A 56,049-nucleotide genomic window follows, 5' to 3' on the forward strand; every position below is an offset into this window, starting at 1 on the left:
AGCTGGCGGACCTGCTGGACGCCGTCGCCGGAATTCCGGCGGCCGGGTTCGGGAAGCTGTCGGGGGACTTGCGTGCGCCGTGGCCGACGTGGTCGTCGTTCCTGCTCGGTTACGCGGAAGAACAGCGGCGCAAGGCACCGGCGCTGGCGGCGGCCCGGTACCGGGCGGTGCAGGCCGTGCTGACCGAGGCGGCACCGCTGCTGGACGCCGCCGCGCCGAGCCCGATGCTGGTCGCGGCCGACATCAACAACCGCAACTTCGTCATCGGCTCCGAAGGGCTGGTCTGCGTGAACCTCCCGGTGCTGTGGGGCGGGGATCCGGCGATCGCCTACGGCCAGTCCCTGCTGCACTGGGCCGGCACCGAGGGCGAGGCGGTCCTCGCCCGCAGAGCCGGTGCCCCCGGCTGGCTGCTGCACTTCTACGCCGCGTTCCACGCCTACGTCATCCTCGCCTACGCGGAGCGGTTCGCTCCCCAGCCGTGGCAAGAGGTGTCGCCGTGGGGCCGGCCGACTCCGTTGCTCGACCTCCTCGACCGGCACCTGGCCCAGGTCCGGCTGCCGCGTGCCGCCGCGAAAGGCGTGTCGCCATGACCATCCTCCCGTGCGTTTCGCACACCCGTGCCGTGTCCGGTCCGGCCGGACGGCACCGCGTCGACGTCACCTGCGACGAAGCCACCCTCGCCGACCTCCTCGACCTGGCGGAGCCGTTCTTCACGGCCGGGCCGCCGGGGGACGACCGGCCACGGGCGAGCGTCCTCGCGCGCACCGCGCCGCCCGGCGGCCCGGGATGGACCCGGGTGGTCTACCCCTCGCCCTACGAGCCCGACCGGGTGTTGTGGACGCACGAGGCGAGCCGCACCGTCGCGGTGTGCGGTGAGCCGTCGTCCTGGCGGACACAGCAGCTTCTCCGGTGCCTGCGCAACCTGGTGCGCTGGCAGCATTTCGCCGACGGTGAGCTGTTCCTGCACGGTGGCCTCGTCGAGGCCGGCGGGCGCGGGATCGCGTTCGCCGGCCGGAAGAAGTCGGGCAAGACCTCGAGCATCCTGAGCGCGCTGCTGCACGCGGGAGCGGATTTCGTGTCCAACGACGACCTGGTGGTCAGCGGGGGACCCGAGCTGCGGGGCCTGGGTTTTCCCCGTAGCGTCAACGTGCGGACGGACTCCCTGCTGGCGTTGGCCCGGCACCGGCCCGAGCTGCGGGTCCTGCTCGACAGTGTCACCCACCCCGCCAACCGCTTCCCGGGGGTGCACCACACCCCGGAGCGGCAGGTGCCCGTCGGGCCCGGCGTCCTCGCCCCGGCGCACCTGTGGGTGCGGTTCCGCGAGCTCACCGAACTGGCCGGCACGGCGGTGCGGCCGTCGGCGCCCGTTTCCGCCGTCGTCTTCCCGGTGTTCGACTCCTCGGCGGCGCGGCCGGAGGTCCGGCGGTTGTCCGAAGAGGAAGCCCGCCGCGCGCTCGCGGCCAACACCGAGCCCACCGCGTCGTCCTACGACCCGTTCCTCGCCGGGTGGTACCCCCGGACACGCCCCGGCCGCCGGGCGGCGATCGCCGAGCAGCTCGTCCGGTCGGTTCCGTGCTACCGGCTGACGCAGCACATGCAGCACCTGGACGCCGCGACCGCGGCGCTGTGGGCTGCCGTCGACCGTGATGTGCGTGGCTGACGTCGTGCGGTGGCCGGCGGGTCAGTCGCGGGGCCGGGTGGGCACGCCGAGTGTGGCGAACAGTGCCTCGGCTCGGCGGAGGTGTTCGTCGCCCGCCGCGGGGTCCCCGAGGGCCGCGTGGGCGAGCCCCATGCCGTGGAGGGCGCGGGCTTCCTCGACGCGGTAGCCGATGTCGGCGGAGATGCTGTAAGCGCTCTCGTGCAGGGCGAGTGCGGTGGCGTGCTCCTGCCGGGTCCGGTGCAGCCCGCCGAGCAGGTTGTTGATCACGGCTTGGCGAACCGGCGTCCGGTAGGTGTCACCCAGGTCGAGTGCGCGTTCGGCGAACCGGACGGCCGGCTCGGGGTGCCCGAGCCGCTGGCAGGTGAGGGCCGAGAGGGCGAACACCATCGCGACGTCCCCGGCCGAGGCGGACTCCTCGGCCAGCACCCTGGCGCCGGCCAGGTGCTCACTCGCCTCTTCGTCCGCGCCGAGGCCGAGGCACGCGAGGGAAAGGTCCGTCAGCGCGATCATCTCGTGCTCCCGGATCCCCAGCTCGCGGTTGAGCATGACGGCCCGTCGCGCGGCATCGGCCGCTTCGGGGTAGCGGCCCCACTGTTCGTACAGCGTGCTGAGGTTGACCAGCGACTCCGCCTCCGCCCGGCCGGCTCCGAGGTCGCGTTTGAGGGCGACGGAGCGCTCGAGGAGCGCCAGCGCCTCCTCGAAGCGCCCGATCGTGCACATCAGCAGGCCGAGCATGCCGGTGTCCTTGGCGAATCCGCGCTGATCGCCGAGTTCGCCGGCGAGTTCGAGCGCCTCGGACGCCGCCGCGATGCTTTCCTCGAACCGGCCGAGTTTCCAGTGCACGACCGCGAGATTGGACAGGCTGATCCGCAACAGCGGCCGGTGGCCGAGCCGGCGCGACGAGTCGACGGCCAGTTTCGTCATCTCCAGGAACTCGGCGAACTGCCCCGACGCGTCCAGCTGGAACACCACGTTGCGGGCCAGGTGCGCGACGTGCCCGTCCAAACCGCGGGCGTGGGCCAGCATGATGGCCGCCTGGAGGGTGGCGTGCTCGCGCACGAGCCAGGCACGCGCCGCCTCCGGATCGGGCAGCGGCGGCAGCACGCTCGTGCTCTCCGGCGCCTCGAAGGGCAGGTGGGCGCGGCCGGGGAACAGGATGTCGCAGACGCGGTCGGTGACGCGGCCGAGGTAGTCGAACAGCCGCCGCAGCGCCGCCCGGGTCTCCCCGGACCGCGGTCCCGTGTCGTCGAGCCGGTCGAGCTGGTGGACGAAGCTGCGGACCAGGTCGTGGAAGGTGTAGTAACCGAGCTCGTGCTGCTGCATCATCTGCATGTCCAGCAGCACCTCCAGCATCGTCTCCGCCTCGTCCGGCGCCGTGCCCAGCACGGCCGCGGCGGAATGGACATCGATGTCACGACCCGGATGGAGGCCGAGCAGCCGGAACGCGGCCCGCTGGGCGGGGGCCAGCCCCTCGTAGGACATCTTGAGCGTCAGCTCCACCCCGCGATCGCCGGACCGGAGCTCGTCCAGGCGGCGCGACTCGTCGCTCATCCGGTCCACGAGGTAACCGATGGACCACCGCGGGCGGTTGGCGAGCCTGCTCAGCGCGATCCGCATCGCGAGCGGCAGGTGGCCGCACAACTCGATCAACGCGGCCACCGCCTGCGGCTCGGCCGACGTCCGCTGCTTGCTCAGGACGCTGTCCGCCAGCGCGGCGCCGTCCTCGGCGGTCATCGTGCCCACCGACAGCCAGTACGCGCCGTCGAGGTCGATGAGCCGCGTCCGGCTCGTGATCAGCACCATGCAGCCGGGGCTCGACGGCAGCAGCGGCCGTACCTGCGCCAGATCGGCGGCGTTGTCCAGCAGGACCAGCAGCTTCCGGCCCGTCACCGTCGTCCGCCACAGGGCGGCCCGCGCACCGACGTCGTCGGCGAGGTGGTCGGTCGGCACGCCGAGCATGCGCAGCAGGGCCTCCGCGACGGCCTGGGCGGTCAGCGGGTGCTCGTTCGTGGCGTAGCCGCCGAGGTCGATGTAGAGCTGGCCGTCGGGGAACCGGTCGGCCAGCTGGTAGCACGCCCGCACCGCCAGCGACGTCTTGCCGGCCCCGCCCATGCCGTCGATCCCGATGATCCGGGTGCCCCGGCCCACGGTGTTGTCCGCGTAGTGGCACAGCGCCTCGAGCTCCCGCCGGCGTCCGGTGAAGTCCGCGAGGTCGTAGGGGAGGGTGCAGACCGGGGCCCGGTCTCGCGGTCCGTGACCGGCGGCCGGCCCGGGCTCCGCCGCGGCCACCGGCTCCGGTGCGGCGAGATCGGGTGCGTTGCGCAGCATCCGCCCGTAGAGCTCCGCCAGGTGGGCGCCCGGATCGATGCCGAGCTCGTCGGCGAGCAGCGTCCGCACCCGGCCGTACTCTTCGATCGCCTCGGCTTGCCTGCCGGACCGGTACAGGGCGAGCATGAGCTGACCGCGCAGCACCTCGCGCAGCGGGTGGGCGGCGACGTGCTCACGCAGGTCGCCGATGAGCGTGCTCGACTCCCCGCGCGCGAGCCGCAGGTCGATCATCTGCTCGAGCGCGGCGAGGTGACGTTCCTGCAGCGCGACGTCGGCGGATCTGATGACCGCACCACCGCTGCCCGCGAGCACCGGTCCGCGGCGCAGGGCCAGAGCCGACTGCAGGTGCGTCAGGGCGTCGTCGAGCCTGCGCTCGGCCGTCGCCTCCCTGGCCTGGTCGAGCGACGCCGAGAAGTCGCCGAGGTCCAGGCAGCCCGCGGCCACCACGGCCCGGTAACCGGGTCCGTCGGTCACGATCAGCCCGGCACCGCCCGGTATCAGCTGACGCAGGCGGGCCACGGCCTTGCGCACCTGGTGCGTTGCCGTGGCGGGTGGCGTCTCCTCCCACACCGCCTCGACGAGCCGGGAAACGCTGAGCACCTGGCCGGCTTCGAGCAGCAGGCTCACGAGCACCCGTTCCGGAACCGGCCCGCCGAGGTGGATGCGGCGATCACCGGCCCAGCATTCGAGGGTTCCGAGCACATTGATGCGCACTTTCGAACCGTGCCCCGGTGTCCCGCCGCTCATGCTGTCGAACCCCATTATCCTCGGTGCTCCGGTCACAGCCGCATGGCGGTCACTGACGCCGGCCACCTCCGAGCCCGATTGGACCGGTCCAATCCAACACCAGCGTCCGGTTGTCCCGCAACGCTTCCCGCGGGACAACCGGGTGCGGCCAGGTGGTCCGGCCACGTCCGGCCGTCTCGGGACGGTGGGGCTTCCCGAACGGTACGGAGCCGGTACCCTCCGCGGCATCACCCTGCAGAGGGGGACTTCTTGTAGCTCTCAGGAGGGTTCGCCGAGGCTCCACGGTGGACGCGCGCCCGGCCTCATCTCGGAGCCCGACCGCGGTAGGCGGATTCGAAGAACGCGTCGCTGGGTGGGAGCGTCATGCACCCAGAGTGTCAACCAGGTTGATAAATGTCAACATGGTTGGTATGGACGGTTTCCGGGACGAGCCGCTCGGCTACCTGCTGCACCGGGTCACCGCGGCCCTGCGCGCCGAGGTGGCCGCCACGGTACTCGAGCCGGCGGAGCTGGCGGCGCCCGAGTACCTCTGTCTGCGGATGCTGTCGCAGGCGCCGAAGTCCAACGCTCAGCTGGCCCGCGAAGCCCAGGTGTCGCCGCAGGCGATGAACAAGGTGGTGCGCCAGCTGCAGGACCGCGGCCTGGTGACGCGACCCGCCACGGTGCCGTCCGGGAGGTCGTTGCCCGCCAAGTTGACGCGCGCGGGCAGGGCCACGCTCGCGCGCCTCGACCCCCAGGTGGCCGAGGCCGAGGATCGGGTCCTGGCGGCGCTCGACGACCACGATCGGCGCGAGCTGCGGCGGTTGCTCGTCGCGGCGTTTCCCCGGTAGCCGGCTGAGGAAGAGGCGACGTGTCCGATTCGGACGCGTTCGCCGTTCCTGCTACCGCCGACGAGTTCTTGCGGTACACCCGCCGTTCCGGTTGACCGCGATGAGCGGGAGAGCGCTTCCACTCGCTGTGTACCGGACCGGTCGGACGTCAGCCGCCCGGTTCGACGAGGGAGGCCAGGAGGGAGAGCTTCTCGGCGCTTTCGCTGCCCGCGTCGGCGTAGTAGAGCACGAGGAGCAGACCGTCCACCGGCAGCTTGTCGCGGTGCAGGTGCAGCCGGCCGAGGACGGGGTGGTTCACGGTCGTGGTGCCGCCTTCGAGCGTGCGGACGTCGTGGCGGGCCCACAGTTCGCGGAAGCGTCCGCTGGTGAGCGACAGTTCGCCGACGAGCTCCACGAACCTCGGGTTGTCGACGTCGGTGCCGATCGAGTCCCGCAAGGCGGCGACGAACCCGGACACGGCGGCCGTCCAGTCCTGGTGGAACGCCTGCTCCTCCGGGTCCAGCAGCAGCGAGCGCAGGCGGTTCTCGCCCGGTCGCAGGCGGGGCGAGAACGCCGTCGCCAGTTCGTTGGCCGCGAGGACGTCGAACGCCCGGCCTTCCACGAACGCCGGTACTCCCACGGCCGCGAGCAGGTGGTGCAGCCGGGCCGGCACCTGCTCGGCCGCCGGAAGCCGGCGGCGCCGGGGCCGCGGCGCCGCCAGGCTGTGCAGGTAGTCGCGCTCGACCTCGTCGAGGCGGAGCACGCGGGCGAGCGCGTCGAGCACCTGGGCGGAGGGGTGCTTGTCGCGGCCGCGTTCGAGGCGCAGGTAGTAGTCGGCGCTGATGCCGGCGAGCATCGCCAGTTCCTCGCGGCGCAGGCCGGGCACCCGGCGGGTGCCGCCCGCCGGGATCCCGGCCTGCTCGGGCGTGACGAGTCCGCGGCGGGCACGCAGGTAGGCACCGAGCCGGTTCTCGTCGTCGTTCGCTGTCATGCGGGGGTGTCCACCCGGGGCGAGCGGCCGGGCAGCGTCGAAAGGGCCTGCGAACGCTGCGCCACGAGTTCGGCGTAGGTCCCGTCGCGTTCTGCCCACCGGTGCATGAGCACGCGCTGCACGAGAACTTCGTGCGGCGTCGGATCCTGCGCGAGCAGGTCCATGACCTCGGCGCCGTAGGCGTCGAGGGCGAGAGCGTGCGGGTTGCCGCTGCCCATCGTGGTCGCGACGGCCGGCGGCACGAGCTCGGCCACCTCGACCCCGGTGCCGGCCAGTTGTTCCCGCAGGGCCTCGGTGTAGGCGTGCACGGCAGCCTTGGACGCGCCGTAGGTGGGCATGAGCGGGAAGGGGAGGAAGCCGATCCCCGAGCTGACCGTGACGATGGTGCCGCTGCCGAGCGCGAGGAGGTGCGGGGTGAACGCGTCGATGACCCGGATGGTGCCCAGGACGTTGACCTCGATGGTCGTCCGGGCCGTGTCGAAGTGGGACGGGTCGTGGAGGTCCTCTGGCGCCCCGGTGCCTGCCATGGTGATGACGGTATCGACGCCGGGGTGGGTGCGCAGCACCTCGTCACGCGCCCGGGTCACGGACCCGGCGTCGGCGACGTCGATCTCGACGGTGGCGAATCCTTCGCCGGCGATGCGGGCGAGCAGGTCGGTGCGCCGGCCGCCGGCGACCACGGTGCTGCCGGCGGCGCGGAACCGGCGGGCCAGCTCGAGGCCGATGCCCGACGTCGCGCCGGCGATGAAGACGGTGCGGGAAGTGATGTCCATGGCTCGACGGTAGGCCGGATTCCCGCGGGCTCAGGAGGTCCTGTGAGGACCCCGGAAGGCCGGACCCCGCCGACTCGCCCCCTGGTTCGTGGCCGTCCAACGCGAGCAGGTCGGCCAGGCTGTCAGCGCGATCCGGTGCCGGCGGCCTTGATCAGCAGCTCGTGCAGGATGTCCCGCTCGGCCTCGGTGAGCGCGCCGACGGACTCGGACAGGACCGCGTCGACGACGGCCGAGCCGGCGTCGTAGGCGCGCTCGCCCTCGTCAGTCAGTTCGTGGCGGGTGGCCCGGCCGGGGCCGTCCACCCGCTTCAGCAGCCCCCGGTCGATCATCCGTTTGGCGAGCGTCCCCATCGACTGATCGGTCTGGAAGGTCAGTTCCGCCAGTGCGTGCAGGGTGGCGTCCGGCCGGTCGTGCAAGTGCCGCAGCACGTCCCACTGCACCAGCGACAGCCCGGCGTGCGCGGACAAGCGTCGGTTGGCTTCACGGTGGTGCCGCCACTGAAGCCGCTTCACCGCGAGCCCGATCTCTTGCAGCGACGATGACACCGACGCAGCGTATCCCACCACCGGCGACCTCCTGTTCTTGCCAAACTAAACATCCTTATATAAGGTTACTTACATAGTCGCTTCGAGTCCATCCCCAGGAGCCGTTCCATGAGTACCTCCGTGCCGGCCGGCAGTCTCCGGCCCACCCGCGTCTTGACCGCACCGCTCGCCGACGGCCTCGGCGCCGTCACGGTCGAGGACCGCGATCACACCCGTCCTTACCTCCTCCTGCATGGTGGCGGGGGCCCGGCAACGATGACCGGGTTCGCCGACCTGCTCGCGCAGCGCACCCACTCCCGCGTGCTGACCCCCACCCACCCGGGCTTCGCGGGCACACCGCACGTACCGGGTGTGACCTCGACCCGCGACCTCGCCGCGGCCTACGTCGGCATGCTCGGCGAACTGGGACTCAGCGACGTCACCGTGATCGGCAACTCGTTCGGCGGCTGGCTGGCCGCCGAGATCGCCCTGCTGGACAGTCCCCGGGTCAGCGGCGCCGTGATCGTCGACGGCATCGGGATCGAGGTGGAGGGCCACCCCATGACCAGCATCGCCGGCTTCACGCCCGCCGAGGTGCAGAAGCTGTCCTTCCATGACCCCCGCAAGGCACCTCCGGCGGCAGGCGGCAAGGGGCTCAGCCCGGACATTCAAGCCTTGATCTCCTACACCGGCCCGACCATGTCCGACCCCAGCCTGCTGCAGCGGCTCTCCACCCTCGGCCACTTTCCCGTCCACGTCGTCTGGGGCGAAAGCGACGGCATCGTCAGCCCCGCCTACGGCAAGGCTTACGCCTCCGCGATTCCGCTGTCGAAGTTCACCCCGCTGCCCCGCACCGGACACCTGCCTCAGGTGGAGACGCCCGAAGAACTGCTCGGCGCCCTCCTCGACCTCGGCGTCAACTGACCGTCCCGAAAAGGAAGAACCGAAAATGAGCGCCACTCTCGCAACCACCCGGATCGCCCACGCGTGTCAGCTGATCGAGCTCGGTGACCTGCGGATTCTCACCGATCCGTGGTTCACCCAGACGGCCAACTACCACCAGGGCGAGCCCCTCGCGGCACCCGTGTCGTCACTGGGCCGCCTCGACGCCGTCGTGATCAGCCACGAGCACTACGACCACTGCGACCTCGACGCCCTGGTCGCCGGGGGCGTCGACCTGGACACGCCCGTCATCGGGCCGGGCACCGTCACCGCCATCGCGAAGGACAAGGGCTTCCGCAACCTGCACACCATCGAGGCGTGGGAATCCGCCCGGATCGGGGACCTCACCGTCACCGCCACTCCGGGGAAGCACGGCGTCCACGAGGTGACCTTCGTGATCCAAGCGGGAGGCCGCTCCGTGTTCTTCGGCGGCGATTCGCTGCGCATCCCCGAACTCGACCGCATTCCCGAACGCTTCGGCCCCCTTGACCTGACGATCCTGCCCACCAACGGCCTCTGCTTGCGGCCCGCGGACCTGCGCCAGGTGGTGATGGACGCCGAGCAAGCCGCGGAACTGACCGCCGTGCTGCGCCCCACGCTCGCTGTTCCCCACCACTACGCATTCCACAGCGGCCGGCTCGGCGACCGGATGATCACCCGAGGCGATCAGGACCCGCGCCACTACGCCGACGCGGTGATGCGCCTGGCCCCCGACGTCGAAGTCCGCATCGTCCTGCCGGGTGTCCGGGTGGTCGTCCCGTAAGACGAACTTGGATTATGACCGTACTAACATCGGTCGCGTCGGTCCGGTGGCTGGAGGCGCGTGTGGTGCGGTACGGGAAAGAGCACAAGGAGGCGACGCGGCGGCGGATCATCGAGACGGCCGGGCGCCGGCTCAAGCGGGACGGGATCGACGGCTCCGGCGTCGCCACGCTGATGGCGGACGCCGGGTTGACCAACGGTGCCTTCTACGCCCACTTCGCCTCCAAGGAGGACCTGGTGGCCACCGCGGTGTCCGAGCAGCTGCGCGGCCAGCGCGAGTGGCTCGCCTCGTTCCCGCCCGGGCGTGACGGCGTCGAGCAGATGGTGCGCGCCTACCTCTCGCCCGAGCACCGCGACAATCCGGAGGAAGGCTGCCCGTCCGCCGCGCTGCTGGACGAGATCGGCCGCTGCGCGGATCCGGCCAAGGAGAGCTACACCGGCGGCGTGCTGGCCGTCATCGACGACATCGCCGCTCGTCTGGCACCGCAGGATCCGCCGTCGGCGCGCGTCAAGACGCTCGGCGTCTACGCCCTGATGGCCGGGACCCTGCAGCTGGCTCGCGCGCTGGCCGATCGGGAGCTGTCCGGCGCCGTCCTGGAGCAGGGGATCCGCAACGCGCTGATGGTGCTGGACGCTCCGCCGGAGCGCTGAGCCACCCCATCTTGCCTGGTCGGGCCGTTAGGACGCCTTGCATCCCTCTTTGAAGTATGGTCATAATATAAACAAGACCCGACCGGAGGAAGCAGCCATGACCAGCAAACAAGACTCCCGGGACGACGTGGTGTCGTCCTATCGCGAGGCACCGACCCGCACCGTCGCCGCCGGCGGCGCCGAGTTCGCCTACCGCGAGCTCGGCGCGAAGAGCGGGGTTCCGGTGGTCTTCCTGACCCACCTGGCCGCGGTCCTCGACAACTGGGACCCCCGCGTCGTCGACGGCATCGCCGCGCACCACCGGGTCATCGCCTTCGACAACCGCGGCGTGGGCGCGTCGACCGGCACCACCCCGAAGTCGATCGAGGCGATGGCGGCCGATGCCGTCACCTTCGTCCGGGCGCTCGGCCTGACGAAGGTCGACCTGTTCGGCTTCTCGATGGGCGGCATGATCGCGCAGGTGATCGTCCGGACCGAGCCGGATCTGGTCCGCAAGCTGATCATCGCCGGCACGGGCCCCGCCGGGGGCGAGGGCATCAAGAACGTCACCAGGATTTCGAACCTCGACACCGTCCGGGCGCTGCTGACGCTGCAGGACCCGAAGCAGTTCCTCTTCTTCACCCGGACGCCGAACGGGAAACGGGCCGGCAAGGAGTTCCTGACGCGTCTGAAGGAGCGCAAGACCAACCGGGACAAGGCAATCTCACCGCGGGCCTACGTCGCCCAGCTCAAGGCCATCCACCGCTGGGGGCTGGCGGAACCGTCCGACCTGTCCGCCGTCCGGCAGCCCGTGCTGGTCGCGAACGGCGACCACGACCGGATGGTGCCGACGAAGAACTCCCACGACCTGGCCCGTCGGCTGCCCCACGGCGAACTGGTGATCTACCCCGACGCCGGTCACGGCGGCATCTTCCAGTTCCACGCGCAGTTCGTCGAGAAGGCGCTCGAATTCCTCGCGCGATAGCGCCCGGCGGCTTTGCGACGACAGGCGATCTTGATGGCGGGTGGCCGAGGCGTACGCCTGCCGGGGGGCTCGTCGTCCTCCACTTGCTCCGTTCGGTACTGGTCCACTGGGTCTCCTTCGCTGCGTCCGTTCGGGTGGCGAGGAGGTCGACCGCGGGGAGGTGGGACAGCCGAACTTCCCTTGCCCTTGCCGACCTCCATTCAGGCCACAATGGATAGTCCGAAAAGATTCGCGCGGGGGCAGCAAAAGGGTCCGCTGTTCTGGACAGACGTCCAAATCTGCCATCCACACCGAGAAAGCGTTACCCGTACCGGAACGGTTGCTCCAGATCGTCGACGGCAAGAACCTCTACCGCACCGGCGTAAATCCCGGGTGTACTTGTCAAGCTTGGCCTGGTTTGGGACGATTGCGCCTCATAGGGTGACGACCCACCGCTGGGGGAACAACGTGAGGTATGCCCATGCCCGAGAAGTATTCAAGCGCCTGACACGGCGCACCACAGGGACGAGCCGGGAGATCAGACGGGTGCTCAGGCACTGTGAGTCCCGGTTCGCCGAGTGGCGGCTACCGCCGTCTTCCACCATCACCACCGTCGCGCAGGAGCTGAGCAGGCGCCGGGGGCGGCCGATTCACCTCATTCCGCTGGCTTTGGGTGCCGGCCAGCCGTCCGGGCTCTCGCTGGTACTGCCCACCATGGACGTCGTCGCGTACGAGGCGGAGACCAGCAGGACCCATCAAGAGCACATCATCGCCCACGAACTGACGCACATCATGTGCGGTCACACCGGCACCGCCTCGATCGACGAAAACGTCGCCCGGCTGGTCTTCCCGAACCTGGATCCCGGTCTGGTCCGGGACATGCTCAACCGCGCGGGCTACGGCGACGAGTACGAACTGGAAGCCGAGATCATGGCCTCGGTGATCCTGCGACGGATGAACGCCCGGCCGGAGCGAACCGGCCCGACGCCGACCGCGGAGGTCCAGGAGGTGCTGGATCGGCTGGAGAAGACCTTCTCCACCGGCGGAGACGGCTCGTGAAGACGGATCTGCGCACGGTCTGCCTGGTGCTCGGCTGTGCCATCCTGCTGTACAAACTGGTCGATGTGGCACGCGGCAAGCGGGACCGTGCCACTGTGGTCTTCTGCCTCTACGTCGGCCTGTCGGCGCTGAGCTACCTGGTGCTGGTGCCGTCGATCGCGGCGCGCCTCGACGGGTGGACCGGCATACCGCAAACCGCCGGGCTGCTCAGCGGGGTTTGCGTACTGGGCCTGACCGCGGCACAGCAGTACCTGCTCGTTCGCTGGACCTACTCGCCCGAACTGGCGCGTCCCAAGATGCGCCGCCGGTGCTCGTTCTGGGTTCTTGCTCTTGTCGCTTACGTGGGAACGTATCTCGTTTTCACACCGGACAGCCGGCGGTTCCAGTATTTCTTCCTGGAGAACGCCCACAAGTTGTGGCAAGCGCCCTACCTGCTGATCTACGTCCTCGCCTGTGTCGTCGGTCAGGCGGACGTGGTGCTCCACTGCCGGCGGTTCGCGAAGATCGCCGACCGCGTCTGGCTGCGACGCGGCATGCTGACCATGGCGGCCGGTGGGGTGCTCATCCTGGTGTACGGCACGATCCGGGTCGCCGACCTGGTGGCCGCGCCCCTGGGTCTCGATTTGCGCGCGCTGGAACCCCTCGCGTGGACCTTGGGTGACGCCGGTGCGCTGCTCGAATTGCTCGGCTGGGTGGTGCCGGTGCTGGGACCGCGGCTTTCGGCGATGGTGCGGTGGCTCCGGGACTACCGCACCTACCGCCGCCTCTATCCCTTGTGGCGAACGCTTTACCAGGAGGTGCCCGAGATCGCGCTGAGGCCGCCGCGGACGTGGCTCAGCGATGTGCTGCGGCTTCGTGACGTGAGTTTCTGGCTGCACCGCAGGATCATCGAGGTGCACGACGCACTGCGCGCGCTGCGGCTGCGGACGGGCGACCGGCCGGGCGAGGGCGTGCCGGCCATGATCGCCGTGGCCGTCGCGCGGGCCGGTGACCGCGACGGTGACCGCGACGGCCCGCCGGTGGCGGCTCGGGACCGTGGGCCTGACGACGATGTCACCTGGCTGATCGAACTCGCCGACGAGCTGGTCACCTACCGGCGGGGCTTGCGATCGGGGTCTTCGGCGGAGTAGCCGGTCGGGATCTCCCGGCGGGACGCCAGGTCGTAGATGGTCACCTGCTGACGGGCCGCGCCCAGCGCGATCGCCGTGGTGCGGTCGTCGATCACGTCGACGATGCTCAGCACGACCCGTTGCCCCCGCCGGTTGTAGTAGGCGCCGAGCAGGCGGGACGGATTCGCCCGCAGCTCGGCCGCGTGGTCGGACAGGTAGCGGCGCAGGACGGACGGGCCGCGGCCGCCGAAGAACGTCACGGCCGGTTCCGCCAGGGCGCCGGCGCGGCCGGTCGCCGCCACGAAACCGCTGACCGGCTGGGTTCCGTCGCGTGGATCGACGGTGAACCCGCCGCTCAGCTCCACCTGCGCGATCAGTCCGTCCATTGCGGCCTCGAGGGCGGGGAAGGCGACCGCTGTCCCGTCACCGCTCAGGAGCGCGAGACCGGCAACGGCGGCACAGGTCAGTACGATCGGGCGAGACCTCACGCTGGACTCCTTCCGGCGGTGGCCGGCCAGGCGAAGGGCGACCGCGGCTCTAGACGAATGTGACATATACGGCATATCGTTGAACTATCAGTTGATAAGATCCACCTCCTGGTACGAACTCGAAGTGAAGGCCGCAAATGGTTCACGATGACGGCGAGTCCATCCTCACCGAGCAGCTAGACTCGTTGTTCCGGTCGAGCCGCCCACAGGGACGTTCCTGGACCAATGACGAAGTCGCCGTGGAACTCAAGAAGCGGAACCCCGGGCTGCGGGTCAGTGGCGCCTACCTGTCGGCGCTGCGCACCGGCAAACGTGAACGGCCCTCCTACGACCTGCTGGAAGCGCTGGCGAAGTTCTTCGGCGTGACAACGGCGTACTTCTTCGATCGTGATCACGCCAACCAGGCCGTCAAGCAGCTCGCCATGCTGGACGAGCTGCATCAGGCCGGCGTTCGCTCGATCGCCTTGCGTGCCGTCGGGCTGCCACCGGAGAGCCTCGCACCCGTCCGCGCCGTACTGGACGAGATCCGCAAGCTGCAAGGGCTGCCGGAGATAGACGACTGAGCCACGAAGCCGCGCTTCTCCTCGCGAACCGGACGGCAAGAACCGAGTGCATCCTGTGCCGTCCGGTGGCGGGTCAGCGGCGCGCCGCGGCCGGACGGACTTCGGCGCCCCGGTCGACTTCCTCGAACAGCTCCACCGCGCGCTCGGCAGTGCCCTTGGCCCACCGCCCGGTGCTCACCAGCCCGAGGACGACGATGCCGATGCCGAGCGCCAGTACCAGCCACCACACGCCATGTTCGGCAACGGTGTAGGCACGCTTCCCGTCGGCCAGCGAAGAGCCCACGATGGTGCCGGCGATCGCCACGCCGAGGGTGGTGCCGGTCTGCCGTCCGGTGGAGATCAGCGACGCGGCCACCCCGGCCATCGAACGGGGCATCCCGGCGACCGCCGTGTTGGTGATCGGCGGGTTGACGAGGCCCAGGAACGCACCGAACAACAGGTAGGTCGCGAGCACGGCGACGAGCGGGGTGTCCGGTTCGAGCCAGAGTGACGCGGCGCCGCCCAGTACGAGTGCGGCGCCGGCGATCACCAGCGGCAGCCGGGGACCACGGGAGGCGACCAGCTTGCCGGCGACCGGGGAGAACACCGCGATCAGCCCGCCGACCGGGAGCAGGCACAGCCCGGCCGCCAACGCCGCCAGGCCTCGCACGTCTTGCAGGTACTGGGTGGTGACGAACAGGAACCCCTGGAAGCCGCACAACGCGAGCAGGGCCATCAGCAGTGCTCCGCTGAACGGCGCGCTGCGGAACAGGCGCAGCTCGAACAACGGGTCGGTCCGGCGTGGTTCGTAGAGCAGGATGCCCAGCAGGCTGAGCACGGCGACGGCGAGCAGGACGAGGATGACCGGCGAGGTCCAGCCCAGCCAGCGGGATTCGATGATCGCGTAGACGAGGCTGCCCAGCAGCGCGATCGACAGGACTTGGCCGACCGGGTCGAACCGGCGTGTCCGCGTCGCGCGGGACTCGGGCACGTAGATCACGGTGCCGAGGATCGCGATGGCCAGGATCGGCACGTTGATCCAGAAGATGGCGCGCCAGCTCAGGCTGTCGACCAGGACGCCGCCCACGATCGGTCCCGCCGCCAGTGCCAGGCCGGTGATCGAGCCGAACGTGCCGATGGCTTTGGCCCGTTCGCCCGGATCGGGGTAGGTGGTGGTGATGATCGCCAATGCCACCGGGGTCAGCATCGTGGCGCCGACGGCCTGCAGCGCGCGCGCCGCGACCAGCCCTTCGATGGTCGGTGCGAGACCGCACAGCACGGAGCCGATCCCGAACAGGGACAGGCCGACCATGAAGATCCGGCGACGGCCGACCCGGTCGGCGATGGACCCTGCCAGCACCACGAAGCTGGCCAGTACCAGGGTGTACGCGTCGACCGTCCACTGCAGGCCGGAGATCGTGGTGTTCAGGTCACGGCGGATGGACGGCAGCGCGATGTTGACGATGGAGATGTCCATCATCGCCACCATCACCGCGACGCAGCAGATCGTGAACACCAAGGTCCGCTGACGCCGGCCGATCCCGTCACTCTTGGTATCGGGTGCTGTTGAAGGAGTCATGACGTCGATGCTAGAATTTAGAGCGTGCTCGAAGTCAAGCCGGCAGTCGAGGCCCTTCCCGCCATTCCGCCGGAGGGGGTGAGTATCGCCGAGGCCTCCCGTCGTACCGGGGTCAGTGCGCACACCCTGCGCTACTACGAACGCGCCCAGCTGGTGGTCACGCCCCTCGATCGCACCCACAGCGGCAGGCGCCGCTACCACCAGCTCGACATCGAATGGATCGTCGTCTGTACCAAGCTGCGCGCCACCGGCATGCCCATCAAGACCATCCGGCGCTATGCCGAGCTCGTCGCCGCCGGGATCGGCAACGAGGACGCGCGCCTCACCCTCCTGGAGGCCCACCGCGCCGAGGTGCTGGCCAAACTGGCGGAGCTGCGCGAGAACCTCGAACTCATCGACCACAAGATCGACGTGTACCGCGGGCGGCTCGCCGCGGGGGACGCGGACCAGATCTGGGCGCCGACGCGGATGGCGGACAGGCACTGACGACCCGGATCGCCCGCGCATGACAAAGACCGGCGTGGGCAGCCACGCCGGTCTTGTTGTCACACCCGGCCGGATTCAGGCCAGCAGCAGTCCGCTCGCCACCGCGCACACCACGACGATGCCGGCGACCATGCCGGTGAAGGTGAGCCGGAGATTGCGGACCAGGGGCGGCCAGAACCGGATCGGGTCCTCGACGAACCGTTTCGACAGGTACGCCAGCACCAACGACGCCGCCACGATCGCGAGACCCGTCGGGGTGGAGAGTTTCCCGCCGGCCACGGCGGCGGGAAAGGCGTACGGTGTCAGCACGATCAGCGGCCAGTGCCACAGGTACAGCGAATAACTGAGATCGCCGACCAGCTGCACGGGAGCCGACGAGGTCACGGGGGAGTGCCACTGCCGGTGCGGGTTCGTGCCGCCCACGACGACCAGGGCGGCGCCCACCGCGGGGACCAAGGCCAGCGCCCCGGGGAACTCGCTGTAGTCGTTGAACACCAGCACGGCGAACACGATCGCGGCCAGGCCGGCCAGCGATGCCAGGTTCGCCGCGATCCTGGGCAGCTCGAGCTTCGTCCCGGCCATCGCGACCACCGCGCCGAGCGCGAGTTCCCACACCCGGACCGGCGTGATCAGGTACGCCATGTACTGGTTGGCCCCGGTGAGGTACACGCTGTACGCGAGCGAGGCGAGCCCGACGACGGCGATCCCGGTGAACCGGAGCTTCGGTGAGAACTTGAACAGGAGCAGCAGCAACAACGGCCAGCACAGGTAGAACTGTTCCTCCACGGACAGCGACCAGTAGTGCTGCAACGCGGTGAACAGGGTGGGATCGGCGGGCTTCGTGGCCACCAGCCAGTTCTGCCAGTACAGGGCGCTGGCGGAGACCTCGCGGCCGTAGGCCGGCCACTGCGTACGGGGGACGAACACGTACGCGGCGATCGCGACGAACAGCAGGACCAGGAACGCCGCCGGCAACAGGCGGCGCACCCGCCGTGCGTAGAACTGCGCCAGCCGCAGGTGCCCGGTGTCGATCTCGCGGATCAGCTGGGAGCTGATCAGAAAACCGGAGATCACGAAGAACACGTCGACACCGACATAGCCGCCGGTGAGCGGCGAGTTCGGCCACAGGTGGTTCACGATGGTCACCGAGACCGCCAGAGCGCGCAGCGCTTGGACGTCGGGGCGGAAGCCCACCGGTCCGCGTTTGCCGGGACGGCCCGGTTGCTCGCCTGCCCCGGCGCCGGCTGCCGGATCACCGCCGCGGTCTTGGCGATGCTCGGGCACGGCCGGCTCCGGCCGCTCAGGCCCGGGGACCCGTGTCGTCCCGGACTCCTCCGCGCGGGTCATCGCTCACTGTCCAGGAACGCGATCTGCCAGTCGGCGTAGCGTCCTCCCGCAGCCGAGTCGGCCGGCACGGCCCGCTCGATGGCCGCCAGGTCGTCGCGCCCCAGCTTCAGGTCGGCCGCAGCCAGCGACTCGGTGAGCTGTGCGCGGGTCCGTGCGCCGATGACCGGGATGATGTCCGGTCCCTGGGCGGCCACCCAGGCGATCGCGAGGGCGGCCACCGTGGTGTCGCGCTCCTCGGCCAGACGGCGCAGCCGCTCCACGAGTTCGAGGTTCTTGGACAGGTTCTCCGGCTGGAAACGCGGTGCCCGGCTGCGGAAATCCCGGTCGGTGGTCTGCCGCTGCGGCGTCCAGTGCCCGGACAGCAGCCCACGCGACAACACCCCGTAGGCGGTGATGGCCACCCCGAGTTCGCGGCACGCCCCCAGGATGGATCGCTCGATGCCCCGTGAGATGACGGAGTACTCGATCTGCAGGTCGGCGATCGGGTGCACCGCGTGCGCGCGGCGCAGCGTCTCGACGCCGACCTCGGACAGGCCGATGGCCCGCACGTAACCGGCCTGCACCATTTCGGCCATCGCGCCGACCGTTTCCTCGATCGGCACGTTGGGGTCGACACGAGCGGGGCGGTACACGTCGACGTAGTCCGTGCGCAGCCGCTTGAGCGTGTAGGACAGGAAGTTCCAGAGCGCCTCGGGACGGCAGTCGAAGCCGCTCCAGTGGCCGTCGGGTTTGCGCAGCCCGCCGGTCTTGACGCTGATCGTCACGTCGTCGCGGTTGTAGGAGCGCAGCGCCTCGTGGATGAGCAGTTCGTTGTGGCCCATGCCGTAGACGTCGCCGGTGTCCAGCAGGGTGATCCCGGCGTCCAGGGCCGCGTGGATGGTGGCCACGCTCTCCGCCTCGTCCGCGGGGCCGTAGTTGTCGGACATTCCCAGGCAGCCGAGGCCCAGCTCCGAAACCGCGGGGCCGGCCTTGCCCAACTGTCGTGTCTCCATGTCGATCTCCTTCGCCTAGGGCGCCGTCACGGCTTCTCGCCGGACTTCACGACCAACGCGGTCTCGTAGATCATCGGCTTCGGCGCCGCGCCCACGTTGTCCATCAGCCGCTGCACGGATGCCCGCCACTCCGGGTTCTTGCGCGCCTCGGCCAGCGCCGCTCCGCTGGCCCAACGAGCCACCGTGACGAAGCCGAACTCGGCGGCCGGGTCCAGCGACCGGAACATCTGTGCCTGGATGAACCCCGGCTGTGCGGCCATGACCCCGACCCCGATTTTCCACCGGGGCAGGAAATCGTCCCGGTTCTCCACCGGCACGCTGAACACGTTGATCACGGTGACCTGGTCCTGCATGAGGGCATCCGTCAGAATGACGGCGTCCTCGGCCCGGTCATTGAACGGGGTGTGAACCAGTCGAACGGCGTCGCCCACGGCACTCCTCATTTCTGATCAGACGGCCCTGCAGAGGAGGACGTTGCCGCGCGGAGTTAAAATGCCGCTCAAGTCTGAATAACCGATGTCCGGGCCCCCGCGCCACCCGCCGCGGCACGCCACGACGAAGTCGAATCCGGTGTATCGGTGGCGTGGCTAACCGAGAAGGATCCGGACTTTGCGGACACGGGCCGGATGTGGATCCGGATACCGCGACCGGGCCGGGAAACGGTACGTGGCCAGAAGTGGACAGCAGGTCACACGGTTGCTCACCAGGTGGATATTGACAAAGCACCTCAAGCCTGGGGTAGACTGTTCAACTGGCAGTCCAATCGATTCAACTAGCAACTGGGGAGGTGCCCCCGGTCCACTGGGCCGGGTGGACGTTGACTGGGCGGGCGTTGACTGGGTGGAACAACCGTCGTCGGTTTGTGATTACCGAAATTTCATATGCTCTGATGGGTGCTCGGCTCGCGGAACACGATGCGCATCCGGGGTATCACCGGTTGCGGCCGTTCGTTGAGCTCGGGATCGATCCAGGAGCATTTCGGCGAGACATCGTGACCGTCTCTCGGAACTGCTCACGCAGACTGACATTCGCGCATCCAGGTCGCAGTCGGCGACACAGGTCAATGTTGTCCGAAAGGAATACTTTGTAGTAACGGCTTTCACCGGAGATTCTCTTATGCGAAGCGAGCAGATTCGGATCGGACTTCTGGGAACGCTCAAGGTGACCTATGCCTCCGAGGGGACGCGTCACCGCTCATTGCAAATCACCGCGGCGAAACAGCGTCAGGTACTGGCGATGCTGGCGGCGAACGCGAACACAACGGTCAGCACGGACCAGCTGATCGACGAACTGTGGTCAAGCGATCCACCCAGCACCGTCAAGACCATTGTGCACACCTACGTCTACCAGTTGCGCAAGCTGTTCGGGGAGCGGCTGCGTTCCGCGGACGGTGCCACACTGCTCGCCACCCGTCCCGGCGGCTACCTGCTGACCGTTCCGCCGGAGAACGTGGACATCTTCCAGTTCCAGGACCTGATGGGGCGCGGCAGAGCCGCACTGCGGCACGGTCGGCCCGACCACGCCGCCGAACTGCTCGGCCAGGCGCTGGCGCTCTGGCGCGGCCCCATCCTTCCGGATGTCGACGTGGGCCCCGTTCTCAAGGGGCTGTCGGTGTACCTGGAGGAGCAGCGGCTGGAGGCCGTGTCCGCGCGAATCGACGCCGATCTGGCCAACAACCGGCATGGTGAACTCGTCGGTGAACTGCGCCGGCTGGTGGCCTCGCACCGGCTGCACGAGCCGTTCCACATCCGCCTCATGCAGGCGCTGCACCGGTCCGGGCGCCGCGGCGAGGCGCTGGGTGCCTACCACCAGCTCCGCACGATCCTCGATCAGGATCTCGGGCTGGAGCCTTCCGGTGAGGCGAGGCAGATGCAATGCGAGATCCTCAACAGCGACTGACCGGCGAGAAGGGGTTCGCCCGCTCTGTGTCACAGAGCGGGCGAACCCCTTCCGTTGCCGTCAGCGCGGGATGGCTGCCTCCACCAGGTGGAGCAGCGGCTTGATCGGCTGGACGCCCTCCAGACGCAGGCCCGACCGCTCGACGAGCCGCGTGATCCCCTTCAGCGTGTGTCGCTTGCCGTTGGTGTTGAGCAGGAACAGCAGGTCGATCCCGGTGGCGTAACGGACTTCCGGACTGTCGTCGACGAGGTTCGTGATGACGAGCACCTTGCCACCGGGACGCCCCGCCGCCACGGCGTTGCGCAGCGCGGTGACCGTCCGCTCGTCGTCCCATTCGAGGATGCTCTTGAACAGGTACACGTCCGCCTCGACTGGAATTCCTTCGAGACAGTCACCCGCCATCACCCGGGCACGCGAGGCGAGCGCACCACCGGGGCGCAGCCGTGGATCCGGGTTCGCCACCACCGCGGGGAGATCGACCAGCACCCCTTCCAGGTGCGGGTTCGCTTCCAGCAGGACGGCCAGGTTGTAGCCGCGGCCGCCACCGACGTCGGCGATCGTCTTGACGTCGCCCAGGTTCAGCGTGTTCGCGATGCTCGCGGACGTGATCCGGCTCAGCTCGGTCTGGGACCGGTTGAACACCTCGGTCGACTCCGGCCACTCCTTGTGCAGGTGCGCGAAGAACTCCGAGCCGTAGAGGTCTTCGAACAGGCCCTGCCCCCCTTGGCGCACCGCGTGTTCGAGGTGTGGCCACAGCTCCCACGTCCACGGCTCGGTGACCCACAGCACCCAGTGCTTGAGGCTCTGCGGGTGCTCTTCGTGCAACAACGCCGACGTCGAGGTGTGCACCACGCCGTCGGCGGTGTCGGCGAAGATCCCGTAGCAGCTCAGGTTGCGCAGCAGGCGTTCGAGCACGCCGGCGTCGACCTCGAGCTTCTTCGCCAGCCGGTCCACGGGGACAGGCGTGTCCCCGAGCGCTTCGGCCACACCGATCCGGATAGCGGCCCGCAGCGCGGCGGGCGCGGCCGCCGCCAACGCGAGCTCGCGCAGGGTCGTCACCGGCGCGATCTCGTGGTCGCCGGCACCTGATGAAGTGTTCGCCACAACAGCCATTCGCAGTCCCAAGTCCGAGTCAGATACCGGTGGCCGGCCGGCCCGCGACGGCGGCGGGCGCGAGCTGGTCGTTGATCAGCAGGAGCAGTTCCGCGGGTGTCCGCAGCTCGGTGAGCTGCTCGTCCGGAATGACCACGCCGTACTCCCGCTTGAGCGTGGCCGAGGTCTCGATGAGGACCAGCGAGTCGTATCCGAGTTCCTCGAACGAGACGCTCATCCGGTCGACGGGCAGAGCGTCGGCATCGCCGCCCGCGCACTTGATGATGACGTCGCGCAGGTCCTCGATGCTCATGGTCATGTCAGTCTCTCTTCCAGTGGTTGCGGATAACGGTGGCCGCGTTGAAGCCCCAGCGGCCACGGGCGAGCACCAGCGCGGTGTCCACCCGCATCCGGCGAGGCTCCCCGAGCACGAGGTCGATGCCGTAACCGGCCGGTACCTCGGTGGTGCCGAAGGTCGGGGGGATGGTGTCTTCCTGGATGCTCATCAGGGCGCAGACGACGTCGAGCACCCCGCCGCCGGACAGCAGCCGGCCGGTCAGCGCTTTGGGCGAGGTGACCGGGACCCCGGACTCGCCGAAGATTCCGCGCAGCGCCTGCGCTTCGGCGCGGTCCAGTTCCGGCACCCCCGTCGCGTCGGCGAACACCACATCGACGTCCTGGGGCAGGATGCCCGCGTCGGCCAGGGCGGATTCCGCGGCCCGCCGCAGCCCTGGCCGTCGGCCGCTGCCAGGGGGCGGGTCGAAAGTGGCCGCGTAGCCGGCGATCTCGCCGTACACCCTGGCGCCACGAACACGTGCGGCGTCGGCGTCCTCCACCACGCAGATGGCGCCGCCCTCGCCGGGAAGGTAACCGGCCGCCCGCGTGTCGAACGGCCGGTACGCGGTGGCGGGGTCCGGAACGACGCTGACCCGGCCGCTGGCCAGGTGGGCGGCCCAGCCCCAGGGATCGAACGCGGAGTCGACGCCGCCGGACACCACGAGGGGAGTGCCCGCGCGGACCGTGCGCCTGGCGTGGCCCAGGGCATCCAGGCCGCCCGCCTGTTCGGCGACCAGTGCCGTCGACGGCCCGCGCATACCGTGCCTGATCGAGATCTGCCCGGTGTTCACCGCATAGAACCACGCGAAGGACTCGTACACGCTGACGTGCTCCGGGCCCTGGCTCCAGAGTTTCCGGAACTCCCGGTGGGTGAACTCGAACCCACCGGAGGCGTTGGCCGTGACGATGCCCATGTCGTATTCGGGCAGGGCCTCGGTATCCACGCCCGCGTCGTTCAGGGCAGCCTCTGCGGCGATCAGGGCCAGCCGGGTGGACACGTCGGTCTGCGGGAGGAGCCTCGCGGGCAGGTATTCGGCCGGGTCGACGGCGCCGACCAGACCGGCCAGCCGCGCCGGGTACCGGGTGGTGTCGAACCGGTCCAGCACGGCGATGCCGCTGCGGCCGGCCAGGGTGGCGGCCCAGAACGCCTTGACGCCGATGCCGTTCGGCGCGACGACGCCGAGCCCCGTGATCACGCTCATGCGTTCGCCCGCTTCGGCCGGGTGAGGACCATGGCGCTCTGGAAGCCGCCGAAGCCGCTGCCCACGGTGAGCACGGTGTCGATGTGGTGTTCGCGGGCCACGTTCGGCACGTAGTCCAGATCGCATTCCGGATCGGAGACGTGCAGGTTCGCCGTGGGCGGCACCACGTGGTTCGCCATGGCCAGCAGCGACGCGGCGATCTCCACCGAGCCGATGGCGCCGAGGGAGTGACCGACCATGGACTTCAGCGAACTGACCGGCGTCCGGTAGGCGAGATCGCCGAGACTGCGTTTGAACGCGGCGGTTTCGTGCCGGTCGTTCTGCTTCGTCCCCGAGCCGTGCGCGTTGATGTAGTCGATGTCCGCGGGATTGAGCCGGGCCTGGTCGAGAGCGACCCGGATCGCCTCGGCCATTTCCCGGCCGTCGGCCTTCAACCCGGTCATGTGGTAGGCGTTGCAGCGGTTGGTGAAACCACTCACTTCGCCGTAGACGCGCGCACCCCGCTCCACCGCCGAGGTCAGTTCCTCCAGCACGAACATGGCCGCGCCTTCGGCGAGAACGAAACCGTTGCGGGTGCCGTCGAACGGCCGGGAAGCGTGCGCCGGGTCGTCGTTGTAAGTGGTCGTCGCCTTGATCGCGTCGAAACAGGCGACCACGATCGGCGTGATCGGAGTGTCCGTGGCGCCGGCGATGACGACGTCCGCGCTGCCTTCCCGGATCAGGGCGGCCGCGTGCCCGACGGCGTCGATCCCGGACGTGCACCCGTCCGACACCATCGCGACCGGCCCCTCCGCGCCGACCGCCCAGGCGACCTCGGCCGACATGCTGCTCGGGACCATGTAGTCGAACATGTGCGGCGACAGGTGATCCGGCGACATCTCCCAGGAGCGGCCCGAGTCGGACAGCACGAGGTACTCCTGCTCGAGGCTGGTCGCCGCCGCCACCGCGCTGCCCAAGCTCACTCCCACCCGGTGCGGTGACCGTGCGTCGAGGTCGATCCCGCTGTCGGCGATCGCCTCCCGGGCACACACCACCGCGAACTGGGCTGCCCGGTCCATCCGCCGGACCTCCCGGGGGCTCAGTCCTTCTGCCTCGGCGTCGAAGTCCACCTCCGCGGCGACCTGCGACCGGTACGGCGCGGGGTCGAAGAGAGAAATGCGTCTCGTCGCCGTCCGCCCGGCCGACAGCAGTTCCCAGAACCGTTCTTTGCCCAGCGATCCCGGGGCGCGCACTCCCATTCCGGTGATCACGACGCGGCGGTTCACGAGGCAACACCTCGTGCGCGCCGCCAGTCCATGACGACGTAGTCGTGCGGCCCGTCGAGGCGGCGAGTCAGCCGGAGACCGGATTCGCCCACCTGGACCTGCCGTGCCTGTTCGGTGTGCACCACCCGGTGGTGCGAGCCGATGAAGACCTCGTGCACCACGGTGTCGTCGCGCACGTGCCAGCGGCCGGCGTAACCGAGGTAGTCGTCCCTGGAGCCGAGGTAGGGCGGTGGCAGGGTGCCGTTCGCGGCCGTCAGCAGGTTGGTGCGCATCAGACTGGCCGCCATGTAGCCGTCCTCGTGGTAGATCAGCAGCCCATCCGCCTGGTCACCCATCGGTCCCTCGCTGGTGGATCCGTCGTCGTCCAAGTAGTAATGGGCCGCCAGCCGCCAGCTTCCGATGAGGTCTTTCTCAGAAAGCATTCGCGCTCCCGGCGTCATGGAACAGTGTGCTGACAGAACACCTTGAGGCGACCGTGCCGTGACGATCTCAACGCGTGCTAAAGCCGCCGTGGTCTCCTGCTGATTCACGAAATGGACGGCGGAACAGTTCAGCACCGGTCGAGAGCGGCTCCAGATCTCGTTCATAGCGTCGGCTCATTCCCCCCGTGCGGTCCACTTTCGAAGGAAGTCCCATGATCGTGCACACGCTCATCTACCGGTTTTCCCCGGAGGCCGACGAGGACAAGGTCCGGAGCTTCTTCGACGGCCTGCACGAGATCACGGCCGAATCCGGTCTGGTGTCGGGCTTCGGCTGGCGGCCGCACGTGCGGTTCCCGATCGACGATCACGCCAAAGGGATGACAGCGACCCACATCGCGCAGTTCTCCTGCCAGGACGAGGCGACTCTGCGGAAGTTCTCCGAGATGCCCGCCGTGCACGAGTTCATCGCCAAATGGCGTGCGGAGCTGAACTACGAGGCCGCATACGCCAACCACGAGGAGATGCTGCCGCCGGGCAGCGGAAAGGCGAACTCCATGTTCCACACCGAACACACCGTGACCGTCGAGGCGCCGGCGGACGTCGTCTTCGCCGTGCTGGCCGACATCGAGGGGTACGCGAACCTGTTTCCGCCCACCCGGGAGTCGACGCTCCTGGAGGAGAGCGAGACCCACCAGATCGCACGGCTGGTGGTCGACGTGAGCGGGCAGGTGCAGAGCTGGGTGACCCGCCGCGACATCGATCGCGAGCACCGCGTCATCGCCTACCGGCAGCTGGAGAACGCTCCCATGATCGAATTCATGGGGGGTGAGTGGCGCGCGCTCCCGCTGGACGAGGAACGCACCCAGCTCGTCATCACCCACGACTTCGCCGCTCGGCCCACCGAAGCCGTTCCGTCGCAGGAAAAGGCCACCGAGCTGCTGCGGGCCGCCGTGGACCGCAACAGCGACGCCGACCTGGACGCGGTGCGCAAGGAGTCCGAGCGGCGCGCGCAGGCCGTCGGCAGCCCGGCGTGAGCCGCCTGATCGACCTCAGCGTCCCGGTGCTGGACGGTCCGAGCGAGGCCACGCCGGTCGAAGTCTCGGTCCTCGATCACAAGTCGGCACCGGCCGCGCTGGGCCTGCGGCCGGAGGACTTCCCGGAAGGTGAGGCGATCTCCAACGAGACGGTCACGCTCACCACGCACACGGGCACCCACATGGACGCGCCGCTGCACTACGGTCTGCGAAGCGGCGAAAGTCCGGCGGCTGCCATCGACGAGATCCCGCTGGACTGGTGCTTCGCCCCCGGCATCCGCCTCGACCTGCGGCACATCCCGCCTGGCGTGGGGATCACCGCGGCCGACATCGAGGACGCGCTGGCGAAGGTACCTGTCGAGCTCGAGCCGGGAAACGTCGTCCTGCTGTGGACCGGGGCGGATCGGCTGTGGGGGACCGAGGCTTACCGCACCGACCACCCCGGGATGACCCGGGAGTCGACGGCCTACCTCGTCGAGCGCGGGGTCAACGTGATCGGCATCGACGCCTGGGGTTTCGACCGGCCGTTCGCCTCGATGCTCGGCGATTACCGGGAGAACCAGGACAACCGGGTGCTCTGGCCCGCGCATCTCTACGGCCGCGAGAAGCCCTATTGCCAGCTGGAGAAGCTCGCGAACCTCGACGCGCTTCCCGAGGCTGCCGGCTTCACCGTGGCCTGTTTCCCGGTCAAGCTCGCCGGGCTCGGTGCGGGCTGGACCCGGGTGGTCGCCATCGTCGACGAGGCGTGACCACGGAGACCCGTCGCGGTCGTGCTGCAAACGCTTGGAGGGCCGGTCGGACCGGAAGCGACCGGCCGGCCCTCCTGCGACACCCGTGGGAAATACGATCCGATCGAGAAAGGTGAAGGGCCCCTTCCTCACGCCCAGCGTGACGAAGGGGCCCTTTCACCATGGCCGCCCCCCCGGTGGGGCCCCGCTGACGCGAGGCCCCCCGGGCTCAGTCTTCCGCCGTTCCGGACCCCGCCTTGATCAGGTCCATGACCGCCGAATCCTGGAGCGTGCTGACGTCGCCCAGCGTGCGGTTCTCGGCGACGTCCTTCAGCAGGCGTCGCATGATCTTGCCGGAGCGGGTCTTGGGCAGTTCGGCCACGAACACGATCCGGCGGGGTTTCGCGATGGGGCCGAGGGTCTTGGCGACGTGGTTGCGCAGTTCGTCCTTGAGCTGGTCTTCTGTCTCGCCGGCGGTGTCCACGCTGCCGCGGGCGATGACGAATGCGGCAATGGCCTGGCCGGTGGTCGGGTCGGACGCGCCCACCACGGCCGCCTCGGCGACCGAAGGGTGCGATACCAGGGCGGATTCGACCTCGGTGGTGGAGATGTTGTGGCCTGAGATCACCATGATGTCGTCGACCCGGCCGAGCAGCCACAGCGCGCCGTCCTCGTCCCGTTTCGCGCCGTCGCCGGCGAAGTAGATCCATTCGTCACCGGAACCGGCGCCGGCGCCGAACCGGGACCAGTAAGTGTCGACAAAGCGCTTGTCGTCGCCCCAGATGGTACGCAGCATCGCGGGCCATGGCTCGCGGAGCACGAGGAAGCCGCCGCCGCCGTTCGGCACCGACTCGGCCCGGTCGTCGACCACGTCGGCGGAGATGCCCGGCAGCGGGGTCATCGCCGAGCCGGGCTTCGTGGCGGTCACGCCCGGCAGCGGCGAGATCATCATCCCGCCGGTCTCGGTCTGCCACCAGGTGTCCACGACCGGGGTGTTGTCGTGGCCGACGTGCTCGCGGTACCACATCCAGGCCTCGGGGTTGATCGGCTCGCCGACGCTGCCGAGGATGCGCAGCGACGACAGGTCGTACCCGGCCGGGATGTCCTCGCCCCACTTCATCATGGTGCGGATGAGGGTGGGCGCGGTGTACAGGATGCTGACCTTGTACTTGTCGACGATCTCCCAGAACCGGCCGTGGTGCGGGGTGTCCGGCGCACCCTCGTACATCACCTCGGTGGCGCCGTTCGACAGCGGGCCGTAGACGATGTGCGAGTGCCCGGTGATCCAGCCGATGTCGGCTGCGCACCAGTGCACGTCGGTTTCGGCTTTGAGGTCGAAGACGGACCAGTGGGTGTAGGAGACCTGCGTCAGGTAGCCGCCGGTGGTGTGCAGGATGCCTTTCGGCTTACCGGTCGTGCCCGAGGTGTAGAGGATGAAGAGCGGGTGCTCGGAGCCGAACGCCCGCGGCTCGTGCTTGTCGTTCGCCTGCTCGACGGTTTCGTGCCACCACAGGTCCTTCTCGGTCCAGGTGACCTCCTCGCCGGTGCGGCGGACGACCAGCACGTGCTCGACGCTCGAGCACCGTGCGACGGCGTCGTCGACGGTGGGCTTGAGCGCCGACGGTTTGCCGCGCCGGTAACCGCCATCCGCGGTGATGACGACTTTCGCGCTCGCGTCCTGGATCCGGGTCGCGAGCGCGTCCACCGAGTACCCGCCGAAGACGACGCTGTGCACGGCGCCGATGCGGGCGCAGGCCAGCATCGCGACGGCGGCCTCGGGGATCATCGGCAGGTAGATCGCCACCCGGTCACCGGCCGTCACGCCGAGCTCGGTCAGCGTGTTCGCCGCCTGGCTGACGCTCTTGAGCAGGTCCGCATACGTGATCGTCCGGGTGTCACCGGGCTCGCCCTCCCAGTGGATGGCGACCTTCCCGCCCTTGCCCGCCTCGACGTGGCGGTCCACGCAGTTGTAGGCGATGTTCAGCTCGCCGCCGATGAACCACTTGGCGAACGGCGGATTGCTCCAGTCGAGGACCTGATCCCATTTCTTCGCCCACGTGAGCCGCTCCGCCTGCCGTGCCCAGAACGCCGGCGCGTCGGCGGCGGCGTCGTCGTAGGTGTCCGCCGTGACGTTGGCCGCGGCGGCCAGCTCGGGCGGTGGTGCGAACGTTCGCGTCTCGGTGGAAAGATTCTCCAGCGACGTGGTCATGGTGGTGGCTCCTCTCGCCGTTTCAGCGTGCGACCTCGGGCCGGCCGCAACGTCGCGGCGGGCGTCCGGTGACCGTGCCGGACCACGGCGCGATCACTCGGGCTTGCGGCCCCAGGCCTGGACGTACAGGTGCGAGATCACGGTGGTGCCCGGATCGGCGAGGTGATTGCGCAGCGCCGAGTGCAGGTCGTCGAACTCTTCCCTGGTGATCAGCTCGCTCGAGATGAGCCGGTCACGCAGGTTCTCGGCGAAGTCGGCGAGGACCAGACGCCGCGGGTGCCCGGCCTCGTGGTCGATGTAGAGGACGGGCCGCACCCGGATGTCGACGAGGCCCGCGCGGCGAAGCAGGCCAGGCAGCCGCCTGCCGATGAACACGTTGATGTGGTTCCGGTCCGCGTACCGCTGGGTGACCTCCATGAGCCGGTTCCACGACTCGGCGGGCGGGTCGCACACCTGCCCCACCCGGTCGCCTTCGTGGAACGCGACCCAGCCTCCCGGGCGGGCCAGCCGGACCGCCTCGGCGACGATCTCCTCGGGCCGCGGCACGTTGTGCAGGATCAGCCGTTCGGTGACGAGGTCGAAGCTGTCGCCGGGGAGGCCGGTCGCACGCGCATCGCCGTGCCGGACGTCGACGTTGTCCAGCGTGCGGTCCACGACGAACTTGCGCGCGAGCTCGACCGACTCCGCGTCGCGCTCGACGCCGATGACGGTTCCGTCCGGCCCCACCCGTGCGGCCAGCTCGTCCAGGCAGCCACGGGGTCCCACGCCGAGTTCCACGACGCTCTTGCCATCGAGCCTCCCGAACTGGTCGAACAGCCAGGCCGCCTCGGGCTGGAAGTCCTCCGCCTGTTCCCGCAGCCGCTCCCACTCCGCGCTCCGGTAGCCAAGAAAGTACTGGTCCTCGGTCATCATCGTTGCTGACTTCCTCTCGTTGGTCGGGGCTTCTCAACCGGCTTTTCGGTCCGCTGCCTTCGGTTGCTTCGCTCGCTCGTTCGCCGGAGCGTCCAGCACTTCGCGCCGGTAGCTCTCGATGATTTCCAGGTATTCCTTCTGCTCCTGCACACCCACGCCGCAGAAGCTCAGCGTGGCGGCGATTTCCAACGCCACGACGTCGAAGTCGTGCTCGCTCGCGATCATGTCGACGTGGGCGTAGTGCATGTCCCGGCCGGGGTAGCACTTCGGGCCGCCGGTCTGCTCGACCGACCACGCGGTGACCATGAACTTGAACCCGGGACGCCCGTTGCGCTCGTGCATCGCGGCGACGTAGGGATTCCGGTTGGCCCAGACGTTCGCGAAGAGCCGGTCGACGAGAACGTCCATGACGGCGGCGATCCCGAACACGCCGCCGAGACGTTCGTAGAGGGACGGTGTTTCCACCGCTTCGGACACGTTCGTCATGGACCTTCTCCTCACCGAGTTCCTGTCTGGGGGCCGAGCAACGTTTCGTCGGCCGGACTGAGCCGGTCCTTCGCCAGCTTCGCCTGGTGCCAGTACGGGTAGGGCAACGGCGAACCGCTCACCTCGTCGAGCCGGGCACGTTCGTCCGCCGCGAGCACCAGATCGGTGGCGCCGAGGTTGTCCGCCAGCTGTTCGCCGGTTCGGGCGCCGATCACGAGCGAGGTCACGGCGGGCCTGCCCAGCAGCCAGGAAAGGGCGACCTGGGCCGGCGAGACGCCACGGTCACCGGCGATCCGGACCAGGACGTCGACGATGTCGTACAGCTTCCGCTCGTCGCGAACCGGCGGTTCGTCCCATCCGGCGAACCGCCGCGACCCCTCCGGTGCCGGCTCGCCCCTCCGGTACTTGCCGGACAGCAGCCCGCCCGCCAGCGGGCTCCACACCAGCACACCGACGCCCTGGTCCACCGCCGCCGGGATGAGCTCGTGCTCGGCTTCCCTGGCCTGCAGCGAATAGTGGATCTGCTGGCCGGCGAACCGGGTGACGCCGAGGCGGTCGGCGGTCGCCAGGGCTTTCATCAGGTGCCAGCCGGAATAGTTCGAACAGCCCACGTACCGGATCTTGCCCGCACGCACCAGATCGTCCAGCGCGGACAGGGTCTCCTCGAGCGGCGTCGCCCCGTCCCACTGGTGGACCTGGTACAGGTCGATGTGATCGGTACCCAGCCGGCGCAGGCTCGCCTCGCACGCGGTGATCAGGTGATGCCGCGAAAGGCCCGCGTCGTTGGGCCCGTTGCCGGTCGGCATCCTCACTTTGGTGGCGATCAGCACCCTGTCCGACCGCCCCTTCAGGACCTGACCGAGGATTTCCTCCGACGCGCCACCGGAGTAGGCGTCGGCGGTGTCGAAGAGGTTGACGCCGGCGTCGATCGCCTGGTCGACCTGACGGGCCGCGTCGGCCGGGTCGGTGGTACCCACCTTGGCGAAAACGCCGCGCCCGCCGAACGTCAGTGCGCCCATGGACAGGGCGGACACGCGGATTCCGGACCTGCCCAGCTGCCGATACTCCATCCCGCCCATCCTTGTGGTGGTGTTCTTGACCTCGACCTTGACCTCGACCTGTTGCCGGCTACCGATTGGCGTCCCGCCACGCCAGCAGGTCGGTCAACGTCGTGAAGTCGTAGCCCTCGTCCGTGGGCTTGAGTTCCGTGACGTGCAACGTGATGCCCTCGGCCAGCAGGGTGTCCGCTTGGCCGGCCGTGGTCCAGTTGGTGGCCCGCTCGATGACGCTGTCGTCGCGTCCCGCGGCGGCCGCGTGCTGCTTGACGATGTCGTTCTTGCGGCGGAAGGTCTCGCGGTCCAGCCCGCTGTGCCAGATGTCGGCATACCTGCCGACGAGCGGGAGCGTGCGCCGTTCTCCGGCACCGCCGATGAGGATCGGGATCTGCCGCAACGGTTCCGGCGTCAGGTTCGCCAGCCGGTGCTCGATCCGCCGCAGGCCTTCGGCGAACAGGTCCATCCGCGAGCGCAACGTCCCGTAGTCGTAGCCGTAGACCGCATAGTCCTTTTCGAACCAGCCGGCGCCGAGGCCGAGGATCAGCCTGCCGCCGCTGATGTGGTCGACCGTGCGCGCCATGTCGGCGAGCAGGTCGGGGTTGCGATAACCGCTCCCCGTGACCAGCACACCGATCTCGGCGGTCGTGGTGATCTCGGCCCAGGACGCCAGCGCGGTCCACGCCTCGAAGTTCGTCACATCCGGCTGAACCGGCTCCAGCTCGATCCCGTTGGCGGTACGGCGGACCGCGGGCTTGTGGAAGTGGTCGTACCCGAAGACGATGTCGGTGCCGAGTTCCTCGGCCCGCAGCACCGCCGCGCGCCACGTCCGGTAGTCCGGGGCGCCGCCGGGCCAGATGTGGGCGGCGGCACGGACGGGCCTGGTCATGACGTCTTCTTCGCCGAAAGGATGCCGTGGACGACGAAGGTGCCCGGCAACAGTTTGGCGGGATCCTGGGTGACGGTGGCGGTGACCTCGAACCCGCACTCCCGCAACAGGTCGCAGTAGGTCGACAGCTTCTGCGGGCCGCCCTGGCCCATGGTGCAGCCGAGGAAGAACGCGGGGAAGAAGTCGATGTCGACGGAGGCGGAGTCCCTGGTGTTCTCGGGGTACACCGGCACGAGGATGTGGACCTGTCCGCCGTCCTTCAGCGAATCGTGGACCGCACGCAGGATCTTGCGCACCTCGGCCTTGTCCCACATGTCCAGGAAGTGTTTGATCATCACGACGTCGTAGCCGGTCGGGAGGGTCTTGAAGACGTCGCCGCCGACGAACGAGCACCGGTCCTCCAGACCGTGCGAGGCGAAGTTCGCCAGGCTTTCCTGTTCCTTCTCGGGCAGGTCGAACGTGGTCACGTGCAGACCGGCCGACCCCTTCAGCTTGTGGGTCAGGATCGCGCCGAGACCCGTGTTGCCGGCGACGTCGAGCACGCGCGCGCCGGCGGGGATCGTGATGTTTTCGAAGAACCACGGGTCGATGTGAGCGGTGACGTTGTCCATCAACGTCGACCAGGACATCCGCAGGTCCTGGTGCACGGCGACGGCGTCGTACAGCGTGCCGCCCTGGAACCCGTAGAGCTCGCTCAGCCCGACGAGGGTGCCGGTCTGCACGCTTTCGGTCAGGTAGAAGACCTGGCGGAGCATGGTCATCTTGATCATGTCCATCAGGGTGAGCACCCGCTGCAAGTCGGCCGGCGCGACCTCGGCGAGCGCGTCAAGGCGGTAACCACCGGTCGTTTCGTCCTGGGCGACGAAGCCTTCCTTCACGAGCAGGTGCAGGAGCTGTTCCACGGCGTCCGGGGTGGCGCCGACGGTCTCACCGAGCTGGACCGCGGTCTGGCCGCCACATTTCCTGAGCACGTCGATCAGCCCAAGCTCGAAGCAGCTCAACAGATTGGCGAACCTCGCGGGTCCCACCATGAAGTCCGTGAACCGGTTCAAGGTTGCGTTTGCGGACATGTGCGCAGATCCCTTCGCGTCGGTCGCCGGCACCCGGCGGCGCTGATGGTGGAGCGCGGTCAACCATCGTCGGCGGGGCGCCCGGGCTGGATCCGCGCCGATCCAGCCCGGCACTGAAACGCCTCATCCGAATCGGGCTGCGCGGACCGAGGCATTTCTTTCTTGCTTGTCAGGCGTCAGTACCAATAAATTGTCGCGTCCCCTGTTAGAGCGACGCTCAAGCGGTGGAAACCGAGGTGGCGGTGACGTACTCCGCGGCCCGCAGTGCTTTGGTACGCACGTCGGCCAGGTCGTGGCCCACCAGCTTGCCGTTCTGCTTGACCACCTTGCCGGCCACCAGCACGGTGTCGACGTTGCCCGGGTGCGCGGCCGTGACGACGGCGCCGATGGGATCGTGCGCGCACGCCAGGTTCACGTCGTCGGCCCGCAGCATCACGACGTCGGCCTGCTTGCCGACCTTGAGCGAGCCGACCTGGTCGGCGAGGCCGAGCGCGACCGCCCCGTCCAAGGTGGCCATCCGCAGGATGTCGCCGGGGGTCACGTGCGGGCCCGGGACGAGGTACGTGCTCAGCAGGGCGGCGCGCATCACGGAGAACATGTCGCCGCCGACCGTGGTGACCACGTCCACGCCGAGCGCGGTCTTCGCGCCGGCCGTGCGCAGCCTGCCGATCAGCGGGCCGCCGTGGCCCAGCCGGGCCTCCACCGCGGGGGTGACGGACACCGCGGCACCCGAATCGCCGATCATCTTCAGCTCGTCGTCGGACAGGTCGTTGCCGTGCACGTACAGGATGTCCGGGCGGAGCAGGTCGTGTTCGCGCAGCAGCTCGATGGGCCGTTCGTTGACCGGGCCGCTGCCGATGTGCGTCACCAGCGACAGGCCCAGCTCATCGGCCAGGCGCCAGTCCGCGAGGATCGACTCCGCGTGCTGGTTCGACGGGCCGAGCGAGGCCGCCACCATGGTCAGCAGCGGGCTGTCCGCGGTGAACAAGGCGTGCGCCCGGCGGACCGCGGCCGTGTCCTGCGGGGTGAGCAGGTAGCCGAAGACCGCGCGGACACCGGCCGTGCGCAGCCCGTCGAAGGCCGCTTCGGCGTAGTCGTAGTCCGACTCGCCGGCCACGTAGCCGTCCGGCGTGATGCGGTCCGCGCGGGCGTAGGCGAAGTCCTGCACGGTGGTGACACCGCCATCGAGGCACTCCAGCGCGCCCAGCGTGTTCGCCGCACGCACGTCCTCCGGCCGGAACCGAGGACCGAGATGCTGGCGCACGAGGGCGAAGTACTCGGGCAGATCCATGTCCACCGCGATGGAACGCAGCACGGCCTGCCACACGTGCCGGTGGGTGTCCACGAATCCCGGCAGCACGATGTTGTGGCTCGCGTCCAGCACGGTGGTCCCGGCCGGGGCGGGCAAATTCGGGCCAACTGCGGCGATACGGCCGTCTTCGATCAGTACGTCGCAATTGTGGTGCACGATTGGTGCCGGTTCGGTGTCAATGACCAACCCGTCACGCAGAAGCAGGGATTCCACCGCGTCTCCCATACTGGTGTGAAAGAAAGGAACGTTCCCCGAAGTTAGCACAGTCTCTTCTGCCCGCAAACGCATCCGGACAATTGATCGACCATCGAGCCGGGCTTGAGTACGGCTTTAATCCGGGACGTCATCAATTACTTCAGCAGATTGTTCCGGCTCGTGCCACGGCCTGCACACACACGATCGAGGAGTCGTCGATGACCACCCACATCGCCCCTCCGGACGCCGCGGCCGAGCACGCCGCGAACGAGGCGTTCGCGGAGCTCCTGTTCTCCCCGGAGGGGCTGGCCGACCCGTACTCGCGCTACCACCGGCTCCGCGAGGCCGTCCCGGTGCACCGCAGCACGCTGGGGACCTGGGTGCTCACCCGCTACGACGACGTCGAGGAGTTCCTGCGCAGCAAAGAGGTCAACAAGGACATCCAGGTCTACATGGCCGGTCGGTTCGCCGGCCAGTGGGACCAGCACCCGGCGCTGCGCAAGCTGGCCGCGAACATGTTGTGGGCCAACCCGCCCGACCACTCCCGGCTGCGCCGGATCGTCAACCGCGCCTTCACGGTGAAGCGCGTGATGCAGCACCGGGTCTACATCGAGCAGCGGTTCGACGAGCTCATCGCGCCGCTCGCCGAGGCGGGCGGTGGCGACTTCTCCAACGACGTCTGCTTCCCGCTCGCGCTCAGCGTGATGGCTCACCTCGTCGGTGTCCCGCAGGAACAGGCTCCGTTGCTCCGTGACAAGATCCGTGACTTCCAGCGGGTGTTCGAGCCGGGGATCACCGCTTCCGAATTCCGCACGGCCGATGAGGCGGCGGTGTTCCTGGACGACTACTTCGGCGAGCTGGTGCGCGAACGGCAACGTGAGCGGCGGGACGACCTGCTGTCGGCGTTGATCGACGCCGTCGACGAGGACGGTGAGCGCTTGACGTTCTACGAGCTCGTCCAGATGTGCCACATGATCATCGCCGCCGGCAGCGAAACCACCACGTTCTTCATGACCAACGGCATCCGGTTGTTCATCGAGCACGCGGACCAGGCGGACCTGGTGCGCAAGGATCCGGGGTTGATCGGCCAAGCGATCACCGAGGTGTTGCGCTACGCGCCTTCAGCGCACATGATCCCGCGGACGACGACCGGGCCGGTTCGGCTCGGTGACGTCGAGATCCCGGCGGGCTCGCGGGTCATGGTGTGGATCGCGGCGGCGAACCGCGATCCGGAGCACTTCCCCGACCCGGATCGGTTCGACGTGACCCGCAAGGACACCACGCCGCTGGCCTACGGGCTGGGAATCCACTTCTGCCTCGGCTGGCGGCTGGCCAACCTGCAGGCCGAGGTCGTCTTCCCGGCGATGCTCAACCGGTTCACCGGCATGGAGATCACCGAGCCGCTGCGCCACCGGGCGCGGGTGGCGTTCCCCCAGCTCGAAGCCCTGCCGATCCGATTCACCAAGGTCAAGGAGGCGTGATGGGCACCGCACAGACCCAAGTCCGGTTCCTGTCCGAGGAATACCTGGCCGAGATGGAAAACCTGGCCTCGGCGAACCAGAAACCGATCCCGCACGTCAACGCCCGGGTTCAGTTCCGGGTGACGGACACGCCGGAGTCCACCGTGTACTTCTCCTTGGTGATCGAGAAGGGTGCCATCGTCAAGGTGTTTCGCGGCAGGATCGAGGACAGCGACCTCACCATCACGGCCACCTACCGCGACCTGGCCGACTTCCAGTCCGGCGAACTGCACGCCGCCACGGCGTTCGTGACCGGGCAGTTCGCGGTAACGGGGGACAAGGCGAAGCTGCTCGACCTGATGATCGTGCTGCAGTCCGGGGCGTACCACCTGTTCGTCGCCGACCTGTGGGCGAGGACGACGTGGTGACGCATACGATCTTCTTCGCGTTCCCCGACCAGATGACCGAGGCCGACCGCGCGGAGTTCTTCCGCGAGGGCAGCGCGATGGCGCTGGGATCGGGTCTGGTGGAGTCCTATGTGTACAAGCCGGCCATCCCGCTGCCGACCCAGGTGGCACCCGCGTTCGTCCCGACGGACATGGCGCAGATGAAATACCCCGATCTGGACTCGCTGCGCAAGTACCTCTCGCACCCGCCAGTCGCCCGGTTCGTCAGCAAGTGGCAGCGGAAGTTTCCCTACCGGGCGGTCTCGGTCAACACCGAGGACTGAAGGACTGGAGTGAGGACACCATGCCGCTGAATCCCCACGCGCTGGCCCACCGCGATCCCCGCTTCGCCGATCAGCGGTGGCTGCTGGACCTGGTCATCGGACTGCTCGGCCCGGAATGGGACCAGGACCGGTTGCACTACCTCTCCGCTCCGGTCAGTGCGGACCACAAGGGCGCCATCCTCGGTCTCGAGAAGTCGATCCGCAAGCTGGACGACTTCACCCGCGAGATGGTCAAGCTGGCCCGTCACTTCGAACGCCGTGGTGCCGGGCAGGAGCGGTCCGGTCATGCCGTTTCGGCGAGCGACGACTACTTCACCGCCGCGATCCTCTACGGCGGCGCGCAGTGGCCGATCTTCACGAACTCCGAACTCAACGTCGTGCTGGAGCAGAAGAAGTTCGACTGCTACACCGCCTACACCGCAGGGGCGGACCACCACGTCGAACCGGTCGAGATCCCGTACGGGGACCAGTCGCTGGCCGGCTGGCTGCACCTGCCGGCGGAATCGGCCGGCCGGCCCGGCACGGTGCCCTGCGTGGTGATGCTGTCCGGAATGGACGGTTTCAAGGAGATGAACGTCTTCGCGTCCGCCGACCGCTACCTTCGCCGTGGCATGGCGGTGCTGTCCTTCGACGGCCCGGGGCAGGGCACATCGTTGGTGCGGGAGATCTGGTACGACCCGGACGACTACGGGCAGGTCGGCACCGCTGCGTACGACCTCGTCGCGGCGCGGCCGGAGATCGATCCCGGCCGGGTCATGCTGTGCGGCGTCAGCCAGGGTTCGTTCTGGGCCACCCAGATGGCCGCCGCCGAACCGCGTTATGCCGCGTGCGCGGTGATGTTCACCTGCTTCGACCCGGGCAACACCACCATGCTCACGACCCATTCGCCGACGTTCCGGCAGCGTTTCATGTACATGACCGGCACGTCCAGTGTGGCGGAGCTGGAGGCGAAGCTGACCACCATGACCGTCGCCGGCCTCGGCGAGCGCATCTCCATGCCGTACCTGGTCGTCATGGGCGAGGACGATCCGCTGTGCGACCCGGTGGACACCTACAACCACCTCAACGAGGTCCGCGGCCCGAAGGAGCTGCTGTTCTACGTCGGCGAGCACCACGCACCGGTCACCCGCACCGCGGGCAGGCTCGGGCCGGCCGTGTTCCTCGCCGTCGCCGACTGGCTCGCCGACCGCGCCGCCGGCCGGCCCGCCACGTCCCGGCACGTCACCATCGACTCCCTCGGACGCAGCCACATCGAGCCGTGGGGCGAGCACCGGCACTACACCTACGGCGCGCCCCTCGATCCGCAGACCCTGTTCAAGGACGGCCCCGAAACCGGCTTGGCCTGAGAACATCGACACTTTCCGGGAGCGACCATGAAGGCTGCCGTCCTGCACGCGCCCGGGGACGTCCCCCGTTTCGAGGACGTCCCCGAGCCGGAGCCGGGGGAGGGGCAGGAAGTCCTGCAGGTGACGGCCTGCCCCCTGACCAACCTGGACCGGATGCTCGCCGCGGGTACGCATTTCGCGTCGTCCGCGAACCTCCCGGCGGTGTGCGGCACCCTCGCGGCGGGCAGGTTGTCGGACGGCACTCGGGTGCTGTTCCGGTCACCGGGCGGCGCGATGGCCGAGCAGGCTGTGGCGAACCGCGCGTGGTGCACCCCCATCCCCGAAGGCTTGGACGACGACCTGGCCGCGGCGGTCCAGAACCCCGGCGTGTCGACGTGGGCCGCTCTGGAATGGCGGGCCAAGCTGCGGCCGGACGAGCGAGTGCTCGTCCTCGGCGCGACCGGAGTCGCCGGCCGGATCGCGGTCCAGCTCGCCAAGCGCCTCGGCGCCGGCCGGATTGTGGCCGCCGGACGCAACACCGACGTCCTGGCCGCCCTTCCGGGCCTCGGCGCGGACGCAACCATCCAGCTCGACCAACCCGACGACGAGCTGCGGGCGGCATTCCGCGCCGAAGGAAGCTTCGACGTCGTCCTGGACTACCTGTGGGGCCGGCCGGCCGAGGTCTTCATCAGCACGCTCGGTCACACCGACATGGTGCTCAGGTCAGCCTGCACCCGCTTCGTCCAGGTCGGCTCGACGGCCGGAGCCAACGTCTCCCTCTCCGCGGATCTGTTGCGCAGCAGCGGACTGGAGTTGGTCGGATTCGGCACGGGCAACGCACCGCCGGCCGCCGAACTCGACCGTCTGCGCGGCGAGGTCATGGGCTTGGTGGCGAGCGGCCAGCTGCGGATGGACGTCCGGCGGGTCCCGCTGGCACAGGTCCACGAGGTGTGGAATCTCGACCAGAAGGGGACCAGGACGGTCCTGATCCCCTGATAGCTGGGGATGCCCCGCTCCTAGGGCCTGTATCGAAGTCTTCTCCAGCAAGTTGAGCTGGTGCTGGGCGTGTCGGTGGTTGAAATAGGTGAGGTCTCCGGTAGGTGGTTCGTCGACCAAGAAGAACCTGAACACCGGAGACCTCGTGGACACCCTAGCGGTGACGGGGCGGTTTGACCTGACCGACGAGCAGTGGGCAGCGCTGGAGCTGTTGTTGCCGGTGCCGTCGCGGCCGGGTCGACCGCCGTTGTGGAGCAGGCGGCAGCTGATCGACGGGATCCGATGGCGGGTGCGCACCGGCGCACCGTGGCGGGACATGCCCGAGGGATATGGGTCCTGGGCAGCTGTTTATGGGTTGTTCCGGCGCTGGCAACGGGCTGGTATCTGGCAGCGGATTCTGACCGCGTTGCAGGCCCGGGCCGAGGCGGCTGGGCGGATCACGTGGGATGTCAGCGTGGATTCCACGATCGCGCGGGCGCATCAGCATGCGGCGGGTGCGCGGAAAAGGGGGATCTGCAGGCCGAGCCGCCGGGCGGGGTCACCGTCGAGCCGGAGGATCATGCGTTGGGCCGGTCGCGAGGCGGATTGACCACGAAGCTGCATCTGGGGTGTGAGCAGGGGCAGAAGCCGTTGTCGATCGTGCTGACCGCGGGGCAGCGGGGCGACAGCCCGCAGTTCATCCCGGTCCTGGCCGGGATCCGGGTGCCTCGACCGGGCGGTGGCCGGCCGCGGACGCGTCCTGATCGGGTCCTGGCCGACAAGGCTTACACGTCGAAGGCCAACCGGGCTCACCTGCGCGGTCGCGGGATCAAGGCGACGATTCCGAGCAAGGCTGATCAGGACGCGCATCGCAAGGCCAAGGGGTCGAAGGGCGGTCGGCCGCCCGCCTTCGACCCCGAGATCTACAAGCAGCGGCACGCGGTGGAGTGCGGGATCAACCGGCTCTGTGAGTGTGGTGGATAGCGGTTCCGGTCTGGGCCGTTGCCAAGATCGGTGCTGGTGGACTGGGATGACTCGAACCGGCTCTGGCCGCGCTTGCGTGCCTTGCGTTTGACCTGTCTCCCTTCTCCGCCAGCATCGACTTGGCCCACCAGCTGGCTTGATCAGAAGCCTGTCCGCACCGCGGTGCGTGACCCCTCACAGAGATGCCGCTCGGTGCCCAGGCCGGTGACCACATGCCCACCCCTGGACCGATGAGGATCAAAACCACATGCCGGTACTGGCCGATGTCGTCGACGCCGTCGTCGGCGGCGATACCCACCGCGACCTCCATGCCTTGGAAATGGTCACTCCTGCGGGAGTCACCGTGGCCACGACCACGATCAGCAACAGCGAAACAGGCTTCGCAGACGCGCTGAGCTGGATCATCGACCATGCACCAGGACCGCGTGTGGTGATCGCGTTGGAGGGCACCCGCGGCTACGGCATTGGCCTAACCCGAGCGTTACAGGCCGCCGGATGGGCCGTCATCGAAAGCGACCCACCACGGCGCGGTGAACGCCGCAGAGGCAAGTCGGACCCGATCGACGCCCACCTGGCCGCCATGCGCGCCCTCAGCCTCGACAGCACCCGGCTGCCGACACCCCGCGCTGACGGAGACCGAGAAGCGTTGCGGATACTGCTCGGCGCTCGCGCCGAACTCACAGCGACCAAGACGCGCCAGATCAACCGGCTACGGGCTCTGCTCCTAACCGGCCAGGACGCCGACCGGACACTGGCCCGCCAAGCCCTGACTGTCGACGTCCTCACCCAGCTGGTCCGACGACGACCACGCCACAACGAAACGCGTGAACAAGCCGTCCGTCGCACCGAACTGCGCCGCCTGGCCCGATCGATCCGGCGCATCCGCGACGAACTCATCGAAAACAAGACCCAGCTCTCCGCCCTGGTCGCTGACCTTGCTCCCGCACTGCTGAGCTCCGTCGGTGTCGGTCCCGTCAGCGCCGCCCAGGCCATCGTGTCCTGGTCGCACCCTGGACGTTGCCGCAACGACGCCGCCTACGCCGCGTTAGCCGGCGCCAGCCCCATCCCAGCCAGCAGCGGACGCACCACCCGCCACCGCCTCAATCGCGGCGGCGACCGAGCCCTCAACAACGCCCTGCACGCCATCATGCTCACCCGATGGCGCGTCTGCCCCCGAACTCAGCACTACATCGACAAACGACGCAGTCAAGGCACCAACGACCGTGAAATCCGTCGCCTCCTCAAACGCTACATCGCCCGAGAGCTCTACCGAACGCTGAACGCCACCATCACCACTTGACAAACATAGAAGCGTCAAACGCCACCGCGGGGTGGCCACCCGCTACGACAAGCTCGCCGTCCGATACGAAGCCACCGTCCACGTCGCTGCGATCAACGAGTGGCTATGACCCACTTCGATACAGGCCCTAGTCGCGCTTCGAGCGTGGTTTCGCCGGCGTCGTCAAGTAGGCGAGTGCCAGCTCGGTCGTCTCGAAGGCCCATGTGTTCCATGACAGGTCATCGGGCCAATATCGGCAGGTGGCTGCGCGGTGCACGCAGGCGCCGATGACCGTTCGGGCGGCCATTCGGATGGCTTGGTGACCATCGCTGCGTGCGATCTCCTGCAGGTAAGGCCGAGTGGAGTCGACGAGAGACCGCTGTATCGCCGCAAGTGCCTGCAAGCCGCGGTCGCGACCTTCTGCGCGCTGGCCGTCGAGCAGCTCCGAGAAGACTCGGTCGTGGCTGGTGAAGGTGCGCGCCAAGGCTTGGGTGAAAGCGCTGATGGTTGCGTGCAGTCCGGGGCCGGACGTGCGGAGTGCTTCGTCGACGTTGGTCTCGAGTTGCGTGAGCAACTGGTCCTTCACAGCGTGCAGGAGCTGATCCTTGCCGGAGAACCGGCGGTAGATCGCCCCCACTGACATCTCCGCCTGTTCGGCGACGGCGCCGACGGTGAACTCCTCGATCCCGCGCGACGCGAGTACGTGCTCAGCCGCTGCCAGCACCTTCTTAAGGGACGCCCGGCTGCGGGCTTGCTGTGGCGGGTGGAAGCCCCGCTCCGCGAACTGCTTGCTCACCGGCCGCACGTTACCTCTCGCCGAAGACGGGCCGCAGCGGCCGCCCAGATGCGAATGATAACTTGCGTTCGCATATGCTGGTGGTCGGACGACGAGAGGGGCGGAGCATGGTGGGTATCGAGGTGCGGAACGCCTACGTCGACTTCCCGATCTTCGATGCCAAGACCCGCTCACTGAAGAAGCAGGTCCTGGGCAAGGTCGGCGGCAAGATCGGGACCGGAGCGAAGGTGCCGGTCATCGAGGCGCTGCAGGACGTCACCCTGTCCCTGGAAGAGGGCGACCGCGTGGGCTTGGTGGGGCACAACGGCGCAGGCAAGTCGACCTTGCTGCGACTGCTGTCCGGCATCTACGAGCCGACCCGCGGAAGCAGCCGGGTCGTCGGCCGGATCGCGCCGGTGTTCGACCTCGGCGTGGGGCTGGACCCGGAGGTATCGGGCCGGGAGAACATCCTGATCCGCGGCTTGTTCCTCGGGATGAGCCGCAGGCAGATGGAGAAGCGGATCGACGACATCGCCGAGTTCACCGAGCTCGGTGACTACCTGCACCTGCCCTTGCGCACCTACTCGGCGGGCATGCGGGTCCGGCTCGCGCTCGGTGTGGTGACCACCATCGACCCCGAGATCCTGATCCTCGACGAGGGCCTGGGCGCGATCGACGCCGGATTCCTCGCCAAGGCCCGCTCGCGGCTGGTGGACCTCGCCCGGCGCTCCGGCGTGCTGGTGTTCGCCTCGCACTCCGACGAACTGCTCGCCGAACTGTGCACGACGGCCCTCTGGATGGACGAAGGCCGGATCCGGATGAGCGGCTCGCTGCGCGAGGTCATCGACACCTACAAGAGCCGGGTGTAGCCGGACTCGCTGCCTCCGGAGCCGGGCCCAGGGCACGCGAGGCTGACCACACGAACGCTCGACGTGGCCATCGACAACAGCCGGTGTCCGTTGGCGTTCACGCCTTCCTGGTGGTGGAGTTGCGCCGGCTGGTTTTTTCCCAGGTGCCGCATGCCGTCATGCTGCACCACCGGCGCAGCCCGTTCTTGCTCGTGTCGTAGAACAGCCAGCCGCAGCTGCCGTTGTGTCCGCGGCACTCCTTGATCCGCCCGAAGTCGGCGTTGATCGCGGCTTCCGCCGCCGAGCGGGCTATCGGCCAGAGCAGGCAGTCGAATTCGCCGCGGGGGGACCAGCTCCAGTCCAGCCCGGTGGGGGTGGAGATCAGGGTGGCGTGCCGCATCGCCTCGGCGTAGGCATCCTGGAGCTGACCGAGGGCCGGATCGGGTGGTTCTTCACCTTGGGCGATGGCGGCGAACACGGCATGGATGGCTTCGCGCAGCTGCTTGGCGCGCCGCAGGGTGTCCCGGGCGCCGTCGGGATCGCGCTGGACGCGCCTGCGCAGCAAGCTCGCCCGGTTCGCGCCGATGGTCCCGGCGTTCGAGGACCATTCGATGAGGCTCGCGAAGTCCGGGAGGTAGTCGTGGGGAGCCTTGTCGGGCCGCGCCCGTCGCGGGCCGACGGTGTTGGCGAAGTCGAGGCAGACGATGCCGCCGATGTGCTCCAACGGTTCAGGCATCGCAGTTCTCCTGAGCGGGTGTCGCCGTCGTGCTCAAGGAGGGCAGCCGGCGGGTGTGCCGGGGCAGCGCCACCAACGTGGCGAGAGCGAGCAGCGTCACGACGGCGAACGCCGTGGCGAGCCCGGCGTGGTCGACGACGAGCCCGAGCGTCGCCGGGCCGAGCGCCGCGCCGAGGGTGATGAAGACGACCACGACGCTGAAGCCGCGGGTGGGATGGTCGTCGAAGACCGTCGAGCTCCAGACCGACAGCAGCGTCCCGCCGACCATGAACCCGGCCCCGTAGAGCAGGGGGGAGGCCAGCGCGAACTCCCAGCCGGCGGGCGCCAGCCACAGTATTGCCGTCGAGGCGGCGAGGACGATCTGTGCGGCGACGAAGACGGGACGGAGGCCGTGCCGGCGCACGAACCGGCCCGTGAGTACGCCGACGGTCCCCGCGAGCCCGATGACCGTCCACAACGCCGGCGCCGCGCGCTGGTCTCCGCCGTTGGCGGTGGCGACCGCGACGCCGGCGAACGACCAGTAGGACGCCCCGACCAGGCCGGACGACGCTGCCGCCCCGAACAGAGGCCGGGCGCCGGGGCGAAGGACGAGCTCACGCCACCGGATCTGCTCACGAGGTTGCGCACTTGCTCTCGGCGCCGCGGGCAGCACCCGCATGGTCCACGCGGTCACCAGAAAGGCTGCGACAGCCGCACCGAGCCACACCCACCTCCAGCGGGAGTCGGCTGCGAACAACGCGGCAGGCCCGGCCAGGACGACCCCGAAGGTGGTGCCGGTGCTGATCATCGACAGTGCGTGTGATCGTGCTCCGGGCATCACGGTGTCCTGAACGACGTCGGAATACGGGGTCCAGACCCAGCCGGGGGACATCCTGGATATCGTGACTCCCGCTACCAGGAACCAGGTGTTCGGCGCCACGGCGATGAGCAGGCTCGTCACTGCTCCGAGAGCGCCGGTCGACCCGCCGAAGCCGGCCTGGAAACGCGGCAGGAACAGGCCGTACCCGTACCGTCCGAAGCCGTAGGTGACCGCCGGGGTCGCCAACCCCGGCAGCCCGGGACGCCACGGACCCGACCGCCCATCGGCCGCCTCCGGTGTCGCAGTGGACACCGCTCTTGGATGCATGCCCCCGTGCACCGCTGAAGCCGCTTACGGTGGTGTACTGCCTGTTGTCATCTGGCCGGTGTGCCTGGGCGCAGCTCCAGGGTGCAGCATTTGGGGCCGCCACCGGAGGCCCGGAACTCCGAGAGGTCGACCGGGATCGGTTCATACCCACGATCGAGCAGCTGGTTGGCGAAGTGCGTGCTGCCGGAAGAGATGACGACGTGGTGGCCGTCGGATATCGCGTTGAGGGCGAAGTGGCCGGCGTCCTCGGCGGTGGCCAGCAGGGCGTCCGGGTACAGGCGCTCGAGCAGACGCCTGCTGCCCGCCGAGAACGCGCCGGGGTAGTAGGCGATCGTGTCGGCGTCGAGCGGTAGCAGGGCGGTGTCCAGGTGGTAGAAGCACTCGTCGACCAACCGCAGGGAGATCACCGGGTGGCCGAGGAACTCCTGGGCCTCCAGATGCGTCGCGTGGTCCGTGCGGAAGCCGGTGCCCGCCAGGACATGCCGTCCGGTGAAGAGGAAGTCGCCCTCTCCCTCGCCGATTCCCTCCGACATCGTGACGGTGTAGGTGCCGGTTGACTCCAGCCACCGCTCGTGCGCTGCGGACTCGGGTTGTCTGGTCGCACTGCGGAACCGCGCCACGAACGCACGGCCGCCGACCACGACAGCGCCGTTGGCGGTGAACACCATGTCCGGTAGGCCCTGCACCGGATCCAGGAAGCTCACCCGGTGCCCGAGGCGCTCGTAGACGTCGACCAGGCTGCGCCACTGCGCCATCGCGCGTTCTTTGTCGACCACATGGTCCGGCTGCATCCAGGGATTGCTCTTCTCGGTCACGTCGAAGTGGACCGGAGCGCACATCAGGTAATGCCGGCTCATGCGTCCGGCACCAACGCCAGAACGCGGGCGGGAAACGCTGTGGCGTCTCGGGCCTTGCCGACGCCGACGACCACCGTGGCGCCGAGCGGCGGGACTTCGGACAGGCCCGCCATCATCTCCACCTGGTAGCGGTCGTGCTCGAAGATCCGGGCCTCCGCCGGGTGTTGCCTGACGGCGATCTCCTCGGCGTTCGATCCGTCGGCGTCACAAGTGACCCGGCGGCCCGGGTCGGTGTCGATCGTCTCGTGGCCGAAGGCCGTGGTGTCCCGTTGCCCCACCAGGAAATCGATCGCGGCCACCGTCCATCCCGGTGACCGGACACGGCCATCGGGCTCACGGCCTCGCATCGCGTCCTGGGCCGGCCACCGGTTCGACCAGTCCGACCGGAAAGCCACGAAGGCTTTTCCCGGCACCTGGCCGTGCCGCCGCTCCCAGTCCAGGACGTGCGGAACGTCCAGGCAGGTACCGGGATCACGGGCCACTTCCGCGGACAGGTCGATGACCACCAGCGGCAGGACCAGTTCGTCCGGCCGCAGCTGGTCCACGGTGCGTCCGCCCGCACGCATGTGCGCGGGGGCGTCCACGTGGGTCGCCCAGGCGCCCGGCATGCTGTGCCGCTGCAGGTCGAAACCGTCCTGCCGGAGGCTGAGCGCCTGCTCCCGGCGCTCCCCGGCGAAATCCTCGGAGCCCGCCACATCGGGGCCGAACGCGTGCGTCAGGTCGACAATCCGTAACGCCTTCGGCCCCATTGACACGCTGTTCAGGATGAGCTGGCCGACATTTCGTGGCCATGGCGTATCGCGAGGTCAACCGATTAGTGTGACACTCCGTCCCGATTCCGCTACTTTCCGGCTGAAAGCGCTGCGCCGATCGGGTCGTCCGGGACTCGTCAGCAGACGCCGGTGGGGCCGGGTGCTCACCGCCACCAGGGGCGATGGCGCTGGGTGGCCACCACGCCGGCCGGCTCGACGAGCTCGGCGAGCCGGGCGGAGATGTGCTTGATGTGCTCGTGGACCCACAGTGCGCACGCGAGGTCGCGCACCGAGGCGCCGGGCTGCTCGAGCAGATCCGGGAAGGTGGGCGGGGCGAGCATGGGGACGTCGCCGTGGTCGGTGCGGTCCAGGCGGGAGGCCAGGTGGTCGTACCAGGCGGCGAGCTGGGCCGCCTGGTCGCCGAGGAGCCGGCGGAACGGGTCCGGCTCGACGTGCGGGTTCGGGAGCCCGGCCAGTGAGTGCGCGGTGAGCCGGGAGCGGACGGTCCCCATGACCAGCCGCCACAGGTCGGGCTTGGGGACGTGCTTGGTGCCCTGCTCGCTGAGGAACCCGCGGAGTGCGTCGTCGAGGCGTGCTCCGGCCGCGGTCGCCGCGGCGGGGGACGGTGGGTCGTGGCGGAGGCCGAGCGCCCAGTTCGTGGCCGCCGACAGGTACGCGCCGCCGGTGCGGAACGCGTCGGCGAGGTCGTCGGCGACCACGGCCCTGGCGCCGCGGGGCCAGAACAGCGCGCCCACCACCAGGCACACCGCGCAGCCGATCGCGACGTCCTCGATCCGCACGACGCCGATCTGCCAGCCGGCCGGTGCGAGCAGGTTGAACAGCACCGAGACCGTCACGGTGAAGGCCGCCTGGCCGGCGGTGAAGGGCAGCGCGCCCGGCGCGTAGCCGGCGACCAGCACCGCGATCGGGAGCGCGATCCACAGCGCGGGTGCGCTGGTGCCGATGACCAGCAGCAGCATCGCACCGATGACGACGCCGAGCGCCGTGCCGAGCAACGCCCGCAGCGCCGTCGACCCGGTCGCCGCCGCGTTGCCGCGCAGGACGGACAACGTGCCCAGCACCACCCAGAACCCGTGCTCGACGCCGCTCGCCCCGGCGACGACGACCGCCGCGGTCAGGGCCGCCGCGCCGCGCAGGCTGTTGACGAACCACACCGACCGCACGCTCGTGTGCGGAGACGCGACCCGCGCCAGCGAGGCCATCGAGAACCTGCCGGGAAAGCGCGTCCGGCGGGCGCCGGGCACCGCGGCACGGGCTTCGGTCACCGCCTCGCGGACGGCGAACGCGCCGGTGCGGGCGTGGAAGGAGAGGTGCACCGCGTCGGCGTAGCCGGGATCGCCCGAACCCAGCGCGCGCAGCCATGCCACGCTCGCCTGGATCTTGCGGTCCAGCTCGCCGACGTCGAAGGAGCCGGGCCGGCCGGCCAGCAGCCGGGAAACCTCGCGCAGGCCGGCGCTGGTCTCGACGAGGAGCTCGCGCTCGACCGCGGGTGCGCCGCTCAGGTCGGGGTACTCGCGCACGGTGTCGGCGATGACCGAAGCGCACCATTCGAGCAGGCCCACCAGGTTGTCGAGGGCCTGGTCTTCGGCGGCCAGCCCGGTGGGGCGGTAGGGCGTCGCGGTGAATTCGTCGATCAGGTGGTGCTTGGCTTCGACCGCCGCTTCGTGCGCCGTGTCCACGTCCGCGCCGCCGCGCAGGGCCGCCTCCAGGTGATCGGCCAGCGCGCCGGCCGCCCGCGCCGCTGCGTCCCGCAGGGCCGTGGCGGGGGAGCGGGGCGACAGCAGCAGGACGGCCGCGGTGCCGACCACCGAGGCCAGCCACCAGCCGCCGAGGCGGGCGGGCACCATGCTCATCGTGCCGGGGGAGGCGGCCGGGAGTACGTAGGCGAGCAGCGCGGCGACGCCCCCGGCGGCCGCGTTCGGTCCGGCGACTCCGCCGAAGAGCACCAGGAAGGTGACGACGAGCGTGACGACCGCCGCCAGGAGCAGCGACGCGCTGGCGGCGGTGCCGATGACCAGCAGAACGCTGCCCGTGACGGCGAGTCCGAAGTGGGCGCGCAGCTTGTCGCGCCGATCGCCGCCGAACGACGCCATGACCAACGTGGCGAACCCGCCGAAGGCGGCGAACGTCGCCACCTGCAGGTCGCCGATCACCGTGATGCTGACCGCGAAGAGGACGGGGACCACCAGGGTGGCGCGGAGGGCACGCAGGCCGGCGGCCGTCGACCACCGCGGCAGCCAGTCCCGGGGCGCGGCGCGGCGGGTCTTCAGAGCGGGGGAGTCGATCGCCACCCGGCGAGCATAGACGGCGACGGCGTCGCGAACGCCCTGATGGCGGCCGCTCAGACGGTGAAGCGGTCCGGATCGGCCGCTGCCCAGTCTTCCGCCCAGTCCCGCGGGGGTTCCGACAGCAGCTGCCCGGGCTCGAGCCAGTCGTAGAGCTCCGCGTAGGACAGCACCTGGTGGGGGTCGACGCGGCGGCGGAGCATGTGCGGCCGCAGCTCGGCGGGGAACCGGACGCCCATCGACGCCATGATCTGCTGCGCGCCGGTCACCGTGGAGCGCTGGAACCGTTCCACGCGCAGGGACTTGTCTTCGACGACCAGTGCGCGGGCGCGGCGGGGGTCCTGCGTGGTGACGCCGGTCGGGCAGCGGTTGGTGTGGCAGCGCTGGGCCTGGATGCAGCCGACGGCGAACATCATCGCCCGCGCCGCGTTGGTGTAGTCGGCGCCCTGCACGAGGCGCTTGACGATGTCCGCGCCGGTGGCGACCTTGCCGCTGGCGCCGAGCTTGATCCGGTCGCGCAGGCCGGTGCCGGCCAGTGCGTTGTGGACGGTGATGAGGCCTTCGGTCAGCGGGGTCCCGATGTGGTCGGCGAACTCCAGCGGCGCGGCGCCGGTCCCGCCTTCGGCGCCGTCGACGATGATGAAGTCCGGTGTGACGCCCTCGGCGAGCATGGCCTTGCAGACGGCGAGGAACTGGCGTCGCGACCCGAGGCAGAGCTTGAACCCCGTCGGCTTGCCGCCGGCCAGCTCGCGCATCGAGGCGAGGAACCGGACCAACTCCCGCGGGGTGGAGAAGACCCGGTGGTAGGGCGGGGAGATGACGCTCTTGCCCTGGGGGACGTCGCGGACGCGGGCGATCTCCGCGTTCACCTTGCCACCGGGCAGCACGCCACCGATGCCGGGCTTCGCGCCTTGGGACAGCTTCAGCGACACGCACTTCACGGCGTCGTGCGCCGCTTTGTCCGCGAATTCCGCTTTGTCGAAATCGCCGTCGGAGGTCCGGCAGCCGAAGTAGCCGGTGCCGATCTCCCAGACGAGGTCACCGCCGTGCCGCAGGTGGTACTCCGACAGCCCGCCTTCGCCGGTGTCGTGGGCGAACCCGCCGAGCGCGGCGCCCTTGTTGAGGGCCAGGATCGCGTTCGCGGACAGCGAGCCGAAGCTCATCGCCGACACGTTCAGCAGCGCCATGTCGTAGGGCTTGGTGCAGTCGGGACCGCCGATCCGGATCTTCGGCGGATCGTCGGGCGGCGCCACCGGGGCCATCGAGTGCACCAGCGACTCGTACCCGTCGGCGTAGACGTCCCGTTCGGTCCCGAACGGCTCTTCGGCGTCGGTGCCCTTGGCCCGTTCGTAGACGATGCTGCGGACGTCCCGGTCGTACGGGCGGCCGTCGAAGTTGCGCTCGACGAAGTACTGCTGCAGCTCGGGGCGCAGCGCTTCGAGCAGGAACCGCAGGTGCCCGAGGATCGGGTAGTTCCGCAGGACCGAGTGCCTGCGCTGCGCGAGGTCCCAGCACCCCAGGCCGGCGAGCAGGAGCAGCGGTACGGCGAGCAGCCACCACCACGGGCCGGCGAGCAGGGCCAGCGCGGCGACGCCGAGTGAGAGCAGTGACAGCACGGCCACCGCAGCGAATCTGAGCACGGAACCGAAGCTAACGGCGGCACCGGCCGAGCGCAGGGCGAGCGGGGCGATCACGCCACTGATGGGGCATTCGTCCCCTGCGTCGCCCCGGCCCGGGCGGCCGAGCCGCTCCGCTGGAGAGCACGTATGGAGATGGCGATCGAAAACCGTGGGTGCATCCTGATGTCGGAACGTATGCCGAGGCGCCCTGGTCGCAGCGCAGCTAACGCTGGAGAGCTATTGATGCGTGCGGAAGAACTGTTGGCCACCACCGAGTTCCCCGGCCACGACAGCCTGTGCGGGCGCGCCCCCGAATGTCATCGCTCGCTCATCGACGCGGCGGGCACAACCCAGCGACAAGCGGTGTGACGGAGCACAATGACTGAGCCAGCTGAGATCCTGCCCGTCGTGGACGCCGCGCCTGCCTGGCGCGCCGTCCTGTCGGATTCGATCGAGGAAACCATTGCCTCGCAGGTCGCCGATCTGAGCGAGCAGTTCGACAGCTGCCTGCACGAACTGCGTGCCGCCCGCACCGACATCGAGGAGTTCTCCGCCTACTGCGCCCGCCACGGGTTGCATGTGGACGGTCCGGTGCTGACCCATCTGACGGCGTCCACGGAGCAGGTGCGGTTGCGGCTGATCCGGGAACAACGCTCGATCTCCGGCACGTCCACGGTGGACTCGTCGGCGGAGCTCTCCGCGGCGGAGGCCGTGCTGCGGTTCGGGCAGGCCACGCTCGCCTACGTGCGCAACAGCCTGGAGTGGGCGTCCAAGTCCTACTCGCAGTCGAACCGGGTGCAGTTCTTCGGCACGCAGACCGAGTCCTGGCCGCACATGAACTACGACCGCAACGGCACGCACCGGGCGGTCACCCGGGTCGAGCGCCAGCTGCTGTCCGTGCTCGGCCTGTCCGCCGACGACTACGGGATCGGCGCCACCTCTTCGGGGATGTCGGCGTTCACCTGGATCGAGGCGTTCCTGCTGCGTGACCGGCTGGTGCCGGGCGACCACATCCTGCTCGCCCCCTACATCTACTACGAGTCGGCGCAGCAGCTCACCGCGCTGCCGCACGTGATCTGCGACCGGGCCAGCGGCTACGAGGTCGAGGAGATCATCGGCGACGTGGTCCGCCTGCGCCCCAAGGTGGTCTTCGTCGACCCGCTGGCGAACAACGTGCGGCAGCGGATGTTCGACCTGCCGGAGCTGTTCCGCAGGCTGCGTGAAGTGGTCACCGAGCGGACCACGGTGGTCGTCGACGGCACCATGATCGGCGCCTCGCTGCAGCCGGAGCTGTTCGTCAGCGACGACAAGCTCGAGGTCATCTACTACGAGAGCTGCACCAAGTACCTCCAGCTCGGCCTGGACTTCAACCTGGCGGGCCTGGTGATCTACCCGATCGGGCTGACCGAGCGGTTCGACATGCTGCGCCGCAACTCCGGCGCGGTGCTGGCCCGGCACAACGCCGAGCAGTTCCCGCGCTACCAGGCCCCCCTGCACCAGCGGCGGATGCGCCGGATCTGGGCCAACGCCGAGAACCTGGCCGCCACGCTGCACGCCGACCCGCGGATCTCGGCGGTCGGCGAGGTGCACCACCCGTCGCTGGCGCACCACCCGGACGTGCGGCTGGCCCACTCGCTGCCGTACGGGAGCGGCATCGTGACGTTCCTATACCACGACCGGGCGCGCAACCACTGGGACAACCTCAACGCGGTGGTCGACCAGATCCTGGTGCACGCGCAGGACACCGCGACGCAGGTCACCAAGGGCGTGAGCTTCGGCTACTCGGTGCCCCGGGTCTGGGCGCAGGACGTCGGCACCACCGAGGCCGAGCGCAAGTACGTCCCGGCCACCGACGACGAGCCGCTGTTCCTCCGGCTCTACATCGGCGACCGCGCCCACCAGCTCGCCGACCTGGCCGAGGCCATCACCAAGGCCATCGTCGGCTGACTGTCACTTCCGCGCGTGTTGGCGTCTTACGTCGGTGTGTAGGCCGGCGTAAGACGCCAACACAGCGACGCCACGGGCAACGACACCGATTCGATAGGTGATCTGGCCGCGGGTCCGGTTGGCTTGTGGACCCGGCCACCCGCATTCGATGCATGCGGTCCGAAAGACGGCGCAACGCGGTCGAACGCTGCTTCAACCGGCTCCCTAGACGGTCTCCTCCGTGCGGGGTGCGGGGGCGCCGGCCAGGAGCCGGTCGGGGGTACGGCGTAGCAGGACCGCGGTCACGCAGGCCGCGGCGGCGACCAGTGCCATGATCAGGAACGCCGTGGTGCCTAGCCGGAAGTAGGCCAGCGCGCCCAGCAGCGGGCCCACGATGAACCCGATGTCGGACACCAGCCCGAACGCGCCGAACGCCCGGCCGAGCTGATGCCTCGGCACCAGGCTCACGCCCTGGCGCGCGACCAGGTACAGCACCGGCTCCGCCGTCATGAACAGCAGCAGCCCGGCGCCCATCGCCGCTATCCCGTCGAACAGCCCGACTCCGGCGAGCCCGACCGCCTCGGCGCCGAACGCGAACGCCGAGATCACCAGCAGCGGCCGGGTCTCCACCAGGCGGCCGCAGGTCAGGGCCACCAGCATGAACACGGCCAGGCTGGCCGTGAAGATCACCGATGTGTACCCGACGCCGTTGCCGGTGACCCGGTCGAGGTGCAGCGGCACCACCGGCTCCAGTGCGGCGAACAGCGCGTTGTTGATCAGGTCGACGACCGCGAAGATCCCCACCAGCAGGACCAGCCGCCGCACCGCGCCGGTCGCCACCGGCGCGTCCCCGGCCGGCTCCGGCTCGGTCTCCGCCGGTTCGCCGACCCGCAGGCCGATCAGCAGCAGCCCGCCGCCCGCCGTCACCGCCGCGCCGGCCAGGAACACCCCGGTGAAGCCCAGGAACGGGTGCAGCAGGCCGACCACCGCCGGGCCGATCACCATGCCGGCCGTGCAGCAACCGCCGAACCAGCCCATCACCCGCGCGGTGCCGTACCGCGAGCTCGCCCCCAGCGAGCTGGCCAGGTGGTACAGCGCCGGCATCGTGATGCCCTCGGCCACGCCCCAGGCCAGCCGCCAGGCCAGCACCTGCCAGCCCGCGCCCGCGAACGCCAGGCCGACGACGGTCGCCGAGGTCAGGAAGAGACCGATGACGGCGAGCACCTGCGGCCGCGGCGTGCGGTCCACCAGCACCCCGCCGAGCGGCTGGCCGAACGCCTTGGCCAGCGCGAACCCGCTGAACGCCGCGGCCACCGACAGGGCGGACATCTGGAAGCGGTCGGTCAGCTCGGGCACCAGCGGCACCAGCATCGTGTACGCGACGTTCATCATCGCGGCGGACAGGAGCAGCGCCGCGAGCCCGGTGCGCCGGCGAGCCATCACGGCTGCTGGGCCAACCCGGGATAGCCGGCGACCTCGGCCATGCCGTCGTGCAGGGCGGTCAGCCGGGGCCGGTACACCTCGAGGTCACCCGGTTCGGCGGAGTACCACAGCGACCACAGGTGCACGCCGCCGAAACCGTGCTGGCGCTTGAACCGGTCGTTGCCCCGGCCGAACTCGATCACGTCCCAACCGCGGTCGACGCCCTGCATGAGGATCTCGTAGAGGGCGAACGGGTACGGGCTGAACTCGCTGTACACCTCGGGGTCGTTGCCGGCGGCCCACAGGTAGAGCCGGCGGTCGTGCTCGAGCGTCACCATCGCGCCGACCGTCCGGCCGTTCCACACGGTCCGGATCATCCCGGCGAACGGCAGGGCGAGCACCGCCTCCAGGGTGGGCCGGTCGTAGAGGGCCGGCCAGCCGTGCTTGACCGCGGAGCCGTTGGCCAGCTCGAGGAACCGGTCGATCTGCGCGAGCGCGGCCGGGCCGGTCTCCTCGACGAGCTCGACGCCCTTCTCGGTGGCCCGCCGCCAGCGACGGCGCCAGTCGGTCCGCTTGTTCCGCGGAACCACGCCCATCACCGGGTCCGGACCGGTGCCGGGCAGCTTGTAGTAGGCGGTGTCCAGCCGGGCGAACGCGTCCGGCGGCCGGCTCAGCGCCCACTGCCGGGCCGGGCCGGGCGGCAGGTTGAACACCATGACCCCGGCCGCGCCGAGATCGCGTGCCTGCTCGCGGGCCTCGTCGACCAGCGCGCCGACGGCGGCCGGGTTGCCGGCGAGGTGGGCGGGGCCGTAGACGGAGTAGACCGAGCCGATGGTGAGCACCGGCTTGTCCCACACCGGCCCGCTCTGCGCGTCGTCCTCGTAGCCCTGCCAGAAGGGGGAGTACTCCAGCAGGTAGCGCGGCGCGGTGCCGGCGTCGAGCACGCGCTGCCGGTCGATGGTGGTCCGCGTCCACGCGTCCAGCCACTCGCCGGTATCGAACACCGTCGGCCGAGCGGCCAGGGCCTCAAGATCCGGGGCGACCGTCATCGAGACTCCTCCGTGCGGCATGGGTTCCTCGGCCGACGGTAGTGGCGTACCGTGCTCGCGCGCGAGGTTTCCCTGCCTGGACGGCATTCTGCGAGAAGCCGCGATGGTCGCACGTTTGGAGATGCCGGAAACGATCAGCGGTTGGGACGCTGTACCGCAGGCAGCTCGACCGCCGGAAAGCCGTGTCGCAACAGGGGAATATCGTGGGAGAAGGCATGACGCGCTCGATCGCCTGGCAGGACGGCGTCATCGAGGCGGTCGACCAGTGCGCGCTGCCGCACGAATTCCGGCTGCTTCGGCTGCGCACTGTGGACGAAGTGATCGACGCGATCCAGCGCCTCGCCATCCGCGGCGCCCCGGCGATCGGGGTGGCCGGCGCGCTCGCCGTGGCGCAGTCCGCCCGGGCGCACACCCGAGACGCTGTCTGTGACGAGCTCGCGGTGCGCGCCGAGGCGCAGCGGATCGCCGACGCCCGGCCGACCGCGGTGAACCTGAGCTGGGCAGTGCGCCGGGTGCTCGGCGTGCTCGGCGGCGGCCCGGACGCCGTGCTGGCCGAGGCGCTGCAGATCCTCGTCGAGGACGAGGAGCGCAACCGGTCCGCCGCGGGCCACGCCGCCGACCTGGTGCTGCGGCTGTGCGGGCGCAAACCGTTGCGGCTCCTGACGCACTGCAACACCGGCCGGCTGGCCACGGTCGCCTGGGGCACCGCGCTGGGCGCGATCCGGGTGCTGGCCGAGGCCGGGCAGGTCGACGAGGTGTTGTTCGGGGAGACCCGGCCGCTGCTGCAGGGCGCTCGGCTCACCGCGTGGGAGCTGGCCGAGGCCGGCATCCCGCACCGGATGCTGGTCGACTCCGCCGGCCCGGCCGCTCTGGCCGCCGGCATGGTGGACTGCGTGCTGGTCGGCGCGGATCGCGTGTGTGCCAACGGGGACGTGGCCAACAAGATCGGCACCTACTCACTCGCCCTGGCCGCGTCCCGGGCCCGGGTGCCGTTCGTGGTGGTCGCCCCGGAGTCCACGTTGGACACCTCGCTGGCCAGTGGTGC

55 protein-coding genes (2 of these 55 only partly in view) are annotated in these 56,049 nt (G+C 69.4%); 25 read left to right on the forward strand and 30 right to left on the reverse strand.

The window, feature by feature from the left end; genetic code table 11:
* Together AB0M93_RS01490 and AB0M93_RS01495 are read left to right on the forward strand one after the other, a co-directional pair.
* Nucleotides 1–590: the 3' portion of a hypothetical protein gene (locus AB0M93_RS01490; RefSeq protein ID WP_364266948.1), read on the forward strand. The gene continues 337 nt to the left of window position 1, outside the view; only the last 590 of its 927 coding nucleotides appear in the window; its start codon lies beyond the left edge, outside the window; its stop codon occupies nt 588–590.
* Nucleotides 587–1,660, forward strand: a complete 1,074-nt coding sequence (locus AB0M93_RS01495; RefSeq protein WP_364266951.1) for a hypothetical protein — start codon at nt 587–589, stop codon at nt 1,658–1,660. The genes AB0M93_RS01490 and AB0M93_RS01495 overlap by 4 nt, the downstream gene beginning before the upstream one ends.
* A gap of 21 nt (nt 1,661–1,681) precedes the next feature.
* On the opposite strand, the gene AB0M93_RS01500 is transcribed toward AB0M93_RS01495, so the two are convergent.
* Nucleotides 1,682–4,702: a BTAD domain-containing putative transcriptional regulator gene (locus tag AB0M93_RS01500; protein WP_364266954.1), complete on the reverse strand. Its 3,021-nt coding sequence runs from the start codon at nt 4,700–4,702 to the stop codon at nt 1,682–1,684.
* 443 nt (nt 4,703–5,145) lie between these two features.
* Here AB0M93_RS01500 and AB0M93_RS01505 point away from each other — a divergent pair, with 443 nt between their 5' ends.
* Nucleotides 5,146–5,565: a MarR family transcriptional regulator gene (locus AB0M93_RS01505; protein WP_364266957.1), complete on the forward strand. Its 420-nt coding sequence runs from the start codon at nt 5,146–5,148 to the stop codon at nt 5,563–5,565.
* A 148-nt stretch (nt 5,566–5,713) separates the two neighbouring features.
* On the opposite strand, the gene AB0M93_RS01510 is transcribed toward AB0M93_RS01505, so the two are convergent.
* The 3 genes from AB0M93_RS01510 to AB0M93_RS01520 form a co-directional block, all read right to left on the reverse strand.
* Nucleotides 5,714–6,535, reverse strand: coding sequence for a helix-turn-helix transcriptional regulator (locus tag AB0M93_RS01510; protein WP_364266960.1), 822 nt, complete (start codon nt 6,533–6,535; stop codon nt 5,714–5,716).
* On the reverse strand, nt 6,532–7,308 hold the full coding sequence (locus AB0M93_RS01515) for an SDR family NAD(P)-dependent oxidoreductase (RefSeq protein WP_364266963.1): 777 nt from the start codon (nt 7,306–7,308) through the stop codon (nt 6,532–6,534). Before AB0M93_RS01515 ends, AB0M93_RS01510 begins: the two co-directional genes overlap by 4 nt.
* A gap of 122 nt (nt 7,309–7,430) precedes the next feature.
* Nucleotides 7,431–7,853 (reverse strand): MarR family winged helix-turn-helix transcriptional regulator, encoded by a 423-nt coding sequence (locus tag AB0M93_RS01520; protein ID WP_364266966.1) that lies wholly within the window; start codon nt 7,851–7,853, stop codon nt 7,431–7,433.
* Between the two features lie 108 nt (nt 7,854–7,961).
* Here AB0M93_RS01520 and AB0M93_RS01525 point away from each other — a divergent pair, with 108 nt between their 5' ends.
* The 6 genes from AB0M93_RS01525 (at nt 7,962) to AB0M93_RS01550 (ending at nt 13,319) form a co-directional block, all read left to right on the forward strand.
* Nucleotides 7,962–8,756, forward strand: coding sequence for an alpha/beta hydrolase (locus AB0M93_RS01525; RefSeq protein ID WP_364266969.1), 795 nt, complete (start codon nt 7,962–7,964; stop codon nt 8,754–8,756).
* A gap of 25 nt (nt 8,757–8,781) precedes the next feature.
* On the forward strand, nt 8,782–9,537 hold the full coding sequence (locus AB0M93_RS01530) for an MBL fold metallo-hydrolase (RefSeq protein ID WP_364266972.1): 756 nt from the start codon (nt 8,782–8,784) through the stop codon (nt 9,535–9,537).
* A gap of 14 nt (nt 9,538–9,551) precedes the next feature.
* Nucleotides 9,552–10,187 (forward strand): TetR/AcrR family transcriptional regulator, encoded by a 636-nt coding sequence (locus AB0M93_RS01535; protein WP_364266975.1) that lies wholly within the window; start codon nt 9,552–9,554, stop codon nt 10,185–10,187.
* A 97-nt stretch (nt 10,188–10,284) separates the two neighbouring features.
* Nucleotides 10,285–11,151, forward strand: coding sequence for an alpha/beta hydrolase (locus tag AB0M93_RS01540; protein ID WP_364266978.1), 867 nt, complete (start codon nt 10,285–10,287; stop codon nt 11,149–11,151).
* 525 nt (nt 11,152–11,676) lie between these two features.
* Nucleotides 11,677–12,189 (forward strand): ImmA/IrrE family metallo-endopeptidase, encoded by a 513-nt coding sequence (locus AB0M93_RS01545; protein ID WP_364266981.1) that lies wholly within the window; start codon nt 11,677–11,679, stop codon nt 12,187–12,189.
* Nucleotides 12,186–13,319, forward strand: coding sequence for an MAB_1171c family putative transporter (locus tag AB0M93_RS01550; protein WP_364266984.1), 1,134 nt, complete (start codon nt 12,186–12,188; stop codon nt 13,317–13,319). Before AB0M93_RS01545 ends, AB0M93_RS01550 begins: the two co-directional genes overlap by 4 nt.
* Here AB0M93_RS01550 and AB0M93_RS01555 read toward each other — a convergent pair.
* The gene (locus AB0M93_RS01555; RefSeq protein WP_364266987.1) at nt 13,280–13,786 is read right to left on the reverse strand and encodes a hypothetical protein; all 507 of its coding nucleotides are present in this window, start codon (nt 13,784–13,786) and stop codon (nt 13,280–13,282) included. The genes AB0M93_RS01550 and AB0M93_RS01555 overlap by 40 nt on opposite strands.
* A gap of 239 nt (nt 13,787–14,025) precedes the next feature.
* Here AB0M93_RS01555 and AB0M93_RS01560 point away from each other — a divergent pair, with 239 nt between their 5' ends.
* Nucleotides 14,026–14,349, forward strand: coding sequence for a helix-turn-helix transcriptional regulator (locus AB0M93_RS01560; protein WP_364266990.1), 324 nt, complete (start codon nt 14,026–14,028; stop codon nt 14,347–14,349).
* Nucleotides 14,350–14,422: 73 nt separating this feature from the next.
* On the opposite strand, the gene AB0M93_RS01565 is transcribed toward AB0M93_RS01560, so the two are convergent.
* Entirely contained in the window at nt 14,423–15,907 is a 1,485-nt protein-coding gene (locus tag AB0M93_RS01565; RefSeq protein ID WP_364266993.1) for an MFS transporter, read from the reverse strand.
* 24 nt (nt 15,908–15,931) lie between these two features.
* Here AB0M93_RS01565 and AB0M93_RS01570 point away from each other — a divergent pair, with 24 nt between their 5' ends.
* Nucleotides 15,932–16,393, forward strand: coding sequence for a MerR family transcriptional regulator (locus AB0M93_RS01570; RefSeq protein WP_364266996.1), 462 nt, complete (start codon nt 15,932–15,934; stop codon nt 16,391–16,393).
* A 75-nt stretch (nt 16,394–16,468) separates the two neighbouring features.
* Here AB0M93_RS01570 and AB0M93_RS01575 read toward each other — a convergent pair whose 3' ends face one another.
* The 3 genes from AB0M93_RS01575 to AB0M93_RS01585 form a co-directional block, all read right to left on the reverse strand.
* Complete coding sequence (locus AB0M93_RS01575) at nt 16,469–17,587, reverse strand: acyltransferase (protein WP_364266999.1); 1,119 nt, start codon at nt 17,585–17,587, stop codon at nt 16,469–16,471.
* Between the two features lie 149 nt (nt 17,588–17,736).
* On the reverse strand, nt 17,737–18,732 hold the full coding sequence (locus AB0M93_RS01580; RefSeq protein WP_364267002.1) for an aldo/keto reductase: 996 nt from the start codon (nt 18,730–18,732) through the stop codon (nt 17,737–17,739).
* Nucleotides 18,733–18,758: 26 nt separating this feature from the next.
* Complete coding sequence (locus tag AB0M93_RS01585; RefSeq protein ID WP_364267005.1) at nt 18,759–19,163, reverse strand: antibiotic biosynthesis monooxygenase family protein; 405 nt, start codon at nt 19,161–19,163, stop codon at nt 18,759–18,761.
* A 685-nt stretch (nt 19,164–19,848) separates the two neighbouring features.
* On the opposite strand from AB0M93_RS01585, the gene AB0M93_RS01590 reads away from it, so the two are divergent.
* Complete coding sequence (locus AB0M93_RS01590) at nt 19,849–20,631, forward strand: AfsR/SARP family transcriptional regulator (RefSeq protein WP_364267008.1); 783 nt, start codon at nt 19,849–19,851, stop codon at nt 20,629–20,631.
* Between the two features lie 60 nt (nt 20,632–20,691).
* Here AB0M93_RS01590 and AB0M93_RS01595 read toward each other — a convergent pair whose 3' ends face one another.
* The 5 genes from AB0M93_RS01595 to AB0M93_RS01615 are packed head-to-tail and all read right to left on the reverse strand — an operon-like array spanning nt 20,692 to nt 25,113.
* Entirely contained in the window at nt 20,692–21,744 is a 1,053-nt protein-coding gene (locus AB0M93_RS01595) for a methyltransferase (RefSeq protein WP_364267011.1), read from the reverse strand.
* Between the two features lie 19 nt (nt 21,745–21,763).
* Nucleotides 21,764–22,042 (reverse strand): acyl carrier protein, encoded by a 279-nt coding sequence (locus tag AB0M93_RS01600; protein ID WP_364267014.1) that lies wholly within the window; start codon nt 22,040–22,042, stop codon nt 21,764–21,766.
* Nucleotide 22,043: 1 nt separating this feature from the next.
* Complete coding sequence (locus tag AB0M93_RS01605; RefSeq protein ID WP_364267017.1) at nt 22,044–23,261, reverse strand: ketosynthase chain-length factor; 1,218 nt, start codon at nt 23,259–23,261, stop codon at nt 22,044–22,046.
* On the reverse strand, nt 23,258–24,526 hold the full coding sequence (locus tag AB0M93_RS01610) for a beta-ketoacyl-[acyl-carrier-protein] synthase family protein (protein ID WP_364267020.1): 1,269 nt from the start codon (nt 24,524–24,526) through the stop codon (nt 23,258–23,260). The genes AB0M93_RS01605 and AB0M93_RS01610 overlap by 4 nt, the downstream gene beginning before the upstream one ends.
* Nucleotides 24,523–25,113: a lipocalin-like domain-containing protein gene (locus tag AB0M93_RS01615; RefSeq protein ID WP_364267023.1), complete on the reverse strand. Its 591-nt coding sequence runs from the start codon at nt 25,111–25,113 to the stop codon at nt 24,523–24,525. Before AB0M93_RS01615 ends, AB0M93_RS01610 begins: the two co-directional genes overlap by 4 nt.
* Before the next feature lie 47 nt (nt 25,114–25,160).
* Between AB0M93_RS01615 and AB0M93_RS01620 the strand changes: the two genes are divergently transcribed.
* Together AB0M93_RS01620 and AB0M93_RS01625 are read left to right on the forward strand one after the other, a co-directional pair.
* On the forward strand, nt 25,161–25,982 hold the full coding sequence (locus AB0M93_RS01620; protein ID WP_364267026.1) for an aromatase/cyclase: 822 nt from the start codon (nt 25,161–25,163) through the stop codon (nt 25,980–25,982).
* Nucleotides 25,979–26,731 (forward strand): cyclase family protein, encoded by a 753-nt coding sequence (locus AB0M93_RS01625; RefSeq protein ID WP_364267029.1) that lies wholly within the window; start codon nt 25,979–25,981, stop codon nt 26,729–26,731. The genes AB0M93_RS01620 and AB0M93_RS01625 overlap by 4 nt, the downstream gene beginning before the upstream one ends.
* 208 nt (nt 26,732–26,939) lie before the next feature.
* Here the strand turns inward: AB0M93_RS01625 and acs are convergent, their stop codons facing one another.
* The 7 genes from acs to AB0M93_RS01660 all read right to left on the reverse strand — a co-directional run bounded on the left by acs (nt 26,940) and on the right by AB0M93_RS01660 (nt 34,928).
* The gene (gene acs / locus AB0M93_RS01630; RefSeq protein WP_364267032.1) at nt 26,940–28,919 is read right to left on the reverse strand and encodes an acetate--CoA ligase; all 1,980 of its coding nucleotides are present in this window, start codon (nt 28,917–28,919) and stop codon (nt 26,940–26,942) included.
* Between the two features lie 93 nt (nt 28,920–29,012).
* On the reverse strand, nt 29,013–29,831 hold the full coding sequence (locus AB0M93_RS01635) for a methyltransferase domain-containing protein (RefSeq protein ID WP_364267035.1): 819 nt from the start codon (nt 29,829–29,831) through the stop codon (nt 29,013–29,015).
* Between the two features lie 33 nt (nt 29,832–29,864).
* Nucleotides 29,865–30,317, reverse strand: coding sequence for a group 1 truncated hemoglobin (locus AB0M93_RS01640; RefSeq protein ID WP_364267038.1), 453 nt, complete (start codon nt 30,315–30,317; stop codon nt 29,865–29,867).
* Nucleotides 30,318–30,328: 11 nt separating this feature from the next.
* A complete protein-coding gene (locus AB0M93_RS01645; protein ID WP_364267041.1) occupies nt 30,329–31,387 on the reverse strand; it encodes an aldo/keto reductase in 1,059 nt (352 codons plus the stop codon).
* A 58-nt stretch (nt 31,388–31,445) separates the two neighbouring features.
* On the reverse strand, nt 31,446–32,258 hold the full coding sequence (locus AB0M93_RS01650; protein ID WP_364267044.1) for an LLM class F420-dependent oxidoreductase: 813 nt from the start codon (nt 32,256–32,258) through the stop codon (nt 31,446–31,448).
* The gene (locus tag AB0M93_RS01655; protein WP_364267047.1) at nt 32,255–33,442 is read right to left on the reverse strand and encodes a methyltransferase; all 1,188 of its coding nucleotides are present in this window, start codon (nt 33,440–33,442) and stop codon (nt 32,255–32,257) included. Before AB0M93_RS01655 ends, AB0M93_RS01650 begins: the two co-directional genes overlap by 4 nt.
* A gap of 103 nt (nt 33,443–33,545) precedes the next feature.
* Entirely contained in the window at nt 33,546–34,928 is a 1,383-nt protein-coding gene (locus AB0M93_RS01660; protein WP_364267050.1) for an amidohydrolase family protein, read from the reverse strand.
* 125 nt (nt 34,929–35,053) lie between these two features.
* On the opposite strand from AB0M93_RS01660, the gene AB0M93_RS01665 reads away from it, so the two are divergent.
* From AB0M93_RS01665 to AB0M93_RS01700, 8 genes are all read left to right on the forward strand, one after another.
* Entirely contained in the window at nt 35,054–36,316 is a 1,263-nt protein-coding gene (locus tag AB0M93_RS01665; protein ID WP_364267053.1) for a cytochrome P450, read from the forward strand.
* Nucleotides 36,316–36,723, forward strand: coding sequence for an SCP2 sterol-binding domain-containing protein (locus AB0M93_RS01670; RefSeq protein WP_364267056.1), 408 nt, complete (start codon nt 36,316–36,318; stop codon nt 36,721–36,723). The genes AB0M93_RS01665 and AB0M93_RS01670 overlap by 1 nt, the downstream gene beginning before the upstream one ends.
* Complete coding sequence (locus tag AB0M93_RS01675; RefSeq protein ID WP_364267059.1) at nt 36,720–37,025, forward strand: hypothetical protein; 306 nt, start codon at nt 36,720–36,722, stop codon at nt 37,023–37,025. The genes AB0M93_RS01670 and AB0M93_RS01675 overlap by 4 nt, the downstream gene beginning before the upstream one ends.
* A 20-nt stretch (nt 37,026–37,045) precedes the next feature.
* Nucleotides 37,046–38,371 (forward strand): alpha/beta hydrolase, encoded by a 1,326-nt coding sequence (locus AB0M93_RS01680; protein ID WP_364267062.1) that lies wholly within the window; start codon nt 37,046–37,048, stop codon nt 38,369–38,371.
* Between the two features lie 27 nt (nt 38,372–38,398).
* Nucleotides 38,399–39,346, forward strand: coding sequence for a zinc-binding alcohol dehydrogenase family protein (locus AB0M93_RS01685; protein ID WP_364267065.1), 948 nt, complete (start codon nt 38,399–38,401; stop codon nt 39,344–39,346).
* 220 nt (nt 39,347–39,566) lie between these two features.
* Complete coding sequence (locus AB0M93_RS01690) at nt 39,567–39,935, forward strand: transposase (protein WP_364268895.1); 369 nt, start codon at nt 39,567–39,569, stop codon at nt 39,933–39,935.
* On the forward strand, nt 39,932–40,309 hold the full coding sequence (locus AB0M93_RS01695) for a transposase (protein ID WP_364267067.1): 378 nt from the start codon (nt 39,932–39,934) through the stop codon (nt 40,307–40,309). The genes AB0M93_RS01690 and AB0M93_RS01695 overlap by 4 nt, the downstream gene beginning before the upstream one ends.
* 247 nt (nt 40,310–40,556) lie before the next feature.
* A complete protein-coding gene (locus tag AB0M93_RS01700) occupies nt 40,557–41,609 on the forward strand; it encodes an IS110 family transposase (RefSeq protein WP_364267070.1) in 1,053 nt (350 codons plus the stop codon).
* A gap of 127 nt (nt 41,610–41,736) precedes the next feature.
* Here the strand turns inward: AB0M93_RS01700 and AB0M93_RS01705 are convergent, their stop codons facing one another.
* The gene (locus AB0M93_RS01705) at nt 41,737–42,384 is read right to left on the reverse strand and encodes a helix-turn-helix domain-containing protein (RefSeq protein ID WP_364267073.1); all 648 of its coding nucleotides are present in this window, start codon (nt 42,382–42,384) and stop codon (nt 41,737–41,739) included.
* 107 nt (nt 42,385–42,491) lie between these two features.
* Here AB0M93_RS01705 and AB0M93_RS01710 point away from each other — a divergent pair, with 107 nt between their 5' ends.
* Complete coding sequence (locus AB0M93_RS01710; RefSeq protein WP_364267076.1) at nt 42,492–43,232, forward strand: ABC transporter ATP-binding protein; 741 nt, start codon at nt 42,492–42,494, stop codon at nt 43,230–43,232.
* Between the two features lie 97 nt (nt 43,233–43,329).
* Here AB0M93_RS01710 and AB0M93_RS01715 read toward each other — a convergent pair whose 3' ends face one another.
* From AB0M93_RS01715 to AB0M93_RS01740, 6 genes are all read right to left on the reverse strand, one after another.
* Nucleotides 43,330–43,947 carry an ABATE domain-containing protein gene (locus tag AB0M93_RS01715; RefSeq protein ID WP_364267079.1) on the reverse strand — a complete coding sequence of 206 codons (618 nt, stop codon included), beginning with the start codon at nt 43,945–43,947 and terminating at the stop codon, nt 43,330–43,332.
* On the reverse strand, nt 43,940–45,058 hold the full coding sequence (locus tag AB0M93_RS01720; RefSeq protein WP_364267082.1) for an MFS transporter: 1,119 nt from the start codon (nt 45,056–45,058) through the stop codon (nt 43,940–43,942). The genes AB0M93_RS01715 and AB0M93_RS01720 overlap by 8 nt, the downstream gene beginning before the upstream one ends.
* A gap of 62 nt (nt 45,059–45,120) precedes the next feature.
* On the reverse strand, nt 45,121–45,930 hold the full coding sequence (ddaH, locus tag AB0M93_RS01725) for a dimethylargininase (RefSeq protein WP_364267085.1): 810 nt from the start codon (nt 45,928–45,930) through the stop codon (nt 45,121–45,123).
* Nucleotides 45,927–46,679: a cyclase family protein gene (locus AB0M93_RS01730; protein ID WP_364268897.1), complete on the reverse strand. Its 753-nt coding sequence runs from the start codon at nt 46,677–46,679 to the stop codon at nt 45,927–45,929. Before AB0M93_RS01730 ends, ddaH begins: the two co-directional genes overlap by 4 nt.
* Before the next feature lie 167 nt (nt 46,680–46,846).
* Nucleotides 46,847–48,994, reverse strand: a complete 2,148-nt coding sequence (locus tag AB0M93_RS01735; protein ID WP_364267088.1) for an FUSC family protein — start codon at nt 48,992–48,994, stop codon at nt 46,847–46,849.
* A gap of 50 nt (nt 48,995–49,044) precedes the next feature.
* Complete coding sequence (locus AB0M93_RS01740) at nt 49,045–50,628, reverse strand: FMN-binding glutamate synthase family protein (RefSeq protein WP_364267091.1); 1,584 nt, start codon at nt 50,626–50,628, stop codon at nt 49,045–49,047.
* A gap of 357 nt (nt 50,629–50,985) precedes the next feature.
* On the opposite strand from AB0M93_RS01740, the gene AB0M93_RS01745 reads away from it, so the two are divergent.
* Nucleotides 50,986–52,554 (forward strand): PLP-dependent transferase, encoded by a 1,569-nt coding sequence (locus AB0M93_RS01745; RefSeq protein WP_364267094.1) that lies wholly within the window; start codon nt 50,986–50,988, stop codon nt 52,552–52,554.
* Between the two features lie 204 nt (nt 52,555–52,758).
* Here AB0M93_RS01745 and AB0M93_RS01750 read toward each other — a convergent pair whose 3' ends face one another.
* Nucleotides 52,759–53,973, reverse strand: a complete 1,215-nt coding sequence (locus AB0M93_RS01750) for an MFS transporter (RefSeq protein WP_364267097.1) — start codon at nt 53,971–53,973, stop codon at nt 52,759–52,761.
* Complete coding sequence (locus AB0M93_RS01755; RefSeq protein ID WP_364267100.1) at nt 53,973–55,004, reverse strand: GNAT family N-acetyltransferase; 1,032 nt, start codon at nt 55,002–55,004, stop codon at nt 53,973–53,975. The genes AB0M93_RS01750 and AB0M93_RS01755 overlap by 1 nt, the downstream gene beginning before the upstream one ends.
* Nucleotides 55,005–55,219: 215 nt before the next feature.
* Here AB0M93_RS01755 and mtnA point away from each other — a divergent pair, with 215 nt between their 5' ends.
* Nucleotides 55,220–56,049 carry the 5' portion of an S-methyl-5-thioribose-1-phosphate isomerase gene (mtnA, locus tag AB0M93_RS01760; protein WP_364267103.1) on the forward strand. The gene runs 187 nt beyond the window's last position, so only the first 830 of its 1,017 coding nucleotides appear in the window; the start codon lies at nt 55,220–55,222; its stop codon lies beyond the right edge, outside the window.

The organism is Amycolatopsis sp. NPDC051102 (assembly GCF_040682815.1).
In the GTDB taxonomy this organism is placed as follows: domain Bacteria; phylum Actinomycetota; class Actinomycetes; order Mycobacteriales; family Pseudonocardiaceae; genus Amycolatopsis.

Bases quoted from the DNA above. Each gene is read 5' to 3' on its own strand.
- AB0M93_RS01540 (WP_364266978.1), top strand. From the start codon at position 10,285: ATGACCAGCAAACAAGACTCCCGGGACGACGTGGTGTCGTCCTATCGC.
- AB0M93_RS01715 (WP_364267079.1), bottom strand. From the start codon at position 43,947: ATGCCTGAACCGTTGGAGCACATCGGCGGCATCGTCTGCCTCGACTTC.
- AB0M93_RS01565 (WP_364266993.1), bottom strand. From the start codon at position 15,907: ATGACTCCTTCAACAGCACCCGATACCAAGAGTGACGGGATCGGCCGG.
- AB0M93_RS01510 (WP_364266960.1), bottom strand. From the start codon at position 6,535: ATGACAGCGAACGACGACGAGAACCGGCTCGGTGCCTACCTGCGTGCC.
- AB0M93_RS01680 (WP_364267062.1), top strand. From the start codon at position 37,046: ATGCCGCTGAATCCCCACGCGCTGGCCCACCGCGATCCCCGCTTCGCC.
- AB0M93_RS01595 (WP_364267011.1), bottom strand. From the start codon at position 21,744: ATGGCTGTTGTGGCGAACACTTCATCAGGTGCCGGCGACCACGAGATC.
- AB0M93_RS01750 (WP_364267097.1), bottom strand. From the start codon at position 53,973: ATGGCTCGCCGGCGCACCGGGCTCGCGGCGCTGCTCCTGTCCGCCGCG.
- AB0M93_RS01645 (WP_364267041.1), bottom strand. From the start codon at position 31,387: ATGGAGTATCGGCAGCTGGGCAGGTCCGGAATCCGCGTGTCCGCCCTG.
- AB0M93_RS01600 (WP_364267014.1), bottom strand. From the start codon at position 22,042: ATGACCATGAGCATCGAGGACCTGCGCGACGTCATCATCAAGTGCGCG.
- AB0M93_RS01525 (WP_364266969.1), top strand. From the start codon at position 7,962: ATGAGTACCTCCGTGCCGGCCGGCAGTCTCCGGCCCACCCGCGTCTTG.
- AB0M93_RS01615 (WP_364267023.1), bottom strand. From the start codon at position 25,113: ATGAACGAGATCTGGAGCCGCTCTCGACCGGTGCTGAACTGTTCCGCC.
- AB0M93_RS01700 (WP_364267070.1), top strand. From the start codon at position 40,557: ATGCCGGTACTGGCCGATGTCGTCGACGCCGTCGTCGGCGGCGATACC.
- AB0M93_RS01640 (WP_364267038.1), bottom strand. From the start codon at position 30,317: ATGACGAACGTGTCCGAAGCGGTGGAAACACCGTCCCTCTACGAACGT.
- AB0M93_RS01710 (WP_364267076.1), top strand. From the start codon at position 42,492: ATGGTGGGTATCGAGGTGCGGAACGCCTACGTCGACTTCCCGATCTTC.
- AB0M93_RS01515 (WP_364266963.1), bottom strand. From the start codon at position 7,308: ATGGACATCACTTCCCGCACCGTCTTCATCGCCGGCGCGACGTCGGGC.
- ddaH (WP_364267085.1), bottom strand. From the start codon at position 45,930: ATGAGCCGGCATTACCTGATGTGCGCTCCGGTCCACTTCGACGTGACC.
- AB0M93_RS01670 (WP_364267056.1), top strand. From the start codon at position 36,316: ATGGGCACCGCACAGACCCAAGTCCGGTTCCTGTCCGAGGAATACCTG.
- AB0M93_RS01745 (WP_364267094.1), top strand. From the start codon at position 50,986: ATGACTGAGCCAGCTGAGATCCTGCCCGTCGTGGACGCCGCGCCTGCC.
- AB0M93_RS01495 (WP_364266951.1), top strand. From the start codon at position 587: ATGACCATCCTCCCGTGCGTTTCGCACACCCGTGCCGTGTCCGGTCCG.
- acs (WP_364267032.1), bottom strand. From the start codon at position 28,919: ATGACCACGTCGCTGGAGAATCTTTCCACCGAGACGCGAACGTTCGCA.
- AB0M93_RS01650 (WP_364267044.1), bottom strand. From the start codon at position 32,258: ATGACCAGGCCCGTCCGTGCCGCCGCCCACATCTGGCCCGGCGGCGCC.
- AB0M93_RS01530 (WP_364266972.1), top strand. From the start codon at position 8,782: ATGAGCGCCACTCTCGCAACCACCCGGATCGCCCACGCGTGTCAGCTG.
- AB0M93_RS01730 (WP_364268897.1), bottom strand. From the start codon at position 46,679: ATGGGGCCGAAGGCGTTACGGATTGTCGACCTGACGCACGCGTTCGGC.
- AB0M93_RS01755 (WP_364267100.1), bottom strand. From the start codon at position 55,004: ATGACGGTCGCCCCGGATCTTGAGGCCCTGGCCGCTCGGCCGACGGTG.
- AB0M93_RS01580 (WP_364267002.1), bottom strand. From the start codon at position 18,732: ATGGAGACACGACAGTTGGGCAAGGCCGGCCCCGCGGTTTCGGAGCTG.
- AB0M93_RS01620 (WP_364267026.1), top strand. From the start codon at position 25,161: ATGATCGTGCACACGCTCATCTACCGGTTTTCCCCGGAGGCCGACGAG.
- AB0M93_RS01635 (WP_364267035.1), bottom strand. From the start codon at position 29,831: ATGATGACCGAGGACCAGTACTTTCTTGGCTACCGGAGCGCGGAGTGG.
- AB0M93_RS01685 (WP_364267065.1), top strand. From the start codon at position 38,399: ATGAAGGCTGCCGTCCTGCACGCGCCCGGGGACGTCCCCCGTTTCGAG.
- AB0M93_RS01590 (WP_364267008.1), top strand. From the start codon at position 19,849: ATGCGAAGCGAGCAGATTCGGATCGGACTTCTGGGAACGCTCAAGGTG.
- AB0M93_RS01535 (WP_364266975.1), top strand. From the start codon at position 9,552: ATGACCGTACTAACATCGGTCGCGTCGGTCCGGTGGCTGGAGGCGCGT.
- AB0M93_RS01660 (WP_364267050.1), bottom strand. From the start codon at position 34,928: ATGCGTTTGCGGGCAGAAGAGACTGTGCTAACTTCGGGGAACGTTCCT.
- AB0M93_RS01605 (WP_364267017.1), bottom strand. From the start codon at position 23,261: ATGAGCGTGATCACGGGGCTCGGCGTCGTCGCGCCGAACGGCATCGGC.
- AB0M93_RS01505 (WP_364266957.1), top strand. From the start codon at position 5,146: ATGGACGGTTTCCGGGACGAGCCGCTCGGCTACCTGCTGCACCGGGTC.
- AB0M93_RS01665 (WP_364267053.1), top strand. From the start codon at position 35,054: ATGACCACCCACATCGCCCCTCCGGACGCCGCGGCCGAGCACGCCGCG.